The organism is Pseudomonas protegens, assembly GCF_003363755.1.
GTDB lineage: Bacteria > Pseudomonadota > Gammaproteobacteria > Pseudomonadales > Pseudomonadaceae > Aquipseudomonas > Aquipseudomonas danubii.
The window spans coordinates 3,951,608-4,009,278 of record NZ_CP031396.1 but is presented as its reverse complement, the minus strand read 5'-3'; the positions used below and the strand labels follow the sequence as shown (position 1 = coordinate 4,009,278).

At 62.8% G+C, this 57,671-nt stretch carries 45 protein-coding genes and 3 pseudogenes (2 of these 48 running past the window's edge); 17 read left to right on the top strand and 31 right to left on the bottom strand.

The genetic code is table 11. The features are described 5' to 3' along the window. From DWF74_RS18135 to DWF74_RS31025, 6 genes and pseudogenes are all read left to right on the top strand, one after another. On the top strand, nt 1–106 hold the 3' end of the coding sequence (locus DWF74_RS18135) for a twin-arginine translocase TatA/TatE family subunit (RefSeq protein ID WP_102862782.1). Its footprint begins 176 nt before the window's first position; the window shows 106 of its 282 coding nt (coding positions 177–282); the start codon falls outside the window, past its left edge; the stop codon is at nt 104–106. A 10-nt stretch (nt 107–116) separates the two neighbouring features. Further along, nucleotides 117–557 carry a Sec-independent protein translocase protein TatB gene (gene tatB, locus DWF74_RS18130; RefSeq protein WP_115581435.1) on the top strand — a complete coding sequence of 147 codons (441 nt, stop codon included), beginning with the start codon at nt 117–119 and terminating at the stop codon, nt 555–557. Continuing rightward, nucleotides 554–1,348, top strand: a complete 795-nt coding sequence (gene tatC, locus DWF74_RS18125) for a twin-arginine translocase subunit TatC (protein ID WP_102882096.1) — start codon at nt 554–556, stop codon at nt 1,346–1,348. The genes tatB and tatC overlap by 4 nt, the downstream gene beginning before the upstream one ends. Continuing rightward, on the top strand, nt 1,345–2,052 hold the full coding sequence (locus DWF74_RS18120) for a 16S rRNA (uracil(1498)-N(3))-methyltransferase (protein WP_115581434.1): 708 nt from the start codon (nt 1,345–1,347) through the stop codon (nt 2,050–2,052). The genes tatC and DWF74_RS18120 overlap by 4 nt, the downstream gene beginning before the upstream one ends. Before the next feature lie 123 nt (nt 2,053–2,175). Further along, nucleotides 2,176–3,186, top strand: a pseudogene (locus DWF74_RS31030) (methyl-accepting chemotaxis protein); the annotation flags it as partial. 33 nt (nt 3,187–3,219) lie between these two features. Continuing rightward, nucleotides 3,220–4,092, top strand: a complete 873-nt coding sequence (locus DWF74_RS31025; protein WP_371826193.1) for a methyl-accepting chemotaxis protein — start codon at nt 3,220–3,222, stop codon at nt 4,090–4,092. Between the two features lie 62 nt (nt 4,093–4,154). Here the strand turns inward: DWF74_RS31025 and DWF74_RS18110 are convergent, their stop codons facing one another. The 19 genes from DWF74_RS18110 to hutC form a co-directional block, all read right to left on the bottom strand. Beyond that, the gene (locus tag DWF74_RS18110) at nt 4,155–4,889 is read right to left on the bottom strand and encodes an amino acid ABC transporter ATP-binding protein (protein ID WP_102862777.1); all 735 of its coding nucleotides are present in this window, start codon (nt 4,887–4,889) and stop codon (nt 4,155–4,157) included. Further along, a complete protein-coding gene (locus tag DWF74_RS18105; protein WP_102862776.1) occupies nt 4,882–5,841 on the bottom strand; it encodes an amino acid ABC transporter permease in 960 nt (319 codons plus the stop codon). The genes DWF74_RS18110 and DWF74_RS18105 overlap by 8 nt, the downstream gene beginning before the upstream one ends. Nucleotides 5,842–5,987: 146 nt before the next feature. After that, entirely contained in the window at nt 5,988–6,785 is a 798-nt protein-coding gene (locus DWF74_RS18100) for a transporter substrate-binding domain-containing protein (RefSeq protein ID WP_102862775.1), read from the bottom strand. Nucleotides 6,786–7,010: 225 nt separating this feature from the next. Then, nucleotides 7,011–9,581 carry a glucans biosynthesis glucosyltransferase MdoH gene (gene mdoH, locus DWF74_RS18095; protein WP_115581433.1) on the bottom strand — a complete coding sequence of 857 codons (2,571 nt, stop codon included), beginning with the start codon at nt 9,579–9,581 and terminating at the stop codon, nt 7,011–7,013. Further along, nucleotides 9,574–11,397 (bottom strand): glucan biosynthesis protein G, encoded by a 1,824-nt coding sequence (locus DWF74_RS18090; protein ID WP_115582461.1) that lies wholly within the window; start codon nt 11,395–11,397, stop codon nt 9,574–9,576. Before DWF74_RS18090 ends, mdoH begins: the two co-directional genes overlap by 8 nt. Before the next feature lie 276 nt (nt 11,398–11,673). Then, nucleotides 11,674–12,111 carry a D-aminoacyl-tRNA deacylase gene (dtd, locus tag DWF74_RS18085; RefSeq protein WP_102862773.1) on the bottom strand — a complete coding sequence of 146 codons (438 nt, stop codon included), beginning with the start codon at nt 12,109–12,111 and terminating at the stop codon, nt 11,674–11,676. Then, nucleotides 12,108–13,079 carry a prolyl aminopeptidase gene (gene pip / locus DWF74_RS18080; protein ID WP_102862772.1) on the bottom strand — a complete coding sequence of 324 codons (972 nt, stop codon included), beginning with the start codon at nt 13,077–13,079 and terminating at the stop codon, nt 12,108–12,110. Before pip ends, dtd begins: the two co-directional genes overlap by 4 nt. A gap of 217 nt (nt 13,080–13,296) precedes the next feature. Then, the gene (hutG, locus tag DWF74_RS18075; RefSeq protein ID WP_102862771.1) at nt 13,297–14,097 is read right to left on the bottom strand and encodes an N-formylglutamate deformylase; all 801 of its coding nucleotides are present in this window, start codon (nt 14,095–14,097) and stop codon (nt 13,297–13,299) included. A gap of 10 nt (nt 14,098–14,107) precedes the next feature. Next, nucleotides 14,108–15,313 carry an imidazolonepropionase gene (gene hutI, locus DWF74_RS18070; RefSeq protein WP_115581432.1) on the bottom strand — a complete coding sequence of 402 codons (1,206 nt, stop codon included), beginning with the start codon at nt 15,311–15,313 and terminating at the stop codon, nt 14,108–14,110. Nucleotides 15,314–15,325: 12 nt separating this feature from the next. Continuing rightward, a complete protein-coding gene (locus DWF74_RS18065; RefSeq protein WP_102862769.1) occupies nt 15,326–16,738 on the bottom strand; it encodes an amino acid permease in 1,413 nt (470 codons plus the stop codon). Between the two features lie 156 nt (nt 16,739–16,894). Further along, nucleotides 16,895–18,433, bottom strand: coding sequence for a histidine ammonia-lyase (gene hutH / locus DWF74_RS18060; RefSeq protein ID WP_102862768.1), 1,539 nt, complete (start codon nt 18,431–18,433; stop codon nt 16,895–16,897). A gap of 116 nt (nt 18,434–18,549) precedes the next feature. After that, nucleotides 18,550–20,073, bottom strand: a complete 1,524-nt coding sequence (locus DWF74_RS18055) for an HAL/PAL/TAL family ammonia-lyase (protein WP_115581431.1) — start codon at nt 20,071–20,073, stop codon at nt 18,550–18,552. A gap of 69 nt (nt 20,074–20,142) precedes the next feature. Further along, complete coding sequence (locus DWF74_RS18050; protein WP_102862766.1) at nt 20,143–20,973, bottom strand: quaternary amine ABC transporter ATP-binding protein; 831 nt, start codon at nt 20,971–20,973, stop codon at nt 20,143–20,145. Next, nucleotides 20,970–21,821, bottom strand: coding sequence for an ABC transporter permease (locus DWF74_RS18045; protein WP_102862765.1), 852 nt, complete (start codon nt 21,819–21,821; stop codon nt 20,970–20,972). Before DWF74_RS18045 ends, DWF74_RS18050 begins: the two co-directional genes overlap by 4 nt. 72 nt (nt 21,822–21,893) lie before the next feature. Further along, complete coding sequence (locus DWF74_RS18040) at nt 21,894–22,859, bottom strand: ABC transporter substrate-binding protein (protein WP_102882106.1); 966 nt, start codon at nt 22,857–22,859, stop codon at nt 21,894–21,896. Between the two features lie 75 nt (nt 22,860–22,934). Beyond that, a complete protein-coding gene (locus DWF74_RS18035) occupies nt 22,935–24,404 on the bottom strand; it encodes a purine-cytosine permease family protein (RefSeq protein WP_115581430.1) in 1,470 nt (489 codons plus the stop codon). 145 nt (nt 24,405–24,549) lie between these two features. Beyond that, nucleotides 24,550–26,232: a urocanate hydratase gene (hutU, locus tag DWF74_RS18030; protein ID WP_102862762.1), complete on the bottom strand. Its 1,683-nt coding sequence runs from the start codon at nt 26,230–26,232 to the stop codon at nt 24,550–24,552. Nucleotides 26,233–26,635: 403 nt separating this feature from the next. Then, complete coding sequence (locus tag DWF74_RS18025; RefSeq protein ID WP_102862761.1) at nt 26,636–27,208, bottom strand: HutD/Ves family protein; 573 nt, start codon at nt 27,206–27,208, stop codon at nt 26,636–26,638. Continuing rightward, nucleotides 27,205–27,954 carry a histidine utilization repressor gene (hutC, locus tag DWF74_RS18020; RefSeq protein ID WP_102862760.1) on the bottom strand — a complete coding sequence of 250 codons (750 nt, stop codon included), beginning with the start codon at nt 27,952–27,954 and terminating at the stop codon, nt 27,205–27,207. Before hutC ends, DWF74_RS18025 begins: the two co-directional genes overlap by 4 nt. A 107-nt stretch (nt 27,955–28,061) precedes the next feature. On the opposite strand from hutC, the gene DWF74_RS18015 reads away from it, so the two are divergent. Continuing rightward, nucleotides 28,062–29,426 (top strand): formimidoylglutamate deiminase, encoded by a 1,365-nt coding sequence (locus tag DWF74_RS18015; protein WP_115581429.1) that lies wholly within the window; start codon nt 28,062–28,064, stop codon nt 29,424–29,426. 85 nt (nt 29,427–29,511) lie between these two features. On the opposite strand, the gene DWF74_RS18010 is transcribed toward DWF74_RS18015, so the two are convergent. Next, complete coding sequence (locus DWF74_RS18010) at nt 29,512–30,081, bottom strand: lipocalin family protein (protein WP_102862758.1); 570 nt, start codon at nt 30,079–30,081, stop codon at nt 29,512–29,514. Nucleotides 30,082–30,117: 36 nt separating this feature from the next. Then, the gene (locus DWF74_RS18005) at nt 30,118–30,372 is read right to left on the bottom strand and encodes a hypothetical protein (RefSeq protein ID WP_011058771.1); all 255 of its coding nucleotides are present in this window, start codon (nt 30,370–30,372) and stop codon (nt 30,118–30,120) included. Nucleotides 30,373–30,653: 281 nt separating this feature from the next. Here DWF74_RS18005 and DWF74_RS31020 point away from each other — a divergent pair. Both DWF74_RS31020 and DWF74_RS31015 read left to right on the top strand, forming a co-directional pair. Next, nucleotides 30,654–31,640: pseudogene (locus tag DWF74_RS31020) on the top strand (cache domain-containing protein); the annotation flags it as partial. Nucleotides 31,641–31,781: 141 nt separating this feature from the next. Beyond that, nucleotides 31,782–32,546: a methyl-accepting chemotaxis protein gene (locus DWF74_RS31015; protein WP_371826192.1), complete on the top strand. Its 765-nt coding sequence runs from the start codon at nt 31,782–31,784 to the stop codon at nt 32,544–32,546. A 70-nt stretch (nt 32,547–32,616) separates the two neighbouring features. Here DWF74_RS31015 and DWF74_RS17990 read toward each other — a convergent pair whose 3' ends face one another. The 5 genes from DWF74_RS17990 to DWF74_RS17970 all read right to left on the bottom strand — a co-directional run bounded on the left by DWF74_RS17990 (nt 32,617) and on the right by DWF74_RS17970 (nt 42,115). Next, the gene (locus DWF74_RS17990; protein ID WP_102862755.1) at nt 32,617–33,219 is read right to left on the bottom strand and encodes a DUF924 family protein; all 603 of its coding nucleotides are present in this window, start codon (nt 33,217–33,219) and stop codon (nt 32,617–32,619) included. Between the two features lie 3 nt (nt 33,220–33,222). Next, nucleotides 33,223–34,233, bottom strand: a complete 1,011-nt coding sequence (locus DWF74_RS17985) for a class 1 fructose-bisphosphatase (protein ID WP_102862754.1) — start codon at nt 34,231–34,233, stop codon at nt 33,223–33,225. A gap of 174 nt (nt 34,234–34,407) precedes the next feature. Continuing rightward, nucleotides 34,408–35,787: a DUF3999 domain-containing protein gene (locus tag DWF74_RS17980; RefSeq protein WP_102862753.1), complete on the bottom strand. Its 1,380-nt coding sequence runs from the start codon at nt 35,785–35,787 to the stop codon at nt 34,408–34,410. Next, the gene (locus DWF74_RS17975; protein WP_115581428.1) at nt 35,784–39,425 is read right to left on the bottom strand and encodes a DUF2339 domain-containing protein; all 3,642 of its coding nucleotides are present in this window, start codon (nt 39,423–39,425) and stop codon (nt 35,784–35,786) included. The genes DWF74_RS17980 and DWF74_RS17975 overlap by 4 nt, the downstream gene beginning before the upstream one ends. Nucleotides 39,426–39,664: 239 nt before the next feature. After that, nucleotides 39,665–42,115, bottom strand: a complete 2,451-nt coding sequence (locus DWF74_RS17970) for a glycogen/starch/alpha-glucan phosphorylase (protein ID WP_115581427.1) — start codon at nt 42,113–42,115, stop codon at nt 39,665–39,667. Between the two features lie 266 nt (nt 42,116–42,381). Between DWF74_RS17970 and DWF74_RS17965 the strand changes: the two genes are divergently transcribed. Then, nucleotides 42,382–42,825 carry a YkgJ family cysteine cluster protein gene (locus tag DWF74_RS17965; protein ID WP_180988553.1) on the top strand — a complete coding sequence of 148 codons (444 nt, stop codon included), beginning with the start codon at nt 42,382–42,384 and terminating at the stop codon, nt 42,823–42,825. 257 nt (nt 42,826–43,082) lie between these two features. Here the strand turns inward: DWF74_RS17965 and typA are convergent, their stop codons facing one another. Continuing rightward, complete coding sequence (typA, locus tag DWF74_RS17960) at nt 43,083–44,903, bottom strand: translational GTPase TypA (RefSeq protein ID WP_025130242.1); 1,821 nt, start codon at nt 44,901–44,903, stop codon at nt 43,083–43,085. Nucleotides 44,904–45,042: 139 nt separating this feature from the next. After that, the gene (gene thiI, locus DWF74_RS17955) at nt 45,043–46,497 is read right to left on the bottom strand and encodes a tRNA uracil 4-sulfurtransferase ThiI (RefSeq protein WP_115581426.1); all 1,455 of its coding nucleotides are present in this window, start codon (nt 46,495–46,497) and stop codon (nt 45,043–45,045) included. 331 nt (nt 46,498–46,828) lie between these two features. Between thiI and glnA the strand changes: the two genes are divergently transcribed. The 3 genes and pseudogenes from glnA to DWF74_RS17935 form a co-directional block, all read left to right on the top strand. Further along, nucleotides 46,829–48,235, top strand: coding sequence for a glutamate--ammonia ligase (gene glnA / locus DWF74_RS17945; RefSeq protein ID WP_016965623.1), 1,407 nt, complete (start codon nt 46,829–46,831; stop codon nt 48,233–48,235). 136 nt (nt 48,236–48,371) lie between these two features. Beyond that, the gene (locus tag DWF74_RS17940) at nt 48,372–48,926 is read left to right on the top strand and encodes a chorismate mutase (protein WP_102862748.1); all 555 of its coding nucleotides are present in this window, start codon (nt 48,372–48,374) and stop codon (nt 48,924–48,926) included. Between the two features lie 120 nt (nt 48,927–49,046). Continuing rightward, nucleotides 49,047–49,352 (top strand): annotated as a pseudogene (locus DWF74_RS17935) (DUF4124 domain-containing protein); the annotation flags it as partial. Between the two features lie 9 nt (nt 49,353–49,361). Here DWF74_RS17935 and DWF74_RS17930 read toward each other — a convergent pair. Together DWF74_RS17930 and DWF74_RS17925 are read right to left on the bottom strand one after the other, a co-directional pair. Further along, a complete protein-coding gene (locus tag DWF74_RS17930) occupies nt 49,362–50,549 on the bottom strand; it encodes a CaiB/BaiF CoA transferase family protein (RefSeq protein ID WP_115581425.1) in 1,188 nt (395 codons plus the stop codon). 34 nt (nt 50,550–50,583) lie between these two features. Then, a complete protein-coding gene (locus tag DWF74_RS17925) occupies nt 50,584–52,305 on the bottom strand; it encodes an acyl-CoA dehydrogenase family protein (RefSeq protein WP_115581424.1) in 1,722 nt (573 codons plus the stop codon). 111 nt (nt 52,306–52,416) lie between these two features. Between DWF74_RS17925 and DWF74_RS17920 the strand changes: the two genes are divergently transcribed. Both DWF74_RS17920 and DWF74_RS17915 read left to right on the top strand, forming a co-directional pair. Then, entirely contained in the window at nt 52,417–53,316 is a 900-nt protein-coding gene (locus DWF74_RS17920; RefSeq protein WP_115581423.1) for a LysR family transcriptional regulator, read from the top strand. A 155-nt stretch (nt 53,317–53,471) separates the two neighbouring features. Beyond that, nucleotides 53,472–54,899 (top strand): MFS transporter, encoded by a 1,428-nt coding sequence (locus DWF74_RS17915; protein ID WP_240321947.1) that lies wholly within the window; start codon nt 53,472–53,474, stop codon nt 54,897–54,899. Here DWF74_RS17915 and DWF74_RS17910 read toward each other — a convergent pair. Then, nucleotides 54,893–55,975, bottom strand: a complete 1,083-nt coding sequence (locus tag DWF74_RS17910) for a bifunctional transcriptional activator/DNA repair enzyme AdaA (protein WP_115581422.1) — start codon at nt 55,973–55,975, stop codon at nt 54,893–54,895. The genes DWF74_RS17915 and DWF74_RS17910 overlap by 7 nt on opposite strands. A 371-nt stretch (nt 55,976–56,346) precedes the next feature. Between DWF74_RS17910 and glnL the strand changes: the two genes are divergently transcribed. Further along, on the top strand, nt 56,347–57,438 hold the full coding sequence (gene glnL, locus DWF74_RS17905) for a nitrogen regulation protein NR(II) (protein WP_102862743.1): 1,092 nt from the start codon (nt 56,347–56,349) through the stop codon (nt 57,436–57,438). Next, nucleotides 57,428–57,671: the beginning of a nitrogen regulation protein NR(I) gene (ntrC, locus tag DWF74_RS17900; RefSeq protein WP_115581421.1), read on the top strand. The gene runs 1,193 nt beyond the window's last position; 244 of the gene's 1,437 nt are visible here — the first part of the coding sequence; its start codon is at nt 57,428–57,430; its stop codon lies off the right edge, out of view. Before glnL ends, ntrC begins: the two co-directional genes overlap by 11 nt.

The window sequence follows — 57,671 nt, the reverse complement described above, 5'->3', positions numbered from 1 at the left end:
GCCCGTGCCACCGGTTCAGCCACAACAAAGCGCTCCGCTGAACCAGCCGCACACCATCGATGTGCAGGCACAAAAAGTCGAAGAGCCGACCCGCAAAGACTCGTGAGCACTGACTAATGTTTGGTATCAGCTTCTCTGAACTGCTGCTGGTGGGCCTGGTGGCCCTGCTGGTGCTCGGCCCCGAGCGCCTGCCTGGCGCGGCGCGTACCGCCGGCCTGTGGGTCGGGCGCCTGAAGCGCAGCTTCAACGCGATAAAACAGGAAGTTGAACGTGAAATCGGGGCCGACGAAATCCGCCGGCAACTGCACAACGAGCACATTCTGTCCCTGGAGCAGGAAGCGCGGAAGATCCTCGCTCCGACCCAGCAGCAACCGACTCCGGTCGAACCGATTGCCGAGCAGACGATTCACTCGCCAAGCTCTGCGCCGGTAGCTGAAACGGCCCCGGTGACCGAAGCGCCGCTGCCAACGACTCCGATTGCCGAGCCTGCGGCCCCGGTGGCGACACCCGCCACCACGGCCCCCCACGACCCCACTTTGCCGCCGCGAGCCCCATGAGCGATATCCCAGAGAACGACCAACACATGCCGCTGGTGTCGCACCTCACCGAGCTGCGTACCCGCCTGCTGCGCTGCGTAGCGGCGATCTTCATCATCTTCGCCGGGTTGTTCGCCTTCACCCAGCAGATCTACACCATCGTCTCCACGCCACTGCGCCAGTACCTGCCGGTGGGTGCGACGATGATCGCCACCGACGTCGCCTCGCCATTTCTCACCCCGCTGAAACTGACCATGATGGTCTCGCTGTTCCTGGCGATCCCGGTGATCCTGCATCAGATCTGGGGCTTTATCGCCCCCGGGCTGTACAAGCATGAGAAGCGCATCGCCGTACCGCTGTTGGTGTCGAGCATCCTGCTGTTCTACATCGGCATGGCCTTCGCCTACTTCCTGGTGTTTCCGCTGATCTTCAAGTTCTTCGCTGCCGCCACCCCGGCCGGCGTGGAGATGATGACCGACATCACCAGCTACCTCGATTTCGTCATGACCCTGTTCTTCGCCTTCGGCGTGGCTTTCGAAATCCCGGTGGCGGTGGTGCTGCTGGTGTGGATCGGCGTGGTCAACGTGGCCTACCTGAGGAAGATCCGGCCTTACGTGATCATTGGCTGCTTTGTGGTGGGCATGATTCTCACCCCGCCGGATATCTTCTCCCAGACCCTGCTGGCCGTGCCCATGTGGCTGCTGTTCGAAATCGGCGTGCTGTTTGGCGGGCTGATCAGCAAGCGCGGCGACCACCCGGACGATGCCCCGGCTGACGATCACAACGACCAGCCGCCAGCGACCCAAGCGTGAACCTGCTGCTTCTGGAAGAGGCCGACTTCATCGCGGCCGACCTAGTGGTGCTGCGCGACCGGCGCCTGACCCATATGCAAGAAGTGCATCGGGTAGCGGTAGGCGACAGCCTGCGGGTCGGGCGTGTCGGCGGGCTGATGGGTTCAGCCCGGGTGCTGCGCCTGGAAGCCACCGAAGCCGAGCTGCAAATCACCCTGGACCAGCCCCCCCCGGCCAAGCTGCCGCTGACCATGGTGCTGGCCCTGCCACGCCCGAAGATGCTTCGTCGAGTGCTGCAGACCGTCGCCGCCATGGGCGTGCCACGGCTGGTGCTGGTCAACAGCTACCGGGTGGAAAAGAGCTTCTGGCAAACCCCGTTCCTGGAACCCGGTGCCATTCGTGAACAGCTGATTCTCGGCCTGGAGCAGGCTCGCGACAGCGTGCTACCTGAAGTGGTCATCGAAAAACGCTTCAAGCCCTTCGTCGAGGATCGCCTGCCGGCCCTCAGCGCAGGCACCCTGGGCCTGGTGGGCCACCCCGGCCAGTACCCGCCCTGCCCCCGCGGCCTGGATGAACCGGTCACCCTGGCCATCGGCCCCGAAGGTGGCTGGATCCCCTACGAGATCGATCTGTTGGCCAAGGCCGGCCTGCAACCGGTGCAACTGGGTGAACGCATCCTGCGGGTCGAAACCGCCGTCACAGCCCTCCTCTCACGCCTGTTTTGAGCAAAGGCTCCGTACCAGCCGGAGCTTTCACCAGCAATATCAATTAGCCATCTACCTACAGAATCCACCGCTCCCGCCGATAGCCTATGGTTAAGCCCATCTTGCTAAAAGGGAGTTCGCAGCATGTACCGTTGGCTAGCCAGGAACCTGGGAAATGTAAGCGTCAGCCGCAAACTCGGTATCGGCTTCGGCCTGGTACTGCTTCTGACCCTGTTGATCACCGCCACTGGCTGGACCGGCCTGGGCCGAGTGATCGACCGTGGCGACAAACTCGGCAACATCTCCACGCTCTATGGCATGACCAAAGACCTGCGCATCGCCCGTCTCAACTACGAGATGCACCATGGCGAGCAAGGCCCGGCCGCCGTCAACGACATACTCAAACAACTCGACGAAGGTCTGCGGGCCGCCCGTGTGCAACTGCAGCAACCTGAAAGCATTGCCATGCTGGATCAGCAACTGAGCGCCGTGGCCGAGTACCAGAAAGCCTTTGCCGACATGACCCGCGCCACTACCAGCCGCGAGGCCGCCCGGGCCCAGCTCGGCGCCAGTGCCGACAATGCCGTGGCCCGTGTGACCGAGGTCGAGAAGTCGCTGCTGCAAGGCGACAGCGTGGCTCAGTTCAACAGCGTCATCGACCTCTCCAAACTGATCCAGCAGGCACGCTTCCAGGTGCGTGGCTACACCTATAGCGCCAAGCCGGCAGCCAAACAGCCGGCTCTGGATGCCATCGATAACGCGCTGAACAACCTCACCAGCCTGCCGACCCGCCTGCCGGAGCAGCACATTGCCAACCTGCAGCAGGCCAGCGACTCGCTTAAAGCCTACCGAGCGGCCGTCAGCAACTTCAGCGACGCCGAAGAGGCCAGTGCCGCGGCCCTCCTGCGCATGGCTGCCCAGGGCGACCGGCTGATGACACTGAGCAACCAATTGACCAGCGTACAGACCGCCAAGCGTGACAGCGATGCCAGCCAGGCCAAGAGCACCCTGCTGATTGCCACGGTACTGGCGTTGGTGTTTGGCCTGATTGCCTCGTGGGCCATCACTCGACAGATCATCCAGCCGCTGCAACAGACCCTCAAGGCCGCCGAACGCGTGGCTGCCGGCGATCTCAGCCAGAACCTGGCAGTGGATCGCCACGATGAACTTGGCCAACTGCAGAAAGCCATGCAACGCATGACCCTCGGCTTGCGGGAACTGATCGGTGGCATCAGCGACGGCGTGACCCAGATCGCCAGCGCCGCCGAACAGTTATCGGCCGTCACCGAGCAGACCAGCGCCGGGGTCAACAGCCAGAAGGTGGAAACCGACCAGGTGGCCACGGCCATGAACGAAATGGCCGCCACGGTGCAGGAAGTCGCGCGCAATGCCGAAGAAGCCTCAGAGGCCGCTGTAGCCGCCGATCAGCAGGCCCGCGAGGGTGATCGCGTGGTGAACGAGGCCATTGCCCAGATCGAGCGCCTGGCCAGCGAGGTAGGCCACTCCACCGAAGCCATGGGCCACCTCAAGCAGGAAAGTGACAAGATCGGCAGCGTACTGGATGTCATCAAGTCGGTGGCCCAGCAGACCAACCTGCTGGCCCTCAACGCCGCCATCGAAGCGGCCCGGGCCGGTGAAGCCGGACGTGGTTTCGCCGTGGTTGCCGACGAAGTGCGCAGTCTTGCCCAGCGCACCCAGCAATCCACCGAAGAGATTGCCGAGCTGATCGTCGGCCTGCAAAGCGGCACCCAGCAAGTGGCCAGCACCCTGGACACCAGCCGCAGTCTCACCGACAGCAGCGTTGAACTGACCCGCCGGGCCGGGGGGTCGCTGGAGAACATCACCCGCACCGTGTCGGCCATCCAGGCGATGAACCAGCAGATCGCCGCGGCAGCCGAGCAGCAGAGCGCGGTAGCGGAAGAGATCAACCGCAGCGTGTTGAATGTGCGTGATGTGTCTGAACAGACTTCATCGGCCAGCGAAGAAACCGCGGCCTCCAGCGCCGAGCTGGCGCGGCTGGGGATTCACCTGCAAAGCCTGGTGGGGCGCTTCCGGGTCTGACCCGCTTCGCCGGTAATTCGGCTCCTGCATCCCCTGCAGGAGCCGAATTACCGGCGAAAGCCTCACAGCACCTGACGCAGGAAAGCCTGGGCCCGAGGGTCTTTCGGCGCAGCGAAGAACACCTCCGGCGCCGCATCTTCCAGCAGCTTGCCGTGATCGAAAAACAGCACCCGATCCGCCACTTCCCGGGCAAAACCCATCTCGTGAGTGACGCAAACCATGGTCATGCCTTCCAGGGCCAGGGTCTTCATCACATCCAGCACCTCGCCGACCATTTCCGGGTCCAGGGCCGAGGTTGGCTCATCGAACAGCATGACCTTGGGCTCCATCGCCAGGGCCCGGGCAATCGCCACCCGCTGCTGCTGGCCGCCGGAAAGCCGCGAAGGAAACTCGTGGGCCTTCTGTGCGATACCGACTTTCTCCAGCAACGCCAGGGCCTTGGCCTCGCGCTCCTGCTTGCCCCGTTTGCGCACCACCTTCTGCGCCAGGCAGAGGTTTTCCAGCACGGTCATGTGGGGGAACAGGTTGAAATGCTGGAACACCATGCCGACTTCCCGGCGATAGGCGTTCACATCGGTCTTTGGATCGGCCAGTTGCAGGCCGTCGATGCTCACCGAACCCGAGTCGAACTCTTCCAGGCCATTGAGGCAACGCAGGAAGGTCGACTTGCCGGAACCGGACGGACCGATCACCACCAGCACTTCGCCCTTGGCCACCTGGGTGGTGACGTTATCCACCGCACGCACCACCTGGCCGCGGGTGTCGAAGACTTTTACCAGATCGCGGACTTCAATCACTTTGCGCGAGCCTCCGCTCAAGCCGACTGGCCATCTTCGACAGCGGCAGGTTGATCAACAAATACAGGCCCGCCACACAGAACAGGATCTCGAACGGCGAGAACGAGGTGGTAATGACTTCCCGGCCGCTCTTGAGCAGCTCGGTAATGGCGATCACCGACACCAGCGAAGTGTCCTTGACCAGGCTGATGAACTGCCCGGCCAGGGGCGGCAGCACTCGTTTGAACGCCTGAGGCAGCACCACGTGACGCATCGACTGGCCGGCGCTGAGCCCCAGGGAGCGGGCCGCTTCGTTCTGCCCGCGGGTGATGGACTGCACCCCGGCACGGACGATTTCCGCCACATAAGCCCCGGTAAACAGCGACAACGCAGCGATCCCGGCGAACTCCCGGGACAGGTTGAGCACCGTGCCGATGAAGAAATAGAAAATGAAGATCTGCACCAGCAGCGGCGTCCCCCGCACCAGCTCGACATAAATCGTCGACAGGTCGCGCAGGGTCGGGTTGCTGGACAGCCGGCACAGGCCGGTGCCAAGGCCGATGAGCAGGCCCAATACGCCAGACACCACCGACAGCCACAAGGTGGTCCACAAGCCCCACAACAGGGGGCCCGCCGCCCAATGCCGGGTCACGCCAATCACGTCGCCTTCGGCCACGTCATCGCCGCTAGCCACCTGCAGGCTGCCTTCATCGACACTCAGATGCTGCTCGGCACCCGAGTCACCGCGCAGGGTGACTTGAGCCTTGCCGCCCTGGCGCACAACCTCGGCGACGGTGGAGATCTCCGCCGCCCGCTGGGATTCTTCGGCCTGGTAAACGAAGTATTGGGGGACACGGTTCCAGCGCCATTCGTAGGACATCAGCGAGGTGGCGTAGTAGAGAGCGCCGGCCAGGCCGATCAGCACCAGCACGGTCAATACGTGCCAGGGCCATTGGGCTTTTTTCTGTTTCATTGCTGTGCAGGTTCCGGAGTGGGTATTGCGAAATCAGACGCTTTCGCCGGCCAGCCGGCGCCTACACATGCCCCCGTAGGAGCCGGCTGGCCGGCGAAGGAGAACGGTGCGCGGTCACTGAAACGACCCGCACCGCCCAAGCAGCGTTACTCCATGTCCTTGAGCCACTCGGTGCTCTTGAACCACTTGTCATGGATGCGATCGTAGGTGCCGTCTTCGCGGATCTGGTGCAGGAAGTTGTTGATGAAGTTGATGCTGTCGTAGTCACCCTTCTTCAGGCCAAAGGCCAGAGGCTCGTAGGTGAACGGCTTGTCGAGGAACGTCAGCTTGCCGTTGCCCACCTTGTTCACCGCCACCACGTTGTACGGGGCGTCGTAGATAAAGGCGTCGGCCTTGCCGTTGACCACGTCCAGCACCGCTTCCTGCTCGTTGTCGTAGCCGTGGTACTTGGCCTTGGCGATCAGCTTCTTGGCGACCATTTCCCCAGTGGTGCCCAGCTTGGAGGTGATGCGGTAGTCGGCGCTGTTCAGATCCTTGTAGGACTTGATGGTGCCTTCCAGGTCTTTGCGGATCAGCAGGGTCTGGCCGACCACGATGAAGGGCTCGCTGAAGTTCAGGCGCAGGTTGCGTTCCTGGGTCAGGGTCATGCCGCTGCCGATCATGTCGAACTTGTCGGTGAGCAGCGCCGGGATAATGCCGTCGTAGCCAGTGGAAACCAACTCCAGCTTGACTCCCATGGACTTGGCCATGGCCTTGAGCAGGTCGACTTCGAAACCGATGATTTCGCCGCGCTTGTTGGTCATCTCGAACGGCATGTAGGTCGGGTCCATGCCGACCTTCAGCGTACCGCGCTTGACCGCGTCATCGATGGCGCCGGCCTGGGCGGTAGTGACCGCCAGCATGGCGGCGGCGCCTGCCAGCAGCAGCGAAAGATACTTCTTCATCTCAAGTCCCCTGAAGCCATTTTATTGTGGTGTCTGCACGCGGCGGGCCTGGAATGAAAATCTTCGGATATCAAGCCATTGTCGATCACGCACAGAAATTTGCGGGAGCGATGCTAACGCACTCGGCCGTTTGCACAAGGATTTTTGTTGTTACAAAGGGGGGATACGGGGCTATTGGCCGCGCAAAGCAAAACGCCCTTGAGTGGAGGCTCAAGGGCGTTGGCTTCAGGCCGGTTGCGGTGCCGCCATCAGCGGCTGCAATGGCAGCAGCGGCGCATGGGGATCAGCATCCACCGACTGGCGCCAGGCATCCAGCCAATCGCTGTGGCCCTCGCTCCAGACTTGCTGGTGCAAGCGTCCCAGGGCCACCGGATCGCTCAACAGCGCCAGGCGCTCGCTGTTGTTCAAGGCCGCCGGGCCGACTTTCAGGGCATGGCGCACCCGCTCCTGGCGCAGCCACTCGATCGGCTCGGCCTGGGTGTGGCGGGAGGTGGCCAGGGCACAGGCCAGAGCGTTCTGCTGCGGGTCGACAACGGCGCGGATAAAGCCGTCGTTGAGCGCATGCCAGCGGTTCTCGTGGGTGTACTGATCGGTGGCCAGCAGCGCCTGGGGCGGAGCGTATTCCTCGGGAATCAGGAACAGGCTCTCGTCACGGGACTTCAGGCCCAGACCGACACGACTGGAGATCACCGACACCGGGATCGACAGCATCAGCGAACCGACAATCGGCACCAGCCACCAGAGGAAGCTGGGGTTCAGCCAGATCACCAGCAAGGCCCAGCAGAAGCCCAGCAGGGTCTGCGGACCGTGGCGGCGCACGGCTTCGCTCCATGGCGTGGAGTCGTCGTCACGTTGCGGCGAGTTCCAGGTCGCGGCCCAACCGAGGAACGCGGCCAGGACGAAACGGGTGTGGAAAATCATCCGCACCGGCGCCAGCAGCATGGAGAACAGCATCTCCAGAAGCATCGACAGGGTCACCTTGAACTTGCCGCCGAACTCTTTCGCACCCTTGGCCCAGATCAGGATGATGCTCAACAGCTTGGGCAAGAACAGCAGCACGATAGTCGTGGAGAACAGCGCGATGGCTTTGTCCGGGTGCCACTGCGGCCACAGCGGATACAGCTGCCGCGGTTCAAGGAAGTACTGCGGCTCCATCAGGGTATTGACCGCCAGCAGAGCCGTGGACAGCACCAGGAAGAAGAACCACAACGGCGCCGACAGGTAGGACATCACCCCGGTGAGGAACACCGCGCGGTGCACCGGGTGCATGCCCTTGACCAGGAACAGGCGGAAGTTCATCAGGTTGCCGTGGCACCAGCGCCGGTCACGCTTGAGTTCGTCCAGCAGGTTCGGCGGCAGCTCTTCGTAACTGCCAGGCAGATCGTAGGCAATCCACACGCCCCAGCCGGCACGGCGCATCAGTGCGGCTTCGACGAAGTCGTGGGACAGGATCGCACCGGCGAAGGCACCTTTACCGGGCAACGGCGCCAGGGCGCAGTGCTCGATGAACGGCTTCATGCGGATGATCGCGTTGTGGCCCCAGTAGTGCGACTCGCCCAACTGCCAGAAGTGCAGGCCGGCAGTGAACAGCGGACCATAGACCCGGGTGGCGAACTGCTGCATGCGCGCATACAGCGTGTCCATGCCCGAGGCCCGCGGCGCGGTCTGGATGATCCCCGCATCCGGCGTGGCTTCCATCAGGCGCACCAGGCTGGTCAGGCATTCGCCGCTCATCACGCTGTCGGCGTCGAGCACCACCATGTACTTGTAGTCGCCGCCCCAGCGACGGCAGAAGTCGTCGAGGTTGCCACTCTTGCGCTTCACCCGGCGCCGGCGGCGGCGATAGAAGATCTTGCCGAAGCCCTTGGCTTCCCGGCAGACATCCAGCCAGGCCTGCTGCTCGGCGACGCAGATATCACTGTCGTTGCTGTCGCTCAAGACGAAGAAGTCGAAGCGATCCAGATCACCAGTAGCCGCCACTGACTCGAAGGTGGCGCGCAGGCCGGCAAACACCCGCGGCACGTCTTCGTTGCAGATCGGCATCACCAGTGCGGTACGCGCGTCCTTGGGAATCGGCTCGTTGCCGGCGCTGGCCCCGGAAATGCGGTACTTGTCGTGACCGGTCAACAGCTCCAGGAAGCCCATCAACGCAGTCCAGAAACCCGCCGACACCCAGCAGAACAGGATGCCGAAGAGGATCAGGATGCTGGTCTGCAGAGCATAGGGCAGCACTTGCTGCGCGGTCTGCATCAGCGGCTGGTGCATCACCTCTTCCAGATCGACGAAGGACCAGCCCTGATACGGCATGATGCCTTTCATGTACCAGCCGGCGACGATGGTCTGGCCGAGCATCAGCACCAGCAGGATGTAGCGGCGGATCGAACCCACGGTGCGCCAGCGGGCCGCCGGCAGCACACGCTCGTCCTTCTTCGGCGCCGGCGGGTTGGTGCGCCCGGTCAGGCGCCGCCAGCCGCGCACCAGGATATTGGTGCGCCACGGCTCCGGTACCACCTTGGTGCGGCGGATTGGCGGCGTGGCCTTGAGGCAGACCCGACCTTCGGCGTCGACCGCAAGCATCTCCGCTTCTTCGAGTTCCGCGGCGGTGCTCAGGGACAGACGCTGGCCCACCGATGCCTGGGCGGCATCGGTTGGAGCGTCGAAGGTCGTTGACGACAGACGTTGGTGCAGTTCGCTGAAGGACTGGCAGCCCGCGAGCTCCGCGCGCTGCGTATCCGACATCGGCAAGTGCGCCAGGTACTCGGCAAGAGTCTCTGGCTGTAGTTGAGAGTTACTCATCGGCAGGCAACTGATAGCTCCAGGTCTCGGTCAGGACTTGTTCAGTTTTAACCGGTTCCGGTGTGGCTGGGGCCGCCTCGGCAGCAGGCTGCTTGGCGTCTTTGTGGTCCTTGGCGTTCTTGGCGTCTTTGGCGTCTTTGGCCGGCTTGGCGTCAGCCTGCTTGGCCGCTGCCGCAGCGGCTTCCTTCTCCTTCTTCTCCTGTTGCTTGGCGGCGATCTTGTCGGCCTTGGCAACGGAGGAGTTGGAGTTTGGCGTCGAGGCCTTGGCCGGCTCGGCGACCGGGATGTTGCGCACCAGCGCGGCCCGCATCTCGGTGGCCTTGCTCGCATCCTTGATCTTCATCCGCAGAGTCAGGCGCCAGCCTTTGGTTTCCGGGTTGTAGCGAACGCTGTTTTCCACCAGCTCGGCGTTGTCGCCAACACTGACCTGGCTGCGCACTTCGGCGTTTTCCGGCAATGCCGCCAGGGATGGGCCCTGGAAGTCCACCAGGTAGGCAACGCTGCCATCGGGTTGACGAATCAGGTTGGATTGCTTGACGTCACCGGTAGAGCGCAGGGTTTGCTGCACCCAGGCGCTGTCAGGCGAATGCAGAGCGGCTTCGTCGATGGTCCAGTGCATACGGTAGGCGAAGTCCAGCGGCTGGCCCGGTTCAGGCTGCTTTTCCGGGCTCCAGAAGGCCACGATGTTGTCGTTGGTTTCGTCCGCAGTCGGGATCTCTACCAGGTCGACGGTGCCTTTGCCCCAGTCGCCCTTGGGCTCGATCCAGGCGCTTGGGCGCTTGTCGTAGCGGTCGTCGAGGTCTTCATAGTGGCTGAAGTCGCGGCCACGCTGCAGCAGGCCGAAACCACGCGGGTTCTCTACCGAGAAGTTGCTCACGGCCAAGTGTTTCGGGTTGTTCAGAGGACGCCAGATCCACTCGCCGTTGCCGGCATGGATCGACAGGCCGCTGGAATCGTGCAGCTCGCGGCGGTAGTTGAGGACTTTCGACGGCTGGTTGGCGCCGAACAGGTACATGCTGGTCAGCGGGGCCAGGCCCAGCTTGCCCACCTTGTCACGCAGGAACACCCGAGCCTTGACGTCGACGACGGTGTCGGCGCCCGGACGCAGGGTCAGGCGGTAGGCGCCAGTGGCCCGTGGCGAGTCCAGCAGGGCGTAGATCACCAGGTGCTTGTCGGTTGGCTTGGGTTGTTGGATCCAGAACTCGCTGAAACGCGGAAACTCTTCGCCGGACGGCAGGGCGGTGTCGATCGCCAGACCACGAGCTGACAGGCCATAAGTGTGGCCTTTGCCAATGACGCGGAAGTAGCTCGCGCCCAGCATGGTCATGATTTCGTCTTGCTTGTCAGCCTTGTTGATCGGGTACAGCACACGGAAACCGGCATAGCCGAGCTTTTCGGTGGCCTTGGGATCGAACTTGACGTCGCCGAAATCGAAGCGACTCGGGTCGTACTTGATCTCGGAAACAGTGTTGGCGCTGATCTCGTTGATCTTCACCGGCGTGTCGAAGTGCATGCCCTGGTGATAGAACGACAGCTTGAACGGGGTCTTCTGATTGGCCCATTCGGCTTTTTCGCTGAGGAAGCGGATTTTCTGGTAGTCCGCGAACTTCATCTCACGGAACTCGTTCGGCAGGTTACTGCGCGGGGCCTCATACTTTTGCCCGGCCAAGTCTTTGGCCTTGGCCGACACATCATCCAGGTTGAATGCCATGAGTTGACCGGCGCCGAACAGGCAGACCAGCGCAGAGCCCGTCACCAGTGCGTTTCGTAACCGTTTGGCAAACAAGTTTGGTGCATTACAGGGACTAACAATCACGAGCAACCCTCGCCGAAAACAGATCTAAGAACCAACGGCCAGCTATCTATATGCCAGGTTGGCGAGCATTGTTCCGACTCCGATGGGGCTAAATGATTCCCCAAACGGCCGTGGACAAGTCTCTACTAAAGTCAAAATGGACCAACGAACGCTGATCCCCGTAGCGCGCGATTATCTAGTAGCCCGCGTTACAACGCATCAGGGGTAACAAAGTATTTATCGTGAAAAACAGCAGTTTCCGGCTCAAATCGGCGGAAAAAGCTGTTTCAGGCGTTTTCAGGTCTGTAACAGGAAGGTTACCGGGCCATCGTTGACCAGATGCACCTGCATGTCCGCGCCAAAACGCCCTGATGCCACTTTGCCATGCAACTGTTGCGCCTTCGCTATCAGGTAATCAAAAAGCTCTTCGCCAAGGGCCGGTGGTGCAGCCGTGGAAAAGCTTGGGCGCAACCCGCTCTTGGTGTCTGCCGCCAAGGTGAACTGCGACACCAGCAGCAGCCCGCCCTGCACATCCGCCAGGGACAGGTTCATCTTGCCCTCAGCATCGCTGAACACCCGATAGTTAAGCAGCTTGTGCAGGAGTTTGTCGGCGCTGGCCCGAGTGTCCTCGGGCTCTACCGCCACCAGCACCAGCAAGCCCTGGTCCACCGCACCGACTATTTCCCCGGCCACTTCCACCCGCGCGCCGCGCACGCGCTGCAACAGGCCCTTCATGCTTCTTCGGGCGGCAGGTCAAGCAGGCGGCGCGCCATCTGATCAGTGGCGCGTACCAGAGCGTCGGTGATGCCGGGTTCCGAGGCGGCGTGACCGGCGTCGCGTATCACCTGCAGCTCGCTGTTGGGCCAGGCCTGATGCAGCTCCCAGGCGTTGTCCAGGGGGCAGATCACGTCGTAGCGACCGTGGATGATGACCCCGGGCAGATGGGCAATCTTGCCCATGTCGCGGATCAACTGGTCCGGTTCGAGGAACGCGTTGTTGATGAAGTAATGGCATTCGATCCGGGCAATCGACAGCGCCCGCTGCGGCTCGGAGAAGCGGTCCACCACCAGCGGGTTCGGACGCAGGGTCGCGGTGCGCCCTTCCCAACCCGACCAGGCCTTGGCGGCATGCATCTGGGCGATCTGGTCATTGCCGGTCAGGCGCTTGTGGAAGGCGCTAACCAGGTCATGACGTTCCTCCAGGGGAATCGGTGCCACGTAGTCCTGCCAGTAATCCGGAAACAGGCGGCTGGCGCCGCACTGGTAGTACCACTGGATTTCCTGGGGACGGGCCAGGAAGACGCCCCGCACGATCAGGCCCAGCACCCGATCCGGGTGGGCCTGGGCATAGGCCAGGGCCAGGGTCGATCCCCAGGAGCCACCGAACAACACCCATTTGTCGATGCCCAGGTGCTGGCGAATCCGCTCCAGGTCCGCCACCAGGTCCCAGGTGGTGTTGTTCTCCAGGCTCGCGTGGGGGGTGGAACGCCCACAACCGCGCTGGTCGAAGGTGACGATGCGGTACAGGTTCGGGTCGAAATAGCAGCGACTCGCCCCATCACAGCCCGCCCCCGGGCCACCGTGAATGAACACCACCGGCAAACCTTCCGGTGAACCACTTTCGTCGACATACAGCACATGGGGCTTGTCGACGGCCAGATCGTGCCGGGCATAGGGTTTGATCTGCGGGTACAAAGTCTGCATTACGCGCTCCGTGGAGGTCGGGTTCATCCCTGCTGGGGACTTCATTTATGCTGCCGTTCGGCATCATAAACCCGAATTACGCAATCAGCATGTCCTTGAAGAAAACAGGGTTGTTCAAGGGATTGCAACGAGTTGCGCAGGGCGCTTGGCGAGCAAGCTCGCCCCTACATAAAGGCGTGCATCCGCAATAGGAGCCAGCTTGCAGGCGCAAGCAATGTCAGCGGTAACGCTCCTGCCCCCAGGCCAGCAGTCCCTGGAGCAATGCCTTGAGCACCACCTGGGTCGGTGCAGCCAGGTCCTCGCGATAGCGGAATGGCTCGAACTCCTCCATATAGGCGCTCTGCGCCAGTTCCAGTTGCACCGCATGAATGTGCTCGGCCGGGTTGCCGTAATGCCGGGTGATATGACCGCCCTTGAAACGACCATTGAGCACATGGGTGTAATCGCCGTGGGCGGCGCAGATGCTCTCCAGACGGCCGGCCAGTTGCGGATCGCAGCTGGCGCCGTTGAAGGTGCCGAGGTTGAAGTCCGGCAGCTTGCCCTCGAACAGATGAGGGATCAGCGAACGGATGGAGTGGGCATCGAACAGCAAGGCATAGCCGAACTCGGCCTTGAGCCGTGCCAGCTCCCCCTGCAGGGTGCGGTGATAGGGCCCCCAGACTTGCTCCAGGTACTGTTGTCGCTCTTCTTTGGACGGCGCCTGCCCTTCAACGAACAACGGCTCGCCATCGAACAGCGTCGCCGGGTACAGCCCGGTGGTAGCACCGACGTACAGCGGCTTGTCATCGGACGGCCGATTCAGGTCGATGACGAAACGCGAGTATTCGGCCGCCAGGGTGCTGGCTCCCAGCTCCTCGGCGAACTGATACAGCCGCGGAATATGCCAGTCGGTGTCCGGCAGGCTTTGCGCCTGTGGAACCAGCCCGGCCATCACTGCCGGGGTCAAGCGCGTACCGGCGTGGGGCATGCTGATCAGCAGGGGCACCCGGCCTTGTTTGAATGTCAGAACCTTATCCACAACCTGCCTCCTAAACAGTCACTTCAACGCCGTGTCGCACGACGCGTTTTTCCAGGTCGCCGCCCAGCCAGTAAGCCAGGTCGGCGGGACGATCGATCTGCCAGGCGACAAAGTCCGCCACCTTACCCTCCTCCAGTGAACCATGGGTCTGCTCCATGCCCAGGGCCTGGGCCGCGTGCAGGGTGACCCCGGCCAACGCCTCTTCCGGCGTCAACCGCAAACAGGTGCAGGCCATGTTCAGCATCAGGCGCAGCGACAACGCCGGCGAAGTCCCGGGATTGAGGTCGCTGGCCACGGCAATCTTCACCCCGTGCTTGCGCAGGGCTTCCATCGGCGGCAACTGGGTTTCCCGGAGGAAATAGAAAGCCCCCGGCAACAGCACTGCCACGGTTCCCGAAGCCGCCATGGCCATGGCATCGTCCTCGGTCATGAACTCCAGGTGATCGGCGGACAGCGCCCGGTAGCGCGCCGCCAGGCTCGAGCCATGCAAGGACGACAATTGTTCGGCATGCAGTTTCACCGGCAGGCCGAGCTTCTGCGCGGCAATGAATACCCGCTCCACCTGCGCCGGGGAGAACGCCAGGTACTCACAGAAGGCATCCACCGCATCCACCAGCCCCTCGGCCGCCAGGGCCGGGAGCATCTCGCTGCAGATGTGCTCAATGTAGTCGTCGCTGCGCTGGGCATATTCCGGCGGCAGAGCGTGAGCCGCCAGGCAGGTGCTGCGCACACTGACCGGCAACTCCTCGCCAAGACGGCGGATCACCCGCAGCATCTTGCGCTCGCTGGCCAGGTCCAGGCCGTAGCCGGACTTGATTTCCACGCTGGTGACACCGTCGCGCAACAGGCTCAGCAGACGCTTGCGAGCGCTGACGAACAGCTCCTCTTCAGTGGCCGCGCGGGTCGCCCTCACGGTGCTGGCGATACCGCCACCGGCCGCGGCGATCTCAGCGTAGCTCACGCCCTGCAGGCGCTGCTCGAACTCGCCGCTGCGGTTGCCGCCGAACACCGTATGGGTGTGGCAATCGATCAGGCCCGGAGTCACCCAGGCGCCGCCCAGGTCCTGGACCTGGTGGTCATCGGCGACCGGCGCCTGCTGGCGCCGGCCAATCCACTCGATGTGCGCCCCTGACGTCACGATGGCCGCGTCCTCGATGATCGAGTAAGTGCCCTGGGCCATGCTGGCGACGTTGCAGTGTTGCCAAAGAGTTCTCATCCAAGGCCTCCGTTAATGATCAGTAGGTAAAGAAGAATCGACGCGGATCTGCTGAGCCTGTCCCGCCGCCGGCTTGACCCACAGCATATAGGCCACCACCAGCAGAATGATCCACACCACGCCCACCATCAGCGCCGCTTGAGTTTTCGGGAAATAGCCCAGCACGCCGAAGATGAACAGCATGAAGGCAATCGCCGCTGCCGGCGCCCAAGGCCAGAACGGCACCTTGAACTGCAACCGGGCCACTTGCTCGGCGGTCATGGAGCGGCGCATCGCCACATGGGTCAACAGAATCATCAGCCACACCCAGACCGTGGCGAAGGTGGCCAGGGAAGCGATCAGCAGGAAGATGTTTTCCGGGATCAGGTAGTTCAGCACCACGCCACCCAACAGCGTCACGGCCATCACCACCACGGTCATCCACGGCACGCCGGCCTTGGAAATCTGGGCAAAGCCCTTGGGCGCCTGCCCTTGCTGGGCCAGGCCGTACATCATGCGCCCGGCACCAAAGATATCGCTGTTGATCGCCGACACCGCCGCCGAAATCACCACGATATTAAGGATGGTGGCCGCCGAGCTGATGCCCAGGCTGTCGAAGATCTGCACGAAGGGGCTGCCCTGGGTGCCGATCTGCGGCCAGGGGAAAATCGACATCAGCACGAACAGGGTCAGCACATAGAACAGCAGGATGCGCAGCGGCACCGCGTTGATCGCCTTCGGGATGACCCGCTGCGGGTCCTTGGCCTCACCGGCGGTGACACCGATGATCTCGATGCCGCCAAAGGCGAACATCACCACCGCAAAGGAGGCGATCACCCCGCTGATGCCATTGGGCATGAAGCCGCCATGGGCCCAGAGGTTGCTGGCGCCGGTGGCCTGCTCGGTGAGCGCGCTGCCAATGCCGAACAGCATGATGCCGAAACCACCGAGGATCATGGCGATGATCGCCCCGACCTTGAGCAGCGACAGCCAGAACTCCATCTCGCCGAAAACCTTGACGCTGCACAAGTTCAACCCACCGATGAGCAGGACGATGCCCAGCACCCAGATCCAGCGTGCCACCTCGGGAAACCAGAAGCCCATATAGATGCCAAAAGCGGTGACGTCTGCCAGGCAGACGATGAGCATCTCGAACGCGTAGGTCCAGCCCAGGATAAAGCCCGGCAAGGGCCCCAGGTACTGGCTGGCGTACTGCCCGAAGGAGCCGGACACCGGGTTGTGCACGGCCATCTCCCCCAGGGCGCGCATCACCATGAACACCGCTGCACCACCAATCAGGTAGGCCAGCAGCACCGCCGGGCCGGCCATCTGGATGGCGGAAGCCGAGCCGTAGAACAATCCGGTGCCAATGGCCGATCCCAAGGCCATGAAGCGTATATGGCGGGCTGTCAGCCCCCGACGTAATCCTGTTTCTTGCGATTGCATGTCATCGTCCCTTTTATTGTTATCGGACAAGTGCGTTCCGCGCAGAAGCGCGGGGCGGCAGAAACGGGCGCTCCGCGCCCGTTCAGCAGGTACAGCGAACCAACAGGGGCCACCGATCTCGGCCGAGCGCGGAGTCATCTGGCGGCCCGGCGTGCATTACAGGCTCGGCAACAACTGGGCTGGCAGCAGCCCATTCAGGCAGCGCGAAGCCAACAACTCGCTGGCCGCGTTGATATCCGGAGCAAAGAAACGGTCCTTCTCGTAGTACGCCACCTTCTCGCGCAGGGTGGCGCGGGCTTTTTCCAGGGTCGGCGAGGTTTTCAGGCCTTCGCGCAGGTCCAGGCCCTGACAGGCCGCCAGCCATTCCACGGCCAGCACACCGCGGGTGTTCTCGGCCATTTCCCACAAGCGCTTGCCGGCGGCCGGCGCCATGGAAACGTGGTCTTCCTGGTTGGCGGAAGTGGGAATGCTGTCCACCGAGTGCGGGTGGGCCAGGGCCTTGTTTTCACTGGCCAGGGCCGCAGCGGTCACCTGGGCAATCATGAAGCCGGAGTTGACCCCGCCATTGGCCACCAGGAACGGCGGCAGCTGGGACATGTGCTTGTCCATCATCAGCGAGATACGGCGCTCGCTCAGGGACGCGATCTCGGCGATGGCCAGGGCCATGTTGTCGGCCGCCATGGCCACGGGTTCGGCGTGGAAGTTGCCACCGGAAATCACATCGCCTTCGGCAGCGAACACCAGTGGGTTATCGGACACCGCGTTGGCTTCGACCACCAGCACTTCGGCGGCCTGGCGGAACTGAGTCAAGCAGGCGCCCATCACTTGTGGCTGGCAACGCAGGGAGTACGGGTCCTGGACCTTGTCGCAGTTCTGGTGCGAGGCGGACACCTCGGTGCTGTCCCCCAGCAATGCGCGATAGGCCGCAGCGGTGTCAATCTGCCCGCGCTGACCGCGAGCGGCGTGAATCCGTGGGTCGAACGGCGAGCGCGAACCCAGCACCGCTTCCACCGTCAGGCCGCCGCACACCAGAGCACCGGCAAACAGGTCTTCGCCTTCGAACAGCCCGCGCAAGGCGAACGCGGTGGACACCTGGGTGCCGTTGAGCAGCGCCAGGCCTTCCTTGGCGGCCAGGGTCAGCGGCTTGAGGCCGGCGACTTCCAGGGCCGCGGTCGCTTCCAGCCACTGGCCCTTGTAGCGCGCCTTGCCCTCACCCAGCAGCACCAGGGACATATGGGCCAGAGGCGCCAGGTCGCCGGAAGCGCCCACCGAGCCCTTGAGCGGGATATGCGGATAGACCTCGGCGTTGATCAGGGCGATCAGGGCATCGATCACCTGACGGCGGATGCCGGAGAAACCGCGGCTCAGGCTGTTGACCTTGAGCACCATGATCAGGCGCACCAGATCGTCGCTGATGGGCTCACCGACGCCAGCGGCATGGGACAGCACCAGGGAGCGCTGCAGGTTTTCCAGGTCGGCGCTGGCGATGCGGGTCGAAGCCAGCAGGCCGAAACCGGTGTTGATCCCGTAGGCAGTGCGGTTCTCGGCGAGGATCTGTTCGACACAAGCGACGCTGGCGTCGATCTGCGCCGAGGCGCTGTCGTCCAGGGTCAGGGTCAGCGGCTGCTGATAGATGGCCCGCAGTTGGGCCAGGGTCAGTTGGCCGGGAATCAGGTTTAGCGCAGTCACATTCATGCTCCTTTTGAGAGTTTTGTAATAACTACCAGTCGCTCCGGAAGCTTCCGTTATCCGTCGTCATTCGCGGTTTTGCACGAGTGACGCCTTGGCACGCTGGTGATGGAAAAAACGGTTCATTGCACCTTGGAAAAGCGTTTGTGCAGCAGCAAAGGGTCCTTGAGCAGCGCTGCGGCGTCGGCAATGTCCGGCGCCAGCCAGCGGTCCTGGTCATAGGCCGGGACCCGCTCGCGCAGCAGGCACCAGGCGATACCGGTGCCGGTGCCGAAACGCTGCTCCTTGAGAAACTCGAAGGCCTGGGCCGCCAGCAGGTACTCGATGGCCAGGATCTGGGTGCAGTTCTCCAGCACCTGATGCAGCTTCAGGGCGGCATTGGTGCCCAGGCTCAGGTGGTCTTCCTGCAGGCCCGAAGTCACGTAGTTGTCCAGCACCGCCGGCTGGGCCAGCTGACGGTTCTGTGCGCACAGCGAGGCGGCCACGTATTGCACGATCATCATTCCGGAGTTGACCCCGGGCTCGCTGACCAGGAACGCCGGCAAGCCACTGACATGGGGGTTGATCAAGCGGTCCAGGCGACGTTCGGCAATGGAGCCGATCTCGGCCATGGCGATGGCCAGCAGGTCCGCCGCCAGCGCCACCGATTGCCCGTGGGGGTTGGCCTGGGACACCACTCGATAGTGCTCCGGGGTGCCCAGCAGCAACGGATTGTCGGTCGCGCCATTAAGCTCGGTTTCCACTTGTTTGACCGCATGGGCCAGTTGATCCCGGGCGGCGCCATGCACCTGGGGAATGGAACGGATACTCAAGGCGTCCTGGGTGCGGATGCCGCGGCTGGCGGCGATGACTTCACTGCCATCGAGCAAGGCCCGCAGATTGCTGCCCACCACCTGCATGCCGGGGTGCGCCTTGAGGGCAATGATCTGGGCATCGAAGGCGTCGATCTGGCCCCGCTGGGCTTCGAAGCTCATGGCGCCGATGACGTCGGCCCACTGCAACAGGCGACTGGCATCGGCCAGGGCCAGGCAACTCAGGCCCGTCATGCACGGCGTGCCGTTGACCAGGCACAAGCCATCCTTGGCCCCCAGTTGCACCGTCTGCAGCCCCTCTTCGGCCAGGGCCTGTTCGGCGCTGACAATACGACCGCGATAGCTGACCTGACCGACGCCAAGCAAGGCGATGCCAATGTGGGCCATGTGGGTCAGGTAACCCACCGAGCCCTGGGACGGCACCTGTGGAGTGATGCCGCGATTGAGCAGGGTCAGCAGCGCCTCGACCACTTGCCGGTGGATGCCGGATTTGCCGTGGCTGTAGTTGATGATGGCGGCGCAAAGGATCGCCCGGGTCTGCTCATCGGCCAGCGCCGGCCCGACACCGCAGGCATGGCTGAGCAAGGTGTTGCGCGACAGCTGGCTGAGTTGCTCACCGGCCAGCACCACGTTGCACAAGGCGCCCAGGCCCGTGCTGATGCCATAGGCGCGCTCGCCACTGTCCACCACCTGGCGGACGATGGCCTGGGCATTGTCGATACGCGCCCAGGCCTGGGCCGAAAGCGCCAGCTGCGCGCCATGACGGGCGACAGCGACAACATCCTGCCAACCCAGAGGGGCGTCGGCGATAACGATTTTTTCAGCCTGGGACATCGGGGACCTCTTCTTGCAAACCTTGGGTTGTCTGCCGCTTTGCCGGACCTTTGGCCGGCAAGCCGGCTCCTACACGGTGGCGGCGCGGCGCTGGACGAAACGATCGACGTACTCATCCGCCGGCGAATGCAGGATCTCCTTCGGCGTACCCACCTGGATCAGGCGGCCGTCCTTGAGGATCGCGATGCGGTTGCCGATGCGTACCGCCTCGTCCAGATCGTGGGTGATGAAGACAATGGTCTTGTGCAGGGTCTTCTGCAGCTCCAGCAGCTGGTCCTGCATCTCGGCGCGGATCAACGGGTCCAGGGCGCTGAAGGCTTCATCCATGAGGATGATGTCGGTGTCCGCGGCCAGGGCCCGGGCCAGGCCGACCCGTTGGCGCATGCCGCCGGACAGCTGGTGCGGGTACTTCTTCTCGTAACCCTTGAGGCCCACGGTGTTGATCCAGTGCAGGGCCCGCTCGGCGCACAGCGACTTGCTCTCGCCACGCACCTTGAGGCCGTAGGCGACGTTGTCCTGAACATTGCGGTGGGGCAGCAGGCCGAAGCTCTGGAACACCATGCTGATCTTGTGCCGGCGGAATTGGCGCAAGGCTTCCATGTCGTATTGCAGGATGTCTTCGCCATCCACCAGGATCGCCCCGCTGGTGGGGTCGATCAGGCGGTTGAAGTGGCGCACCAGGGTCGACTTGCCGGAACCGGACAGGCCCATGATGACGAAGATCTCACCGGTGCCGATGCTCAGGGACAGATCATTGACCCCCACCACGCAGCCGGTCTGGGCCAGTACCTGATCCTTGCTCTGGCCCTGGCGGATCATCGCCAGGGCGTCAGAGGGGCGGTTGCCGAATACCTTGAAGACGTTCCTGACTTCGATCTTGCTCACGGCAGCGCTGCTCATTTGCTCACCTCATGACGTGGACGACCGTAGGCCTGGGTAATGCGGTCGATCACCACCGCCAGAATCACGATCGCCAACCCCGCTTCCAGGCCGCGCCCGACGTTGAGGGTCTGGATTCCCACCAGCACATCCTCGCCCAGGCCGCGGGCCCCGATCATCGAGGCGATCACCACCATCGACAGGGCCATCATGGTGGTCTGGTTGATCCCCGCCATGATGCTTGGCAGGGCCAGAGGCAGTTGCACGCCGAACAGCTGTTGCCAGCGGTTGGCGCCGAAGGCGTTGATCGCCTCCATCACTTCACCGTCCACCTGGCGGATGCCCAGGTCGGTGAGACGAATCAGCGGCGGTGCGGCGTAGATCACCGTGGCGAAGATCGCCGGCACCTTGCCCAGGCCGAACAGCATCAGCACCGGGATCAGGTACACGAAGCTGGGCATGGTCTGCATGATGTCCAGCAGCGGCATCAATACCGAACGCAAGCGGTTGCTGCGAGCCGAGAGAATCCCCAGGGGAATGCCGATCAGCACCGAGATCACGGTCGCCACCAGCATCAGCGCCAGGGTCTGCATCAGCTTGTCCCACAGGCCGACGGCGCCCACCAGGAACAGCAGGCCGACAATCACCGCCGTGGTCAGCAGCTTGCGGGTGGAGTGCCAGGCAATGCCGCCGACAATCGCCAGCATCAGCCACCAGGGCGCCATGCGCAGCAGGCCTTCAAGGTTGACGATGGCCCACAACAAGGTGTCGGAAATGTGCCGGAACACATCACCGTAATTGGTCACCAGGGAGTCGACCCAGCCGTTGACCCAGTCGGCGATGGAAAAGGTGAAGCTTTCTGGAAACATAAGAAACTCTCGATCAAAGGAGGTTGTGGTCCAGCCTCCGACGGCTCTTGTGAACCGTCGGAAAAGCCCGACCTACAAGGCCGCGTCGATTTTCCTGGCAGCGTCGTCGCTGACCCATGGGTGCCAGACTTCAGGATGTTCCTTGAGGAAGAGTTTCGCCAGTTTCGGCGACTCGATGCGTTCGCGGGTCATGCGCGCCAGATTCTGGTTGAGCAGGTCGATGGGCAGGTTGGCCTTGGCCAGTACCGCCACCAGTTCAGGAGCTTCGTCATGGAAGGTCTTGGACAGGCCGACCTTGATGCTCACGCTCTTGTCGACGCCGGGTTTCTCCTCCAGCTTGACCAGATCCACCTGGCCCATGAGCGGGGTCGGCGACCAGTAGTAGAAGAGAATCGGTTCGCCACGCTTGTAGCTCGACAACACCGCCGCATCCAGGGCCGGGCCGGTGCCCGGGCGGAAGTTGGTGTAGCTGCTTTCCAGGCCGTAGCTCTTGAGCATCTCGCTGTTGTCCAGCTCACAGGTCCAACCGGCCGGGCAGTTGTAGAAGCGGCCCTTGCTCGGTTCTTCCGGGTCTTTGAACACGCTGGCGTACTGGCCCAGGTCGGCGATGTTTTTCAGGTTTGGCGCCTTGGCTTCGAGCTTGCGCTTGGCGTCGCCCTCGATCACATAGCGCGGCACGTACCAGCCTTCGACGGCTCCCACCACCGGCGCGCCGACGCCCACCACCTTGCCGGCCTTCTCGGCCTTGTTCCACACCTCGCTGCGGCCCACCCACTCTTCGGCGAAGACCTGGATGTCATTGCTGCCCAGGGCGTTCTCCATGGTGATGGAGTTGCCCGGCAGGCTGTCGGTCTTGCAGTCGTAGCCCTTCTCCAGGACGAACTGCAGGACGTCGGTCAGCAACATGCCGCTTTCCCAATTCAGGCCGGCGAATTTCACCGGTTTGCCCGACTCGCACCAGCCGGCCGCCTGGGCGCCGGAAGCGGCCAGCAAGCCCATGGACAGCAACGTGGTCAGCAGGGTCTTATGCATTTTCATTGTGTGACGCTCCTAATCATGAGTTGGCTTACGGCAGTTAAGAGGCATCCAGCCCTGTCCACGTCCCGTCAAGACTCACACCGCTGCAGCGCGACGGGCCTGACTCAGCTTTTGTTCGTTGGGCGCGTCCTGCTCTAACGGCAGGATCAGGTGCTCGGGCACCGCGCCATGCCACTTCTTCGCGCAGACGTAGTACAACGCCGCGGGCACCACCAGGCCGATGATCCAGGAGATATCGGTATCGCCCAGACTCGCCACCAGGGGGCCGGTATAGAAGTGGGTGGAAATGAACGGCATCTGGATCAGCACGCCGAACACATAAATAGTGATGCCCATGGCATTCCAGCGCCCGTAGCGGCCGTCTGGATTGGACAGCGCCGGGATGTCATAGCGCTCTTTGGTGATGCAGTAGAAATCCACCAGGTTGATCGCGCTCCAGGGCGTGAAGAACGCCAGCAGGAACAGGATGAAAGACTTGAATGCGCCGAGGAACGAGTGCTGGCCCAGCAGCGCGATCAGGGTCGCGGCACCGACAATCAGCAACACCGCGATCAACCGCTGCAAGCGCGTCACTTTCAGCTCGCCGCGAAAGCCGCTGATGATGGTGGCGATACACATGAAGCTGCCGTAGGAGTTCAGCGTCGAGATGGTCACCTTGCCGAAGGCGATGCTGAAATAGAGCAACGCCGCTATGGCGCCAGTGCCGCCCAGGCCGACGATGTAGGCCACTTCACGACCGGCGAACTGGCCCTGGGACAGGGCCGCGGCGAACACCCCGAGCACCATCGCCACCTGGGCACCGATCACCGAACCGGCACCCGCGGCGAGGAAGGTCTTCAATGGCGACGTCTTGCTCGGCAGGTAGCGCGAATAGTCGGCGACATAAGGACCGAACGCGATCTGCCAGGATGCGGCCAACGACACCGCCAGGAGGAAGCTGCTCCAGCTGAAGTGCCGAATCGCCAGCAAGGCGCTGACGTCGGTCTGGCTCAGCAGCCGGCTGAACAGGTAGAAAAAGGCGATCACGCCGATCACGCTGGCAACCCGGCCGATGTAGTGAATCACCCGATAGCCAAGCACCGTGACCAGCACAATCACGCTGGCGAAGATCAGGATGCCGATGCTGTCGCTGACGCCGAACATCTGGCCCAGCGCCTGCCCGGAAAGCACCGTGCCGGTTGCGGTGAAACCCAGGTACATCAGGCACACCAGCACCATCGGAATGGCCGCGCCATAGACCCCGAACTGCACCCGGCTGGAAATCATCTGCGGCAGGCCGAGCTTCGGTCCTTGCGCCGCATGCAGCGCCATCACTGCGCCGCCCAGCAGTTGCCCGATCAACAGCCCGATCAACGACCAGAACACATCACCGCCCAACACCACCGCCAGAGCGCCGGTGACGATGGCCGTGATCTGCAGGTTGGCACCCAGCCACAGGGTGAACTGGCTCAGTAGACGACCGTGTCTTTCCGCTTCCGGGATGTAGTCGATCGAACGCCTTTCGATCAACGGCTTGCTGCTTGCACGATCATTCGCTAAGGCCATGAACGTCAAACCTCTATGGGCACTGCAGACGATTTCCACTGTAGGAGCGAGCTTGCTCGCGAGGTGGTGCAGCTGATGCACCGTGGTGCTTGCTTCGCCAGCAAGCTGGCTCCTACAGGGAGAGTGGGGTGAACCGATACTCCGGTTACTTGCCGGTGATCATCGGCAGGTTCAGGCCCTGTTCCTTGGCGCAGTCGATGGCGATCTGGTAGCCGGCGTCGGCATGACGCATGACCCCGGTGGCCGGATCGTTGTGCAGCACCCGGGCAATCCGCTCGGCCGCTTCGTCGGTACCGTCGCAGACGATGACCATCCCCGAATGCTGGGAGAAGCCCATGCCGACACCGCCACCGTGGTGCAGGGAAACCCAGGTCGCACCGCTGGCAGTGTTCAACAGGGCGTTGAGCAGCGGCCAGTCGGACACGGCGTCGGAGCCGTCCTGCATGGATTCGGTTTCACGGTTCGGGCTGGCCACCGAGCCGGAATCCAGGTGGTCGCGACCAATGACGATCGGCGCCGACAGCTCGCCGCTGCGGACCATTTCGTTGAACGCCAGGCCGAGCTTGGCGCGCTGGCCCAGGCCGACCCAGCAGATCCGCGCCGGCAGGCCCTGGAAGCTGATGCGCTCGCGGGCCATGTCCAGCCAGTTGTGCAGGTGGGCATCGTCAGGGATCAGTTCCTTGACCTTGGCGTCGGTCTTGTAGATGTCCTGCGGATCGCCAGACAGCGCCGCCCAGCGGAATGGACCAACGCCACGGCAGAACAGCGGACGGATGTAGGCGGGCACGAAACCCGGGAAGTCGAACGCGTTTTCCACGCCCTCTTCCTGGGCCATCTGGCGGATGTTGTTGCCGTAGTCGAAGGTCGGGACGCCCATCTTCTGGAAGGCCAACATGGCTTTGACGTGCTCGGCCATGGACTGCTTGGCGGCCTTGATCACGGCAGCGGGCTCGGTCTTGGCGCGGTCGCGGTACTGCTCCCAGGTCCAGCCCTTGGGCAGGTAGCCGTTGAGCGGGTCGTGGGCGCTGGTCTGGTCGGTGACCATGTCCGGACGCACACCACGGCGTACCAGTTCCGGCAGGATTTCTGCGGCGTTGCCACACAGGGCGATGGAGATCGCGCGGCCTTCGGCGGTGTATTTCTTGATGCGTGCCAGGGCGTCGTCCAGGTCGGTGGCCTGCTCGTCGACGTAGCGGGTCTTGAGGCGGAAGTCGATGCTGGTCTGCTGGCACTCGATGTTCAGCGAGCAGGCCCCGGCCAAGGTCGCGGCCAGCGGTTGTGCGCCGCCCATGCCACCCAGGCCGGCGGTCAGGACCCAGCGGCCCTTGAGGTTGGAGTCGTAATGCTGGCGACCGGCTTCAACGAAGGTTTCATAAGTGCCTTGGACGATGCCCTGGCTACCGATGTAGATCCAGCTGCCGGCGGTCATCTGGCCGTACATGGCCAGGCCCTTGGCGTCCAGTTCATTGAAGTGCTCCCAACTGGCCCAGTGCGGCACCAGGTTGGAGTTGGCGATCAGCACCCGCGGTGCGTTGCTGTGGGTCTTGAACACGCCCACCGGTTTGCCGGACTGCACCAGCAGGGTCTCGTCGTCATTCAGCTGGGTCAGGGCTTCGACGATCTTGTCATAGCACTCCCAGTTGCGCGCGGCGCGGCCAATGCCACCGTAGACCACCAGTTCCTTGGGATTCTCTGCAACTTCCGGGTCGAGGTTGTTCATCAGCATGCGCAGCGGCGCTTCGGTCAGCCAGCTCTTGGCGGTCAGCTTGTTGCCACGTGCAGCGCGGATTTCGACGTTGCGGAATTGGGTGGGTTTGCTGTCAGTCACGGAAAAACTCCTCGGCGATGAGTCCAAGGTGCGAAGAGGATTCCATCGACTCTTACGCACACATATTTACTTGTACATACAAGCATATGCAATCAAGCGGCCAACTCGCTTGAGATGTACCTGAAAAACCTTGAGAGCAAACCGCAAGCCTTGCTGGACAAGGCTTTCAACAGGGCGAGAATTTTCCAGAAGAGATTTTTGGCCGCAGCGAAGCTGTTACCAAAACCCGATTTTGCGCTGTGCTGGGGCGTTCGGTAACAAACTGGTGCGCGAGAGAAACAGCAATTGCAGGGAGATGTGCGCCAGTTCTGCACGGCAGGTGCGGGTTGGGGTTCCGGCGCAGCGAGGGAACGAATAGAAGCCGGTAGCAGGCCGTATCCCGGCCTGCGTCCAGCCACAATGATCAGATGGCGGTGAGTTCGATGACGCAGCAGCGTCCATCGGTGGCGATTTCCATAACCCCGGCATTGTCATCCAGGCGCAGGCAGTCATAACGCCCCAATGCCTGCACCGGGATGCTGCCCGTGTCCACCCAGGTCTGCTCGGCGACACTGAACACCAGCACGGTGTGCGCCTGGGTGAAGAAGCGTTGCTGACCATCGAACCACTGCAAGCGGGCGACGTAACGCTCAGGGCAATAGATCAGGTTGAAATCGCGGATCGCGCCCTCCAGCAGGGTGCAATTCACCTGGCTGGCACCGCTGAAGGCAAAGGGGTCCAGGGGCAGCAAGGGCCGTACCTCTTCGCCATCGACCGTCAGTTGCATGCCCGCACCCTGCAGCACGGTGATGATCCGCTGATAACCGGCAAAGCTGGAAAAGCCGCCGGATTCGCCGATATCGGCAATCGACAAGCGCCAGCCAAAACCTTCCAGGCCAGTGCCGGCGTCACGAGTGATTTCTTCGGTGCTGCCGCCGCCGTTTTTCCATGGCATGCGCGGGTAGTCGGCGGCGCGTAACAGAGTGGACTGGATCATTTATGAAAACGCCCTTCCAGACGATGACGGGAACCGGGGTGGATCAAGCGGGCGGCGGTCACCGGCTGGCGCCCGGACCAGGTGCGACGCCGAATCAACAGGCACGGCTCGCCACGCTCGATCTGCAGCAGCTCGCACTCTTCGGGCTCGGCGAGAATCGCCTCCACCACATGCTCGCCCTCGGTCAGGGGGGCGACCTGGGACAGATAGGCGTAAGGGGTTTGCAGGGTGAAGTCCTGCTTGAGGTACTCCGGCGCCACCAGGGCGTTGACGAAGCGATCCTCGATCTGCACCGGGATGTCGTTCTCGAAATGCACGATCAGCGAGTGGAAGACTCGCTGCCCTTCGCGCATGTCCAGGGCCAGGGCGCGCTCGGAACCGGCAGCCTCTTCGCCCAGGGTGACGACCCGGCAGGTGTGGCGATGACCGCGGGAGGCGATCTCGTCGGCAATGTTGTGCACTTCGAACAAGGCCGATTGGCTCTTGGGTTCGGCGACGAAGGTCCCCACGCCCTGCATGCGCACCAGCATGCCCTCAGCGGTCATCTCACGCAGTGCGCGGTTGATGGTCATGCGGCTGAAGCCCAGCTGATTGACCAGCTCGCTTTCCGAGGGAACGCGGTAATGCGGCGGCCAGTTTCCGCTCTCGATCTGCTGGGTGATCATCTGTTTGACGCGGGCATACAAGGGCGCCGGACTATCGCCCAGATGGGCAGCCAGCGGCGATTTGGCAGGCGGAGTCGGCACGGGAAATCCTTGTTGAGCAAAAAAGGTGACTAGCTTGCCGGAGTTTACCGAGCAGGCAAACGTCTGTATATGTATATACAAATAACACACGATGGGGTGCTTGAACCATGTCCGCCTTCTTCGCCGAACGCGCGCTGCTGCCTGATGGATGGGCCAACCATGTACGTCTTGAAGTCAGTGCCGACGGCCTGCTGACTCACATCCAGGCCAACGCCAGTGCAGAAGGTGCAGAACAGCTCAAGGGCCCGCTGCTACCCGGCATGCCCAACCTGCATTCCCACGCGTTCCAGCGAGCCATGGCCGGGCTGGCGGAAGTGGCCGGCAACCCCAACGACAGCTTCTGGACCTGGCGCGACCTGATGTACCGCCTGGTGGGCAAGATCAGCCCTGAACAGTTGGAGATCATCGCCCGCCAGCTGTACATCGAAATGCTCAAGGCCGGCTACACCTCAGTGGCGGAATTCCACTATGTGCATCACGACACGGACGGCCAGCCCTACGCCGACCCTGCCGAGCTGTCCCAACGCATCAGCCAGGCGGCCGCGGCCAGTGGCATCGGCCTGACCCTGCTACCCGTGCTCTACAGCCATTCGGGATTCGGCGGCCAGGCCCCCAATGACGGCCAACGCCGCTTTATCAACAGCACGGAAAACTACCTCCAACTGCAACAGCACTTGCAGCCCCTGCTGGCGCAACAGGCCAACCAGCAGCTGGGCCTGTGCTTTCACTCGTTGCGCGCGGTCACGCCACAGCAGATCAGCGAAGTCCTGGCCGCCAGCGACCGCCAATGCCCCGTTCACATCCACATCGCCGAACAGCAGAAGGAAGTCGACGACTGCCTGGCGTGGAGCGGACGCCGCCCGCTGCAATGGTTGCATGAGAACGTCGCGGTGGATCAACGCTGGTGCCTGGTCCACGCCACTCACGCCGATCCGGAAGAAGTCAGCCTCATGGCCAAAAGCCGGGCCATTGCCGGCCTGTGCCTGACCACCGAGGCCAACCTGGGCGACGGTATCTTCCCGGCGGTGGACTTCCTCGCCCAGGGCGGACGCCTGGGCATCGGCTCCGACAGCCACGTGTCTTTGAGCGTGGTGGAAGAACTGCGCTGGCTGGAGTACGGCCAACGCCTGCGGGACCAGCGTCGCAACCGTCTGTACCGCGCCGACCAGCCCATGGTTGGCCGCACTTTGTACGATGCCGCGCTCGCTGGCGGCGCTCAGGCGCTGGGGCAACCCATAGGTACATTGGCCGTGGGCAAGCGCGCCGATTGGCTGGTGCTGGATGGCAACGACCCTTACCTGGCCACCGCGGATGGCGATGGGATTCTCAACCGTTGGTTGTTTGCCGGCGGCGACCGCCAGGTCCGGGATGTGATGGTGGGTGGTCAGTGGGTTGTGCGTAACGGACGTCACGCCGCCGAAGAAGACAGTAGCCGGGCCTTCACCCAAGTCCTGCGCGAGCTGCTCAACTGACCCCAAGTTCGTAGGAGCCGACGTGCTGGCGAAAGCATTCTCACGAACGCCTTCGCCGGCCAGCCGGCTGCTACAGGGGATGAGTCTATTTCGAGGTCTTGGCCATGGCCGAGTCCGACACCCGCCAGATCAGTCGCGTGGTGTCGTAGCCCTGCTGACGCGCCTTGCTCAGCAACTCTTCACGCACCGTCTCATTGACCTCCTTGGTCCGCGACAGCAACCACAGGTAACGACGGTTGGGATTGCCGACAATCGCGGTCTTGTAGTCATCGCTGACATACAGCACCCAGTAGTCGCCCTTGGTCGCCCCCGGCAGCAGCCGCGAGAACCAGTTATCGAACTCGACCCACAGCTTGTCGGTCTTGCCCGGCACCTGAGGCGTTGCCGTACCACGAGCCTCCTCCCACTTCCACTCCGGGGTCAGGCAGCGGTTGAGCACCGCCACGTTGCCCTCCGGCAACAGGGTGTAGCGGGCCTCGGATTGCGCACAGTTACGCTGGAAATACATCGGCAACCGCGCCAGCTCGTACCAGGTCCCCTGGTAACGCTTGAGATCGACGTGGTTGACGGTCTTGGGCGCCAGCGAATCGTCCCGGGACGTGGCGCAGCCGGCCAAGAGCAGGCCGACCAGAAGAGTGAAAACAAAACGCATCATTATTTTTCTCCCGTGGGCCCGAAGCCCCGGTTTTTTTTACTTCAGGCCTTGCCCGGAAAACATCAGAACCTTGTCACCGGCATACTGCACGCTGATAAAGCTGTTCTTGTCGCCCCAGGTGCAGCTGGACATGCCCAGCGCGCCCGAACAGTCAGTCGGCTTGCCCAGGAGTTGTTCAACCTCGGCCTTGGGCATGCCCGCCGAGAGCTTGGAATAGTTTTCCTGATTGACCTTGCTGCACGCAGCCAGCAGCACGCAGAACGACAACAGAGCGAGAGAACGCAGGGACATGGTGAACTCCTGGACGAAAGGGGGAAGGCCTGTCAGCCAACCAGAAGCTTAGAAGAGAAAACCCCCTTCTGGTTCCCCGCTCGGCCGGGTATTTCTTGCCCGCTGCTCCGGGCATTTTCCCGGTAAATCAAACACCTTTTCGCCTTGCCCTGCTGTTCGTCGGTTTTTCTCCACGAGGCCTCATCTTCAGTAATAGCCAGTCGACATAACTGCAGCGCAAAGCCCTCCACTGTGGCAAATTGACGCCCCTCGTTGACCAGCCCATCGCGGTAGTTCACTTAATGACCAGCAATATGAAATTCAGCCACAAGATCCTGCTTGCCGCCGCCCTTGTGGTGGCCGTCGCGTTCGCCTGTTTTATTCTGTTCAATGACTACCGACAGCGTGAGGCCCTTCGCAGCAGCACCGAGTCCACCATGCAGGAACTGGGCAGCCTGACCACCAGCAATATCCAGACCTGGCTGGAAAGCCGCATCCAGCTCCTGCAGTCTCTGGCCCAGCAGATCGCCGTGGACGGCAACGGCGCCGAGAGCCTGAAACGCAGCGTCGGCCTGCCCGCCTATACCAGCAACTTCCAGCTCAGTTACTTCGGCGGCCAGGACGGCGTGATGTTTTCGGTGCCGGCCGGCAATCGCGCCGCCGACTACGACCCCCGCGCCCGCGGCTGGTACAAGGCGGCCACCGGCGCGCAACGGACCATCGTCACCGAACCCTACATCGCCGCTTCATCCGGCAAACTGGTGATCACCGTGGCCACCCCGGTGCAGCATCAGAACCAGATGATCGGCGTGGCCGGCGCCGATATCGACCTGTCGAGCATCAGCGCCATCATCAACTCGCTGAACTTCGGCGGTCACGGCCAGGCCTTCATCGTCAGCGCCGACGGCAAGATCCTCATCCACCCCGACAGCAAACTGGTGCTCAAGAGCCTCGCCGAAGCCTATCCCGCGGGTGCCCCGAGCATCAGCCCCGGCCTGAAAGAAGTGCAACTGAACGGCAAGACCCAGTTCATCTCCTTCACCCACGTCAACGGCGTGCCCTCGGCCGACTGGTACGTGGCCCTGGTCCTGGACAAGGACACCGCCTTCGCCGTGCTCAGTGAATTTCGCACCTCGGCGATCATCGCCATGCTGATCGCGGTGGTGATCATCATCAGCCTGCTGGGCATGCTGATCCGCATCCTGATGCAGCCGCTGCACGTGATGGGCCGGGCCATGCACGACATCGCCGAAGGCGAAGGCGACCTGACCAAACGCCTGGTGATCCATGGCCACGACGAATTCGGCACCCTGGGGGTGTCGTTCAACCGTTTCGTCGAACGCATCCACAGTTCGATCCGCGAAGTGTCCTCGGCCACCGGTCAGGTCAATGAAGTGGCCCTGCGCGTAGTCGCCGCCTCCAACTCGTCGATGTTCAACTCCGACCAACAGGCTTCGCGCACCAGCAGCGTGGCCGCGGCCATCAACCAACTGGGCGCCGCTGCCCAGGAAATCGCCCAGAACGCTGCCCTCGCCTCGCAGCACTCCAGCGAGGCCCGCAGCCTGGCGCAAGACGGCCAGCAAGTGGTGGATCAGACCATCGCCGCCATGCATCAGCTGTCGGCAAAGATCAGCAGCTCCTGCGACAACATCGAGACCCTCAACAGCAACACGGTGAACATCGGGCAGATCCTCGAAGTCATCACCAGCATTTCTCAGCAGACCAACCTGCTGGCCCTCAACGCCGCCATCGAAGCGGCTCGCGCCGGTGAGGCCGGACGCGGTTTCGCGGTGGTAGCGGACGAGGTGCGTAACCTCGCCCACCGCACCCAGGATTCGGCGCAGCAAGTGCAGAAAATGATCGAGGAGCTGCAAGTGGGCGCCCGTGAAGCGGTGGGCACCATGACCGAGAGTCAGCGTGAGAGCGAAAGCAGCGTCGGCATCGCCAACCAGGCCGGCGAACGCCTGGGCAGCGTGACCCAGCGCATCGGCGAAATCGACGGCATGAACCAGTCGGTGGCCACCGCCACCGAGGAGCAGACCGCGGTGGTGGAGTCGATCAACGTCGACATCACCGAAATCAACACCCTGAATCAGGAAGGGGTGGAAAACCTGCAAGCCACCCTGCGCGCCTGCGCCGACCTGGAACAACAGGCCAAGCGCCTGCAGCATCTGGTGGGCAGCTTCCGTATCTGAGGAGCAGCTTCGCCGGCAAGCCGGCTCCTACCACTCTTCCGTAGGAGCCGGCTTGCCGGTCAAAGCGCGCTTAAAAACGCGAACCAGGCTCGCGCAGGAAAGCCAGCTCCTCGGCAGTGGACTCACGACCGAGGATGGCGTTGCGATGGGGAAAGCGCCCGAAGCGGGCAATGATTTTCTGGTGCCGTTCGGCGTAGTCCAGCTGATCGGCGAACACCGGGCGATCGTCCTCCGGTTGTTCGTCGTGCAGGGCAGCAAAGCGGGAAACCCCTTCGTTCTGCACCGCCAGATGCTCGCAATGCTCGAACACCAGGTAGATGAAGCAGCGCTGCATGGCCGGCAGGCGCCGGTCAAAATCCGCGGCAATGCCTTGCGCCACCAGTGCCTGGGCACGGGTATCGCCGGAGAACGCCTTGGGCGTATCGCGATAGATCATCCGCGGCAACTGATCGAGCAACAGCACCAAGGCCAGCCAACCTTGGGGACTTTGCGTCCACTCGGTCAATCCGCCAGCCAGTGCCTGCTCCACCAGACCACCAAAGCGCTGGCGCGCTTCGAGGTCCTGGCTGTCGCGTTTGCCAAACCACAGCCCGCCCTTGGCAGCGACCACCTCTGCCGGCTTTTCGGCTGAACCGAACCACCAATCAAGCAGAGGCTGCCAGGACTGGGCCATGTCTTATTCCTTGTGGTAGCCCGTCACACGAGCCACTTCTTCCTTGGAACCAAGGAATACGGCAACACGCTGGTGCAGGCCTTCAGGCTGAATGTCGAGGATGCGCTGGCGACCGTCGGTAGAAGAACCGCCAGCCTGTTCGATGAGGAAGGACATCGGATTGGCTTCGTACATCAGCCGCAGTTTGCCCGGCTTCTCCGGCTCGCGGCTGTCGCGTGGGTACATGAACAGGCCGCCACGGGTCAGGATACGGTGCACGTCGGCGACCATGGCCGCGACCCAGCGCATGTTGTAGTTCTTTTTCAGTGGCCCGGTGTCGCCGGCCAGCAGCTCACTCACGTAACGCTTGACCGGGGCTTCCCAGTGACGCTCGTTGGACATGTTGATGGCGAATTCCTGGGTGGATTCCGGGATCTTGATGTCTTCGTGGGTCAGCACGAAGCTGCCCATTTCACGGTCCAGGGTGAAGCCCTTGACGCCATGCCCCAGGGTCAGGATCAGCATGGTCTGCGGGCCGTAGATGGCGTAACCGGCAGCAACCTGCTGGGTGCCCGGCTGCAGGAAGGCCTTTTCGTTCAAGGCTTCGTTCTGGCTCAGGTACTCGTTCGGGCAACGCAGCACCGAGAAGATGGTGCCAACGGGCGCGTTGATATCGATGTTCGACGAACCGTCCAGCGGGTCGAATACCAGCAGGTAGGCACCTTTCGGGTATTTGCCCGGGATCTGGTAGGCATTGTCCATTTCCTCGGACGCCATGCCGGCCAGGTGACCGCCCCATTCGTTGGCTTCCAGGAGGATCTCGTTGGAAATCACGTCGAGCTTCTTCTGCACTTCGCCCTGCACGTTTTCCGTGCCCATGCTGCCCAGAACACCACCCAGGGCGCCTTTGGACACAGCGTGGCTGATCTCCTTGCAAGCACGCGCCACCACTTCGATCAGGAAGCGCAGATCGGCAGGAGTGTTGTTGCTGCGGGTCTGCTCAATCAAATAGCGACTCAGGGTAACGCGGGACATGGAAGGCTCCGGAGGAATGGGGGACTAAAAACCCGCGCAGTTTAACGCGAGTCGGGGCGCATTTCCTCCTCTCAGACAGGGAACCGGCAGATAGAGTTCAGGCACCGGTTTCAGCGTAGCCACAAAACCTCAGCCATGACTGGCCACAGCGCCCTCTGCCACCCCCGCAACCGCTCAGGATTTGACCGCCGGCTTGCGCAGCAGACTGAAGGCCATGCCGGCCAATGCCAGCACCCCCAGGAGCAGCACCGCCCACAGGCCGATTTTTTTCCAGTCCGGCCCGCTGGCCACGGCGACGTCCGGCGACGCCGCAGTGGACGTCGTCAATTGCGCCGCGCCTTCGACCTTGGCCTGGCCCAGTTCCTTGAGACGCTGCGGACTGTAGTCAGGAATCAGGGTGGCCAACGGCAGGTTGGCCGCTGTTGCGGTCGGGTTGCCCAGCGCCAGGGTATAGGGCCCGGCGCCACGAGCCAGGAACACCAGTTGCGTGCCGCGTACGGCAAATTGCAGAGTCGGCGCCTCCGCGCCCAGGCCGCCGCCACGCTCATCCACTGTCAATTTGAGCTGCTGCACGGTCTGCCCCGGCAATTGCAGTTCGTTCTGCTGCACGTCCTGGCCGTTCTGGGTCAGGCGGTACAGCAGGCCATTGCTCAGGGGCTGCCAGGGCAGGCTGCTCTCACGGCGTCCGTACAATGTTGCGGGCGCCAGACTATTGGCCTGTTTGAGCTCGACCCGCACGCGCTCGACATTCAGCCCCTTGGGCAACTGCCAACTGTACTCACCGGCCTTAGCGGCCGTGCCGCCCAGCGGTTGCGACCACACCAGCGGCGACGGCAGGCTGCTGGTGGTGCTGCTCTGCAACTGCACGGAAGTGAGCACTGGCGCCGCCTGTGGGGTGTTCCACAGCAAGCGCAGGTAACGTGCCGACTGCCCGGGCAAAGCCACCTCATGCTGCTCGACCCGCTCGTCGGCAAACGACAGCCGTGCCACCTGGCCTTCTCCCCAGGATTGCCAGTGCTGCAGATCGTCACTGGCCTCGATGCTGAAACGCTGGAAACCGTCGCGCTCACTGGTCCAGTCCAGCACCAGTTGTTGCAGCGGCGCCTTGATGGCGCTGGCATCCAGCAACCAGCCTCGCAGGACTTCTTCACCCGCCTCCAACTCAGTGGCCGGCTGCACTTGAACCAGCGTGCCATTGGCGTTGGACTGCACCCGCACACTGGGGATGCTGTCGCCAGCTTGCGCCGAGTTGTACAGCGGGAACCACTTCACATCAGCAAGGCTGCGCTGCTCGCGAGTCTGCGCCTGCTGACGGGCCACGGCATAGGCCTGGGGCTCGCCGGCGGCGTTGAACACGCGAATATCCCGCAGATCGATCTGGCTGGCCTGGAGCTGCACGGCGAGCGGCAGCTCCAGGCGGTACCAGGGGCCTTCTCCGCTCAGGGTCAAGGGCACCTGGGACTTGAAGTCCCCGGGCTTGTCCTGGGCCACGGCGGACAAAGCCACACACAGGCCCGCAGCCCCCCACCAGCGCAGGTTCAACTTCTGACTCAAGACGACACTCCTTCATTCAAGGGCTTGCCGGCTTCAGGCTCGGCCTCGACCCGCTTGGGCGGCAAGGGGGCGAAATAGCCCACCACCAGCAACAACACACCGACCCCGATGAAAGAGACGATCCGCGCCAGCCCGCCACGATTGCTCAATTCCACCAGGAACAGCTTGGCCACCACCACCGCGATCAACGCCGCGCCGATCAGCCAGACTTCGCGGCGATGGCGCACATGCCCGCCGATCATCAAGCCCAGGGCAATCAGGGTCCAGACGATGGACAGCCCGGCCTGGACCATCATCGACTCAAGCAACGCATCCGCCTGGAACGGCACGCCGCTCCAATGGTGAGCCGCGCGCATGACCAGCACGGTGAAGAAGGCGAACAGGGAAACCCCCGCCACCAACTGGGCGCCGCGCTCGGCGTAATCGCTCCGAAGCGCCAGCACCTGCACCGCGCTGCGGGACCACACATACACCCCGAACAGGGCAAACAGCAGCCCCAGCTCCAGGGGATTGAGCAGCGGCAAGTAAGGCAACGGCTCGGCACGGCCGTCGCTGAAGGTATTGGCCAGCCAGAACCAGCCCAGCATCAACACCGCCAAGGGCAGCGCGGCATACAGGCGGTACTCCCTGGAATGCGCGGCAACCGGCCACGGCCAATGGCGCGGCGCGGCCATGGCCACCAGATACAGGCTCGGCAGGATCGCCCAGCCCAGCCAGCGCCAGGCGTTGTACTGCTCGGACAACAGCAGCAAGGCGTAGCGCAGTTCCAGCGCCAACACCCCCAGCAGCAGCCAGCAACCCAGCACATGGGCGATGCTCAGGACCCGCGTCGGCAGCCATGCCGCCAGGCGCCGCAGACTGAAGAAGTGCACGGCGAACAGCAGGGTCCAGGCCAGCCAGCCCAGATCCGCCGCCGGGTGATAACGCGGTGCCCAAGCCGCCAGCAGCACCAGGGCTCCCGCCGGTATCAGCAGGCTGCACACCAGGCCCAGGGACTTCCACTGCAGGCGCACCGCCAGCAGCGCGCAGAGCAGCACGCTGGCTGCGGTGATCAGCAGCAACAGGCTCGCCTGCCAATGGGCCGGGGCGAAGCGCAGTACTTCCTTGAGCCAGGTAAAGGCCCACCAGCAAGCACCCCAGGCCAACAACAGGTCGGACAGGCGCCCCAGGCTCAAGGCATCGAACGCCGAGCCATGATGGCCCCGCTGCAAGCGCCAGGCCCCTACCAGCGCCGCCAGAGCCAGGACCATCGGCGTCCAGAAGTCGCCATTGGCCAGGGGCCGCGCAGCGTCCGCCACCGCCACGAAATACCAGTCCGAACCGGCCAGCAGGAAGGTGCTGCCGCCAATCACCTGGAGCACCAGGCCAAAGACAAAACTGGCCCGCTGCTGCAAGTACAGGCTGAGCCAGATGATCAACAGCCCGCTGGCGGCCCAGACCCCGCTGGCAGTACGCCAAGGCAGCACAAACAGCACCGCCAGGTTGATCATCATCAAGCCCGCCAGCAGCACCACCGACAGCCCCCGCAACAAGCGCGGGTCCTTGCGCACCATGTCATTGCGGGCGGCCAGGAGCATGCCGCCAATGAGCGCCAGCCCAATCAGCGAGGCGCTCATCAGGCCGCTCCAGCCGGCGCTGAAGACTGCGCTGGCGTCGCCGTCCGCCCCTTGCAGGCGCATCAGGAACAAGGCCCCGCCGAGCAACTGGATGCCGAATGCCGTGAACAGGAAGGCCCGCGATTGCAGGCGCAGGCCGACCCACAAGGTCGCCAGCCCGGCCAGGGCCCAACTGATGGCCGTGCCCTGGGTGAAGAAGAACAAGGGCGCCAGCAGATACAGGAAACCTAGCCCAAGCACCGCCAGGAGAGGCGCAATGCCCTGCTCCCAGGTCGAAGGCAAGGACTTATCGGCCCGTCGCAGTTGGTCGAAGCTGAACAGCAACGCGCCACCGAGCAGCAATGCCCCCAAAGGCGCACCGGCCAGCAGGCTGGTGTTCCCGGGACTCAATTCACTGAGGAAAGCCAGGGCCGAGCCCGCCTGCAACAGCAAGGCAAAGGCCCGGGCCATTGGCCGCTGCTGACGCAGGCCGAGCCAGAAGATCCCCGCGCCCTCCACGGCCCAGGCCGCCGACGTCCAGCGCGCATCCAGGCCCAACGGAATGGCCAGGCTGGCGAAAATCACCCCCAGGGCCAGGCAGGTTTCCCCCAGCAACAGGGCGCGACCACCCATCAGCACCCGCGCCAGGACCATGTAGATCAAGCCCAGGGCCAGGGCACTGAAAGACGCCGCGAACTCCAGATGCCGGACCAGCGCCAGTTGCAAACCGAAAGCCACCAACGGCGGGCCGAAGAGCAGGCTGCCATCGACGTAGTCACCCTTGCGTGCGGACCAGTGCAGCAGCGCCTGACGATCGGCGTGCGCCGGAGCATCGGTCATTTCCAGCAGCTTGCGCCGGGTGAACAGCAGGCCAATGGCCAGGTACATGAGGAAGAACAGGATCAGGAACGGCTCGGTACTCCACAGCAGCTCCGGGGCATAGGAGCGCAGGCCCCAGGCGAAACCGATGCCGAAGGTACCGACAAAGCCGATCAGGTTCAGCAGGCGCCAGGCCTTGAACCAGGCAATGCCGAGGATGCCGGCATTAAGCAGGGCGAAGTAGCTGAACAGCGCCACATGGCTGCCGGCGCCGGTGGACGTCAGGATGGGCGCGGCAAAACCGCCCAGGGCGGCGGCCGCCGCCAGACCCAGGGCATCCTGGGTAATGGCCAGGATCGCCGAAAACACGGTCACGGCCACCAGCAGGCCCAAAGCCGCAGAAGGGTCGAGCAACGGGTGCAGGCGCATGGCCGCGAACACCGTCAGGTAGAGCACGGCGATGCCAGTGCCCTGCAGCATCAGGGCGTAGTTGCTGTTGCGCCGCCGCAGCCACCAACCCAGCCCCAAGAGGCCCAGGGAGCTGGCCGCCACTCCGGCATAACGCAATTCGATGGGCACCACCATGCCTTCGGTGGCATAGCGCAGGAGGAAGGCCAGGCCGAGGAACAACAGCACCACGCCGACCCGCAGCACGGTGTTGCCGCCAAACAGCCAGTTGCGCGCACCGCTGATGGCGCGTTCGATCAGGTTCGGTTGCAGGTCCACAGGGGCCGCAGCTGGCTCTGGCTCCCGGGACGACACCTGGGGCCCGGGTTGCCAGACCGACTCCGGCAGCGGCTGGCTGGCTTGGATTGCCGCAGCAGGGAGCACCGCAGCAGGCAGTTCCCAGACCAGCTCGGGGGCAGCCGGCTCCACAGGCTGGACTTCGTCAAGAATGAATTCAGGCAGGTCTTCGCGTTCCGCCGCGGCGCTCGTGCCTGCGCGAGCCTCGGCAAGCGGGGCATTGACCAGGGGCTCGGCCGCAGGTTCGGCGGCGGGGCTAGCGTTGCTTTCCAGCAGCGCAAGACGCTGGCCCAGGGTGGCCAGGGCCTTTTTCGCCTGTTCCAGCTCACGGTGCTGGTCGACAACCTGGCGATGCAGGGCGCCGAAGCGAATGGCCAGGCCGACAGCCAGGCCCAGCAGGGCACCGATCAGGGCATCACTGATGGACTCATCAACGATCCACCCCAGCACCAACCCCAACAGCATGAACATCCATTGCATGTGTCGATATCCCTAAGCGGTCCACTAAAGGACAGGTACAGCTGTGTTGACGCGTTCGCCGGCAAGCCGGCCCCTACGGAGATTGTAGGCGCCGGCTTGCCAGCGCAGGTCTGTCCCCGATTGGAAGCCGAGCGTGGCCCGAAAGACACCATCCGGGAGATAAAATCGGCGCTCAGTATATCGACCCGACCCAACAAACGTTGGGCCTTATGCACAGTTCGAGAATTCTCCCAAACGCCTCACTCCAGCGCCTTCCAGATCTGCGTGGCGTATTCACGGATGGTCCGGTCCGAAGAAAACCAGCCCATGCGCGCCGTGTTGAGCACCGCCGAACGCCACCATTCCTTGGCGTCGTGCCAACGCTCCTCGACCCGAGCCTGGGCACTCCAGTAGGCATCGAAATCGGCGCAGACCAGGAACCGGTCGTAGTCGATCAGCGAATCGATCAGCCCGGTGTAACGCGACGGATCATCCGGGGAGAACACCCCGCCACGAATCGCCTGCAGCACATCGCTGAGCCGATGGGAGGCGGCGATATCCGGCACCGCGCTGAATTCGCCATTGCGCTTGCGCGCCTCCACCTGCTGGGCGCTGAGACCGAAGATGAACATGTGTTCGGCGCCCACCTGCTCGCACATTTCGACGTTGGCACCATCCAGGGTGCCGATGGTCAGGGCGCCGTTGAGGCCGAACTTCATGTTGCTGGTGCCCGAAGCCTCGAAGCCGGCGGTGGAGATCTGCTCCGACAGGTCGGCGGCGGGAATGATGCTTTCCGCCAGGCTGACGTTGTAGTTGGGCAGGAACACCACTTTGAGCAAGCCACGTACAGTCGGGTCGCTGTTCACCGTACGGGCGATGTCGTTGGTCAATTTGATGATCAGCTTGGCCTGGTGATAACTGGCGGCCGCCTTGCCGGCAAAGATCTTCACCCGGGGCACCCAATCGGTTTCCGGCTCGGCGCGGATCGCCTGGTACAGCGCCACGGTATGCAGCAGGTTGAGCAACTGGCGCTTGTACTCGTGAATACGCTTGACCTGCACATCGAACAGCGCCGCCGGGTTGACCGCGATGCCCAGGCGCTCATGGATGATCGCCGCCAAAGCACGCTTGCTGTGCAGCCGCTGTTCGGCGAACTGCTTGCGAAAGGCGGCTTTCTCGGCGAAGGGTTCCAGCCCCAGTAGCAGCGCCTCGGGATTGTCCAGCAGCTCGGGGCCCAGGACGTCCACCAGCATTTCGGTCAGTTGCGGGTTGGCCTGATACAGCCAGCGGCGGAAGGTGATGCCGTTGGTCTTGTTGTTGATCCGCTCCGGGTACAGTTTGTGCAGCTCGGAGAACACCGTGCTGCGCATCAACTGGGTGTGCAGGCCGGACACGCCATTGACGCTGTGGGAGCCGAGGAACGCCAGGTTGCCCATGCGCACCCGGCGGCCGTTGTCTTCCTCGATCAGCGACACGGCCCGCAGCACGTCGAAATCATGCAGGCCCTTGGCCCGCAATGAGTCGATGTGCTGGGCGTTGATCAGATAGATGATCTGCATGTGCCGCGGCAGCATGCGTTCCATCAGGCCCACCGGCCAGGTTTCCAGGGCCTCGGGTAACAGGGTGTGGTTGGTGTAGGCCAGGGTGTCCACGGTGATCTGCCACGCCGCATCCCAGGCGATGCCGTGCAGGTCCACCAATTGGCGCATCAGCTCGGCCACGGCAATCGACGGGTGGGTGTCATTGAGCTGGATGGCCGCGTGCTCGCCGAGGCTGAGCACCGAGTCGTGCATGTTCTTGTGGCGCCGCAGCAAATCCTGCAACGACGCCGAGACGAAAAAGTACTCCTGGCGCAGACGCAGTTCCTGGCCCGCCTCGGTGCTGTCGGCCGGGTACAGCACCCGGGAGATGCTCTCGGCCCGGGCCACTTCCGCCACCGCCCCCAGGTGGTCACCGGCGTTGAAACGCTCCAGGTGCAAATCCTCCATGGCCCGGGCCCGCCACAGACGCAAGGTGTTGACGCTGGCCCCACGCCAGCCCACCACTGGAGTGTCGTAGGCCACCGCCCTGACGATCTCCGCCGGCCGCCAGACCTGGCGAATGTTGCCCGCTTCGTCGGTCACGCTGTCGACGCTGCCGCCAAAGCCGATGGAGTAGATCACCTCGGGGCGCTCGAACTCCCAGGGATTGCCGAAATCCAGCCAGTGTTCGGTCTGCTCCTGCTGCCAGCCGTCGACAATCGCCTGGCGGAACAGGCCGTGCTCGTAACGGATACCGTAGCCGTGACCGGCCAGGCCCAGGGTCGACATGCTCTCCATGAAACACGCCGCCAGGCGCCCCAGGCCACCATTGCCCAGGGCCGCATCGGGCTCCAGCAGGCGGATGCGTTCCAGGTCCACCCCCAGATCGGTGAGGGCCTCGCGGGCCACGTCCAGCAGGCCAAGATTGCTCAGGCTGTCAAACAGCAAGCGACCGATCAGGAACTCCAGGGACAGGTAATACACCCGCTTCTGACCCTTGCGGTACATCTGTCGCGTGTGATCCATCCAGTGATCGACCATATGGTCCCGTGCCGCCAGGGCAATGGCCTCGAACCAGTCGTGGTCGAAGGCGTGATCCGGGTCTTTGCCAACCGCGTAGGTGAGTTTGGTCAAGACGGCTTCGCGAAAGGCGGCCACCTCAGCGTCACGAACAAGGGATTCCTGAGTCATCGATACGACCTCTGACGAGATACACAGTGAGCATGGAATGGTCTGAGCCTAGTCGGTCTGACACGGAGCGAAGGCTCTGGTTCGGCGCTGTCTCAAATGGCTCGACTCACGAGAGAGCCTTGCGCGCCTGCGGGGGAAAAAGATGCAGATGCCGTGCCGCCAGGGACTAATCGCAAGGCAGACAAGAAAAATCCGACCTAAAGTCGTTCAAAAATCCACCAGTCCCGGTATGATCGCGCGCCCTGGAACATGCCGGAAAAACCACCTTGATGAAGTCCAACCTGATCGCTGCCGCGGAAATCGACCGTCTCGATACCTGGGCCAAATACTCCGCGCCCATGTGCGGTTCCTGCATGTCCAGCTGCTGCACCCTGCCGGTGGAAGTGAAGATCAAGGACCTGATCCGCATTGGTATCGTCGACGAATTCGAGCGCGGCGAACCGGCGAAGAACATTGCCAAGCGCCTGCAGAAAGAAGGCATCGTCGAGCGCTACAACCAGAAGTCGGAAATCTTCACCTTGCAGCGCATGAGCAACAACGACTGCCTGTATCTGGATCGTAAAAGCCGCCTGTGCACCATTTATGACAAGCGCCCGGACACCTGCCGCAACCACCCGAAGATCGGCCCGCGCCCGGGCTACTGCGCCTACAAGCCCAAGCCCCAGGAGCGCCCGACCAATACCAGCAGTCGAACCCTGGAACGTTTCTGAGCCGCCGCGCCTCACCGCTACTACCACTGCTGTAGCCGCTGCCGAGCTTGCGAGGCTGCGACCGGCTGCGCAGCGGCCGTAAATCCAAGTGGCGCGTAATGCCTGAACGGCTGCAATGGCCGTCTTGCGGCTGCTTTGCAGCCGGTCGCAGCCTCGCGCTGCTCGGCAGCGGCTACATGAACAGGTTTTCTCCAGGCATAAAAAAACGCCCCCAGTCTCGCGACCGGGGGCGTTTTCATTCAGCCGGAACTAAAGACTCAGTTCTTGGCTTTCTTGGCAGCGCGGGTACGCTCGCCTTCGTCCAGGATCTTCTTGCGAAGACGGATGGACTTAGGAGTCACTTCACACAGCTCGTCGTCCTGGATGAATTCCAGAGCCTGTTCCAGGGTGAAGCGAACAGGTGGAACCAGGGCGATGGTTTCGTCTTTACCCGAAGCACGCATGTTGTCGAGCTTCTTGCCCTTGGTAGGGTTGACGCCCAGGTCGTTGTCACGGCTGTTCAGACCGACGATCTGACCGTTGTAGATTTCCTGGCCGTGCTCGACGAACAGCTTGCCGCGCGCCTGCAGGGTTTCCAGGGAGTAGGTCAGGGCCTTGCCGGTTTCTACCGATACCAGGACGCCGTTCTGACGGCCGGACATGTGGCCGGACTTCATCGGAGCGTAGCGATCGAAGATCGAGGTCAGGATGCCTGCGCCGTTGGTCAGGGTCAGGAACTGGTTACGGAAACCGATCAGACCACGGGCTGGAATGTTGTATTCCAGGCGTACACGGCCCTTGCCATCCGGAACCATGTTGCTCAGGTCGCCCTTACGCAGGCCCATCTCTTCCATGACCTTGCCCTGGGATTCTTCAGGGATGTCGATGGTGACGTTTTCGAACGGTTCCTGCTTCACACCATCCACTTCACGGATGATCACTTCAGGACGGCCAACGCCCATCTCGAAGCCTTCGCGACGCATGGTTTCGATCAGTACCGACAGGTGCAGCTCACCACGGCCGGAGACCTTGAACTTGTCAGCCGAGTCGCCTTCTTCAACGCGCAGAGCAACGTTGTACAGCAGCTCTTTGTCCAGACGTTCCTTGATGTTACGGCTGGTCACGAACTTGCCTTCTTTACCGCAGAATGGCGAGTCGTTGACCTGGAAGGTCATGGAAACGGTTGGCTCGTCGACGCTCAGTGGCTTCATCGCTTCGACAACAGTCGGATCGCACAGGGTGTCGGAGATGAACAGCTCGTCGAAACCGCTGATGCAAACGATGTCGCCAGCAGCGGCTTCTTCAACGTCTACACGGTGCAGGCCGTGGTGACCCATCAGCTTGAGGATACGACCGTTACGGCGCTTGCCGTTGACGTCGATGGCCACAACCGGGGTGTTGGGCTTGACGCGACCGCGAGCGATACGGCCAACGCCGATCACACCCAGGAAGCTGTTGTAGTCCAGAGCGGAAACCTGCATCTGGAACGGACCGTCACGGTCAACGCTTGGCGCTGGCACGTTGTCGACGATCGACTGGTACAGCGGGGTCATGTCTTCAGCCATTTCGGTGTGGTCCAGACCGGCAATGCCGTTCAGGGCCGAGGCGTAGACGACTTTGAAGTCCAGCTGTTCTTCGGTGGCACCCAGGTTGTCGAACAGGTCGAAGATCTGGTCCAGAACCCAGTCAGGACGCGCGCCCGGACGGTCAACCTTGTTGATCACCACGATTGGACGCAGGCCGGCTTCGAACGCCTTCTTGGTCACGAAACGGGTTTGCGGCATCGGGCCGTCTTGAGCGTCGACCAGCAGCAGTACGGAGTCGACCATGGACATTACGCGCTCAACTTCGCCGCCGAAGTCGGCGTGGCCCGGGGTGTCCACGATGTTGATGTGGTAGCCGTTCCAGTTGATGGCGGTGTTTTTCGCCAGGATGGTAATACCGCGTTCTTTTTCCTGGTCGTTGGAGTCCATCACGCGCTCGTCGTTGAGCTCGTTGCGCTCCAGGGTGCCGGATTGACGCAGGAGTTTGTCTACCAGGGTGGTCTTACCATGGTCAACGTGGGCAATGATGGCGATGTTGCGTAGATTTTCGATCACTTGTGTATCTCGATCAGAGGATTCGGTGTGCTGACAAATGCTGGCAGCGATTAACAATAGAGTCAGGCCTGGCCGTTACAGCTGGACGGCGGCGTCGGGGGGCCGGTGACGCAAGCCACAGGCGAACATCCCCGGGCACTTAGCTCGGTCTATAAACGCGCACATTGGCATGTCCCTCACTGAGCAGATGGTGAGCATGCAGGCGACTCATGACGCCTTTGTCGCAATACAGCAGGTACTGGCGCGTAGGGTCCAGTTCCTTGAAGCGGGCGTTCAATGCATAGAACGGCAGCGCTTGTACTTCGATGCCAGCAAGCTCCAGCGGGTCGTCTTCCTGGGCATCCGGGTGACGGATGTCGATGACGATATGACCGGCCAGCGCCTCACTGACTTCTTCAATCTGCAAATCCTGGCCCAACTCGTCGATCACCCGATCGATCGGCACCAGCTTGGCCCGCTCGATCGCACGCTCGAGCACCGCCATATCGAATTCTTTCTCTTCATGCTCGACGCGATGGCGCTTGGCATGGGTCTTGGGGTTCACCGAGATGACCCCGCAGTACTCCGGCATGTGCTTGGCGAAGTCGGCAGTGCCGATCTCTTCGGCCAGGTCGATGATGTCCTGCTTGTGGCTGGCGATCAGCGGGCGCAGCACCAGCTTCTCGGTCACGCAGTCGATCACCGACAGGTTGGGCAACGTCTGGCTGGACACCTGGGAAATCGCCTCGCCGGTCACCAGCGCGTCGATGTGCAGACGGTCGGCGATGCTTGAGGCGGCACGCAACATCATACGCTTCAAAATGACGCCCATATGACTGTTGTCGACTTTGCCGAGAATTTCCCCGAGCACTTCCTCGAACGGCACGCTGACGAACAGCACCCGCTGGGAGCTGCCGTACTTCTTCCATATATAGTGCGCGACTTCCATCACGCCCAGTTCGTGGGCACGGCCGCCCAGATTGAAGAAGCAGAAGTGGCTCATCAGGCCACGGCGCATGACCTGATAAGCGGCGACCGTGGAGTCGAAGCCGCCGGACATCAGCACCAGGGTCTGTTCCAGGGCGCCCAGCGGGTAGCCACCGATACTGTTGTGCTGGCTGTGGATCACGAACAACCGTTGGTCGCGAATTTCCATCCGCACTTCGATTTCCGGCTCTTTGAGGGAAATGCCGGCGGCGCCGCACTGCCGACGCAGCTGGCTGCCGACGTACTTTTCCACGTCCATGGAGCTGAATTCATGCTTGCCGGCACGCTTGCAGCGCACCGAGAAAATCTTCCCGGGCAAGGCCTCGCCGAAGTGCTGCTTGCACTTGGCAACGATGTCGTCGAAGTCGCCCAGCGGGTACTCGTCAACCTGCAGGAAATGCGCGATGCCGGGCATGCAACTCAGGCGCTCGGTCAGCTCCTTCAGGGCCTTGGGCTCGCTGAGGGCGGTTTCCAGCTCGAGGTTGTCCCACACACCATTGACCACCACGGCCGGGTCCAGATCGCGGAGCACGGCACGGATGTTCTTGGCCAACTGACGGATGAAACGCATCCGTACCGGGCGGCTCTTGATGGTGATTTCCGGGAAAACTTTAACGATTAGTTTCATGAAAACTGCGCGCGCTGGGCCAGCCGAAAAAGGGGGGCGCGGATTATAGCGGAAATTGCTCAAGGTTTAACCAATTAATGTGCAGAAGGTTTTAGGTGCACCAAAACGGGTCATTTATCAAAGAAGACGCTACATTGCAGTGCGCCAAATGCCGGCATTACGCCAAATCCGCCGCAGAAAGCGTGATTTTGGGGCAGAAAACCCATCTCGGGGCACTGGCATGCAATTTGCTCCCTTGTGAGGCAGGTTGCCATGGCAGAGTATTCGCGCCGGCATCACCCACATTCTAAGGGCACTCCAACACCAAGCCCGAAGCCACCCGGAGGACACTATGTCGAAGTCGGTTCAACTCATCAAAGATCATGACGTCAAATGGATTGATCTGCGCTTCACTGACACCAAGGGCACTCAACATCACGTGACCATGCCGGCCCGTGATGCGCTGGATGAAGACTTCTTCGAATCCGGCAAGATGTTCGACGGTTCCTCCATCGCTGGCTGGAAAGGCATCGAAGCCTCCGACATGATCCTGATGCCGGACGACGAAACCGCCGTGCTGGACCCGTTCACCGAAGAACCGACCCTGATCCTGGTCTGCGACATCATCGAACCTTCGAGCATGCAAGGTTACGACCGCGACCCACGCGCCATTGCCAAGCGCGCCGAAGAGCACCTGAAAGCCACCGGCATCGGCGACACCGTATTCGCCGGTCCAGAGCCAGAGTTCTTCATCTTCGACCAAGTGAAATTCAAGTCCGACATCTCCGGTTCCATGTTCAAGATCTACTCCGAACAAGGTTCCTGGATGTCCGACCAGGACATCGAAGGCGGCAACAAGGGCCACCGTCCAGGCGTCAAAGGCGGCTACTTCCCGGTTCCACCGTTCGACCACGACCACGAAATCCGTACCTCCATGTGCAACGCACTGGAAGAAATGGGCCTGACCGTCGAAGTTCACCACCACGAAGTGGCGACTGCCGGCCAGAACGAAATCGGCGTCAAGTTCAACACCCTGGTGAAGAAAGCCGACGAAACCCAGACCCTGAAATACGTCGTGCACAACGTGGCCGACGCCTACGGTCGTACTGCCACCTTCATGCCTAAGCCACTGTACGGCGACAACGGCTCGGGCATGCACGTGCACATGTCGATCTGGAAAGACGGCAAGAACACCTTCGCTGGCGAAGGCTATGCCGGCCTGTCCGACACCGCTCTGTACTTCATCGGCGGCATCATCAAGCACGGTAAGGCCCTGAACGGCTTCACCAACCCGGCCACCAACTCCTACAAGCGTCTGGTTCCAGGCTTCGAAGCCCCGGTCATGCTGGCCTACTCGGCACGCAACCGTTCCGCTTCGATCCGTATTCCTTACGTGTCGAGCCCTAAAGCCCGCCGTATCGAAGCCCGTTTCCCGGACCCGGCTGCCAACCCATACCTGGCCTTCGCTGCTCTGCTGATGGCCGGCCTGGACGGTATCCAGAACAAGATCCACCCTGGCGACGCCGCTGACAAAAACCTGTACGACCTGCCGCCTGAAGAGGCCAAAGAGATCCCACAAGTTTGCGGCAGCCTGAAGGAAGCCCTGGAAGAGCTGGACAAAGGTCGTGCGTTCCTGACCAAAGGCGGCGTTTTCAGCGACGACTTCATCGACGCTTACATCGCCCTGAAAAGCGAAGAAGAGATCAAGGTCCGTACCTTCGTACACCCACTGGAATACGAGCTGTACTACAGCTGCTGATCCGGTAACGCCGGCGCAAGCCGCGTGATCAAGAGGCCTCCTTCGGGAGGCCTTTTTTATGCCCGCGCATTTGCCCTGCCCGGGGTGGTTGCGTGCATCATGGGCGCCGCCCTTCTCTTATCTGCCGAGCCCGCCCATGACTTCGCGCCTCAACTTGTGCCTCGCCCTGACCTGCAGCCTGCTCACCACAGCCGCCTGCGCCACCGAAGCCCCCGCCGCTCTCGCCCCGTTGCTCGGCAGCATCGGCGAACGCCTGGCCATTGCCGATCAGGTGGCCCTGAGCAAATGGGACAGCCACAAGGCTGTCGAGGACCGTCCTCGGGAACAGCAGGTGATTGCCGGCGCCACGGCCCAGGCCGCTACCTATCACCTGAGCGAGGAAAGGGTTGGGCAGTTCTTCGCCGCCCAGATCGAAGCCAACAAACTGGTGCAGTACGCCAGGCTGTCCAGCTGGCACCTGCAAGGCCGGGCGCCAGACACCCCGCGCCAGGACCTGGCCGGACAGATCCGACCACAACTCGATCAGTTACAAAAACGTCTGCTGCAGCAACTGGCCGACTTCAGCCCCCATGCCGGCGATCGCCAATGCCCGCAATGGCTGGCCCAGGCCAATCAGGCCGCCAGCCGCGACCCGCTGCAGCGGCTGGCAATGGTCCGCGCCACCGCTGAGTTATGTGTGTTCAAAGGTTAACCGCGCCCGCGTCCAGCCTCGCGCCGCCCTATGCTGAGCCTTTCAACCGCGAACCTGTAAAGGGCTGGAATCACCGTGATGCGCGTCGCTGCTTTTTGCCTGCTGTGGATAACGGTGCTGCCCGCCAGCGCAGAACCTTACGCCCAACTGCAGTTGCAGGGCGTGCCAGAGCACGGCGCGCTGCGGGCCAACAACGGCAGCTTCAAGGTGCAGGTGGCGCTGGTGCCGGACTTGCAGCCGCAGCATCACCTGCGCCTGCTGCTGGACGATCAGGCGTATGGCGCCCCGAGCCGGGGCCCCGAGTTGCCGCTGGTGAATATTGACCGCGGCCAACATCGCCTGGCCGTGCAGGTCCTCGACGGCGCGAAGGTGCTGCAACAGAGTCCGAGCATCACCTTCACCCTACTGCGAGCCCATCGCCGCTGAGTGCAAACCTCAACCGCGCACCACCCCGCTGGCCAGCAGCTTGGCGATAGTCGGCTCATCCAGCCCCAGCCCCTGCAGTACCGCACGGGTATCCTGGCCCAGGGTCGGCGGAACCGTCCGATAGCTAGCCGGGGTTCGCGACAGCTTCACCGGCGAACCTATGCCGCGGTAACCATCGAGTTCCACCAGCAGACCGCGATGCCGGGCATGGGGATGAGTCACCACCTGATCCACCGTAGCAATCGAACCACAAGGCACTCCCAAGCCAATCAGCCGCGGTGCCAGCGAGGCCCCATCGTGGGCAACCAGATGCCGCTCCAAAGCCTGTTTCAAGGCTTGGCGATTGACCGAGCGCTGGCCGTTATCGGCAAAGCGCGGGTCTTCCAGCAATTCGCTGGCCCCCAGTTCCAGGCATAGCGTGGCGAACTGTCGATCATTGCCAACCGCGAGGAAAATCGGTTCGCCGGCGGTGCGATAGCTGTCGTAAGGGGCGATGTTGGGATGGGCATTTCCCGTGCGCTTCGGGGGCTTGCCGGAAGCGAAATAGTTCGGCAGATGGGGGTGCAGCAGGGAGACGCCGCAGTCATACAGGGAAATATCCAGAGACTGCCCAAGGCCGCTGCGCTGACGCTCGTTGAGGGCCAGGAGAATCCCCGCCAACGCATTCAGGCCAGTGACCATATCGACGATCGGCAAGCCGATGCGCAGTGGCCCGCCCTCGCCTTCGCCGTTGACACTCATCAAGCCGGCCATGGCCTGGATCACCGCGTCATAGCCGGGTAAGCCGCCCAAGGGACCATCGGCGCCAAAGCCAGAGATCGCGCAATGAATCAACCTCGGGAAACGCGGGCTCAGCACCTCCTGAAAACCGATGCCCCAGCGTTGCAGGGTGCCGGGCTTGAAGTTCTCCACCAACACATCGGCGCCTTCCAGCAATTGCATCAACAGGGCCAGGCCCTCGGTGCGCGACAGGTCGACGGCAATCCCCCGCTTGTTACGGTTGATGCCGCGAAAGTATGAGGCGTCATCGCCTTCGAACGGTGGCCCCCAACCCCGGGTTTCATCGCCACTCAAAGGCTCCAGCTTGATGACTTCGGCGCCGTGGTCGGCCAGGGCCTGGGTACAGTAGGGACCGCCCAGCACGCGGCTCAGATCAATGATTTTCAGGCCCGCCAGGGCCCCTTGAGCAAGGTTCATCCAGGTACTCCGCACATCGGAAAGGGCCGGCCAATCAGGCCGGCAGCAGTTGCATGGCCTCGGCTTGTGACAGCGGGCTCTCATTGGCCAGGCGCGCCAGCAGCTCGGCATCGATAGCCGACTCCAGGCTCAAGGGGTCCCGTGGCAGCACCTTGTGCGCCAGCACCAGATGAGCCAGGCCCAGGCGTCGATAATCCGGAGCCTGACGCACAGCTTCCCAGGCCATGAAAATCGCGCTGGTCAGGTGATACAGCACGCTGCCGAACTGACGCACCTGCTCATCCCGGTGTTGCTGCGCCACCGTATGGAAGCCTGTGACCGTGCGCAGCAGCGCCGAATCGAACAGCCTGCGGCTGGCGTCCGGCAGATCGGCCTCGGCCAGCAGTGCCGCCAGATAACCTTGCAAGGCTTCCAGCGCCTGCTCACGGGTCACCGCCCGGGCAATGTCCAGGGCGACGATATTGCTGGTGCCCTCCCAGATCGAACCCAGATGGGCGTCGCGCACCAGCCGGGCATCGCTCCACTCCTCGATGTAGCCAACCCCACCTCGCACCTCCATGGCATCGCCGGTGACCCGCCGAGCGTCGCGGCAGGCGCGGAACTTGATCAGTGGCGTAAGAATCCGCACACATTTACGCGCCGCCTCGTCACCGCGATCAGCCCGAGGCAGCAAACTGGCGATCTGCATGAACATCGAGCGCGCCTGCTCGGTGGGCAGCATCATCTTCAGCAACTGCCGCTGCATCAGCGGCATCTCGATCAGATGCTTGCCGAAGGCCCGGCGCTGGCGGGCGATGAACAGCGCTTCGTTGACCCCGCGGCGCATCAGCCCCGCTGCCCGCACGCCGTTGGACAGCCGCGACATGTTGACCATGTCGGCCATCTGCTGGAAGCCGCGGCCGACCTTACCGATCAGGTAGGCGCTGGCGCCTTCCAGGGTGATCTCGCCACTGGCCATGGAGCGACTGCCCAGCTTGTCCTTCAGGCGCTGGATCCGGTACTGGTTGCGCGAACCGTCGGCCAGGACTTTCGGCAGCAGGAACAGGGTGACCCCGGCCATGCCCGCGGGCGCCTGTTCCGGGCGCGCCAGGACCATGGCCAGGTCGGCATCCGGGTTGGAACAGAACCATTTCTCGCCGTACAACCGCCATTGGCCGTCTTCCAGCCGGGCGCGGGTTTCGGTGCGCGAAACATCGGAGCCAGCGGCCTGCTCGGTCATGAACATCGCCCCCTGGAACAACTCGTCGAAATCCTGGGACTGCAGTCGCGGCAGATAACGCTGCACCAGCTCAGGCGTGCCGAACTTGCGCAGGGTGCGGGCTAGGGAGTCGGTCATGCTCACCGGGCAGCACAGGCCGAACTCGGCCTGGACGAACAGATAGGTCAGGGCGTACTTGACCAGTGGCAGCGGGCCGTCAGGGCGATGGCTCATGGAGGCCAGGCCCAGCTCGGCGTAAGCCACCCGCTCCAGGGCGATGTAGTCCGGATGCTTGGCAATGCTCTGCAGGTTCTCGCCGCGGCGGGTGCGGGGCTGCAATACCGGCGGGTGCTTGTCGGCGGACAGGGCCAAGACATCGAGCTCGCCACCGGCCCGGCCCCCCAGGCGCTGCAATGTCGGCAGCCACTGCTGATAGACCTCCGGCGGCAGGTAGACCTTGAGCAATGCGCCCAGGCCGGCGTCGCAGTCAAACAGGTTAAGGCCACGGCTATCGGGGATGTTCAGGCGGTCTTCAATAGGGCGGGGCTCGGCGGTCATGGCGCGTCTCCTGATTTTTGTAGGCCGAGACTAGAGCCGCCATCGATAAGTATCTAATACAAAATCCATCCACTACGATAAGAAAACCAGATCGTAGAAGGCAGGCTCCTCATGGACCTCAAACAACTGCGTTACTTCGTCGCCGTGGCCGAGGAGCTGCACTTCGGGCGCGCCGCGGAGCGTCTGTGCATTTCGCAACCGGCGCTGAGTTTCGACATCAAGAAGCTTGAAGGGCAACTGGATATCCAGTTGCTCAACCGCAACAACAAGTCCGTGAGCCTGACCAACGCCGGCCAGGTGCTGCTGGGCGAGGCGCGCTACCTGCTGCTGCGGGCCGACCAGGCACGACGCCTGACCCAGCGCTCGGCCGAAGGTTTTGCCGGGCGCCTGAGCGTGGGTTTCGTCAACTCGATCCTGCACCGCGGCCTGCCCCAGGCGGTCAAGGCCTTCGAGCGTGATCATCCGGACACCGAGATCGTGCTGATGGAAATGAACAGCGCCGCCCAGGCCCAGGCCCTGCAGCGGGGCCAGATCGATATCGGTTTCGTCCACGGTGGCACCTTCGCCGCCGGTATCCACAGCGAGATACTGCTGGCCGAACCCTTTCTCTGCTGCCTGCCCCAGGGCCACCGACTGGCCGGGCAGGCGCAGGTCGACCTGAGGCAATTGGCCCATGATGATTTCATCCTGTTTCCACGGGAGGTCTCGCCCCACTACCATGACCTGATCATCGCTCGCTGCGTGGCCGCCGGATTCAGTCCGCGCATTCGTCACGAGACTCGGCTCTGGCAAACCGTGGTGGCGATGGTGGCCCATGAGATGGGGGTGGCGCTGGTGCCCCAGACCCTGGCACTGCTCGGCCAGCCGGGGGTGAGTTACTGCGAAATCGAAGGCCGGGGGGCGCCTTCGGAGATTATGGCGATCCATCGGGCGGACAAACCTTCGGCCGCCGCCGACAGTTTCCTCGCCCTGTTCAGATCCCTGCTGCAAGCAGCCGCCACAGGGGCCTGAGCAGGGCGCGGCGATACGAAATCACGTATCAAACCATAAGATTTAATCATTATATTTTTCGATTCCTGCCTGTATAGGCTCCCAGCGGTCGGGTCTTGCATGAAGCCCACGCGCCCTGCACGGGTGCCCATAACAATAACAAGCAGGAGTTGCACATGACCGCCGCCCTGGAAGCTGCCGCCCACAAGAAAGCCCGCAAGGCGGGCATCGCCTCGTTCATCGGCACCACCATCGAGTGGTATGACTTCTACGCCTACGGAATCGCCGCCGCCCTGGTGTTCGGCAAAGTCTTCTTCCCCGCCGACCTGCCCCCGGGCACCGCTACCCTGTTGTCCTTCCTGACCCTGTGGGCCGGTTTTGTCGCACGCCCCATCGGCGGCATCATCTTCGGCCACATGGGCGACAAGATCGGCCGCAAGACCACCCTGGTGATCACCCTGATCATGATGGGCGTGGCCACCACCTGCATCGGCCTGCTACCCAGCTACCTGCAGATCGGCATCTGGGCGCCGATTGCCCTGGTGACCTTGCGCATCATCCAGGGCATCGCAGTGGGCGGCGAATGGGGCGGGGCGATCCTGATCGCCAGCGAGAGTGCGCCCAAGGGCAAGGGCATTCTCTATGCCGCCTTTGCCCAGCAGGGCTCACCGGCTGGCAACCTGCTGGCAACCCTGGTGTTCTTCGGCCTCAGCGCCCTGCCCGCGCCGGACTTCCTGCTCTGGGGCTGGCGCATTCCATTCCTGCTCTCGGCGCTGCTGGTGATCGTCGGCATGGTCATTCGCCTCAAGCTTGAAGAATCCGATGACATGCAGCGCCTGATCGCGCAGAAGAAGACCGTCAAGCTGCCGATTCTCGAAGTGCTGCGCAGCCACTGGCGCCTGGTGCTGCTGGGCGCCGGGGTGCTGCCGATCATCCACGTCACCTACTTCAAGAGCACCTTTGCCCTGTCCTGGGCCACCAGGGAGCTGGGCTACACCCAGAGCAGTTTTCTCAGCGTGATCGTCATTGCCCTGGTGGTGCAGTTCATCACCCAGCCCCTGGGGGCGGTGCTGGTGTCACGCATCGACATGCGCAAGGCCATGGTGCTGATGGTGGTGCCGGAGTTGCTGCTGATGCCGGCGATGTTCTTCGCCGTGGAAACCGGCAGCTACTGGATCGCCGTGCTCGGCATGTGCCTGGCCACGGTGCCGCATTCGATGTTCTATGGCGCGGTGGGCGGTATCCTGGCCCGGGCCTTTCCAACCCGGGTGCGCTACAGCGGGCTGTCGATTTCCTATCAGCTGTGTTCACTGCTGGTGGGCGGCGCCACCCCGGTGCTGGCCCAGAGCATCCTCAATGGCACCGGCAGCATCATCGGCGTGGCCATCGCCTCGGCCTGCTACGCCCTGGTTTCGCTGCTGTGCATGCTGGCGCTGCTCAAGCGCATCGGCCACAACGCTGCCGAGTTGTCCACAGCGGAGCAGGCGGATGCCGATGAACTGGCGCGCCAGACAGAGAACCAAAAACCGCCGCAAGGGCCTGTGGATAACCTTGCGCAAACCCGCCCGGGAACTTCAGGCAAGCCTCTACAGCCCGCTCACTGAATCGCCCCGGGGCTTGCCATGCGGCGCTCGTGCTCCAGCAGCCAGCGCTTGCGCCACAGTCCGCCGCCGTAGCCGGTCAGCGCGCCATCGCTACCAATGACCCGGTGACAGGCGATGACGATGGCGATCTGATTGGCGCCGTTGGCCCGGGCCACGGCACGCACCGCTGACGGCGAGCCGATCCGGCTCGCCACTTCGGCATAACTGCAGGTACTGCCCACAGGGATGGCGCGCAAGGCCTGCCACACCGTTCGGGTAAAGGGCGAGGCGTTCATCGCCAGGGGGGTGTGGAAACCGTCGGCTTCTCCGGCGAAGTAACGCTGCAACTCGGCCTCGATTTGATCGATAGGGGCGAAACGTCCGAACCCTATGCTGGAGCCGCTGCTCTTTTGCAGGTTTTGCAGCTCATTGGCCAGGGCCGGACGATCGAAAAACTCCAGCAGATGCAGGACCTGGGCGTCAGCCACCGCCAGCATCACGCCGATGGGGGTCTGCAGCCAGTCCACCTTGAGCAGCTCGCGCCCCCGCAGGTTCGACGGCGGCTGGCCGGCCAGGCGGGCAAAGGCACGGCGAAAGCCACTATCGGAATCAAAGCCGGCGCTGATCTGCGCCTCGATCACCGACTCACCACAGGACAGCTGCTGCATGCCTTGGCCCATGCGTCGCAGGCGGGCCATTTCCAGGAAGGTCACCCCAAAGTAGCGCTTGAACGCGCGACGCACGGTGGACGGGTCCAGGCCCTGGCCGCTCAGGTCGTCTTCGTACCAGCGGCGTTCGGGATCGCTTTGCAACTGATCCAGCAGGGTTTGCACCCAGGGCTCCTGCACTCCGGCCCGCTCCAGGGGGCGACAACGCAGACAGGCGCGGAATCCCGCTTCGACGCAGCCCTTGATGGAGCTGAAAAACACCGTGTTCTCACGCTTGGGCTTGCGCGCGGCACAGGTCAGGCGACAGAACACACCGGTACTTTTCACCCCGACAAAGGCAAAGCCTTCATAGGCCGGGTCGCGATCCAGAAGGGCCTGGTACAGGGTGTCGTCATCGGGGAGCTGGAACAGCAGAGGGACGTTTTCCATGGCCGCATCCTAAACCTTGAAGCATGGGGTTCGAGCACTTTAAACCCGCTCCCTGACAGCGACCGCTGAAAAACGGGCGTTGATTCCCACACCGTCGAGCACCGCGCAAGCACCATGCAGATTCATGCACTATATTGGTGCAGCAGGCTGCACCCGGAGACCATTCACAGCCCATTTTGGTTCGAAAATACCCGCCTGGGCTGGCAAAGCGCCACGCAATCGAGCTTCAAACGGCTGTTTCAGGGCTTGGACGCTTCTTTTCGGAGCCTTGGTTTGGTTTTTGCATTTTCTCCACATCAGCGCCTTACCCGCGCGCGCAATTCGGGACCGGCCCCGGATTGTCTTGCTTCAAAAGAGGTCACCACTTACCCATGACCATCAGCGACCCACTGCACCGTCTGCTTCTGGACAACCTGACCACCGCCACCATCCTGCTCAACGCCGACCTGCGCCTTGAGTACATGAACCCGGCGGCGGAGATGCTCCTGGCCATCAGCGGCCAGCGCAGCCATGGGCAATTCATCAGCGAGCTGTTCACCGAATCCGCCGAGGCCCTGAGCTCCCTGCGCCAGGCGGTGGAACAGGCGCACCCCTTCACCAAGCGCGAGGCCATGCTCACCGCCCTGACTGGCCAGACCCTGACCGTCGACTACGCGGTGACGCCGATCCTCAGCAATGGCGATACCTTGCTGCTGCTGGAGGTCCACCCCCGCGACCGGCTGCTGCGCATCACCAAGGAAGAGGCCCAGCTGTCCAAGCAGGAAACCAGCAAAATGCTGGTGCGCGGCCTGGCCCACGAGATCAAGAACCCCTTGGGAGGGATTCGCGGCGCCGCACAATTGCTGGCCCGGGAGCTGCCCGAGGAAAGCCTCAAGGACTACACCAACGTCATCATCGAAGAGGCCGACCGCCTGCGGAACCTGGTGGACCGCATGCTGGGCTCGAACAAGCTGCCGTCCCTGGCGCTGACCAACATCCATGAAGTGCTGGAGCGGGTCAGCAGCCTGGTGGAAGCCGAAAGCCAGGGCTGCATCACCCTGGTACGCGATTACGACCCGAGCATTCCCGACGTTTTGATCGACCGCGAGCAGATGATCCAGGCGGTGCTCAACATCGTGCGCAACGCCATGCAAGCCATCAGCAGCCAGAACGAAATGCGCCTGGGGCGCATCACCCTGCGCAGCCGCACCATGCGCCAGTTCACCATCGGCCATGTGCGCCATCGCCTGGTGACCAAGATCGAGATCATCGACAACGGCCCGGGCATCCCTGCCGAGCTGCAGGACACCCTCTTCTTCCCCATGGTCAGCGGCCGCCCGGACGGCACCGGGCTGGGCCTGGCCATTACCCAGAACATCATCAGCCAGCACCAGGGCCTGATCGAATGTGACAGCCATCCCGGCCACACCACCTTCTCGATCTTTCTGCCTCTGGAACAAGGAGCCCATCGACATGAGCCGTAGTGAAACCGTGTGGATCGTCGATGACGACCGTTCTATCCGTTGGGTCCTGGAGAAAGCCTTGCAACAAGAAGGCATGACCACCCAGAGCTTCGACAGCGCCGACGGGGTGATGAGTCGCCTGGCACGCCAGCAGCCAGACGTGATCATCTCCGACATCCGTATGCCCGGTGCCAGCGGCCTCGACCTGCTGGCGCGGATTCGCGAGCTGCACCCGCGCCTGCCGGTGATCATCA

What these genes read in the sequence shown, in the direction of transcription:
- tatB (WP_115581435.1), top strand. Translation starts at nt 117, where the DNA reads ATGTTTGGTATCAGCTTCTCTGAACTGCTGCTGGTGGGCCTGGTGGCC.
- tatC (WP_102882096.1), top strand. Translation starts at nt 554, where the DNA reads ATGAGCGATATCCCAGAGAACGACCAACACATGCCGCTGGTGTCGCAC.
- DWF74_RS31025 (WP_371826193.1), top strand. Translation starts at nt 3,220, where the DNA reads ATGCAACGCATGACCCTCGGCTTGCGGGAACTGATCGGTGGCATCAGC.
- DWF74_RS18105 (WP_102862776.1), bottom strand. Translation starts at nt 5,841, where the DNA reads ATGAAACAGAAAAAAGCCCAATGGCCCTGGCACGTATTGACCGTGCTG.
- DWF74_RS18100 (WP_102862775.1), bottom strand. Translation starts at nt 6,785, where the DNA reads ATGAAGAAGTATCTTTCGCTGCTGCTGGCAGGCGCCGCCGCCATGCTG.
- mdoH (WP_115581433.1), bottom strand. Translation starts at nt 9,581, where the DNA reads ATGAGTAACTCTCAACTACAGCCAGAGACTCTTGCCGAGTACCTGGCG.
- dtd (WP_102862773.1), bottom strand. Translation starts at nt 12,111, where the DNA reads ATGAAGGGCCTGTTGCAGCGCGTGCGCGGCGCGCGGGTGGAAGTGGCC.
- pip (WP_102862772.1), bottom strand. Translation starts at nt 13,079, where the DNA reads ATGCAGACTTTGTACCCGCAGATCAAACCCTATGCCCGGCACGATCTG.
- hutI (WP_115581432.1), bottom strand. Translation starts at nt 15,313, where the DNA reads ATGAGAACTCTTTGGCAACACTGCAACGTCGCCAGCATGGCCCAGGGC.
- DWF74_RS18065 (WP_102862769.1), bottom strand. Translation starts at nt 16,738, where the DNA reads ATGCAATCGCAAGAAACAGGATTACGTCGGGGGCTGACAGCCCGCCAT.
- hutH (WP_102862768.1), bottom strand. Translation starts at nt 18,433, where the DNA reads ATGAATGTGACTGCGCTAAACCTGATTCCCGGCCAACTGACCCTGGCC.
- DWF74_RS18055 (WP_115581431.1), bottom strand. Translation starts at nt 20,073, where the DNA reads ATGTCCCAGGCTGAAAAAATCGTTATCGCCGACGCCCCTCTGGGTTGG.
- DWF74_RS18050 (WP_102862766.1), bottom strand. Translation starts at nt 20,973, where the DNA reads ATGAGCAGCGCTGCCGTGAGCAAGATCGAAGTCAGGAACGTCTTCAAG.
- DWF74_RS18045 (WP_102862765.1), bottom strand. Translation starts at nt 21,821, where the DNA reads ATGTTTCCAGAAAGCTTCACCTTTTCCATCGCCGACTGGGTCAACGGC.
- DWF74_RS18040 (WP_102882106.1), bottom strand. Translation starts at nt 22,859, where the DNA reads ATGAAAATGCATAAGACCCTGCTGACCACGTTGCTGTCCATGGGCTTG.
- DWF74_RS18035 (WP_115581430.1), bottom strand. Translation starts at nt 24,404, where the DNA reads ATGGCCTTAGCGAATGATCGTGCAAGCAGCAAGCCGTTGATCGAAAGG.
- DWF74_RS18025 (WP_102862761.1), bottom strand. Translation starts at nt 27,208, where the DNA reads ATGATCCAGTCCACTCTGTTACGCGCCGCCGACTACCCGCGCATGCCA.
- DWF74_RS18015 (WP_115581429.1), top strand. Translation starts at nt 28,062, where the DNA reads ATGTCCGCCTTCTTCGCCGAACGCGCGCTGCTGCCTGATGGATGGGCC.
- DWF74_RS18010 (WP_102862758.1), bottom strand. Translation starts at nt 30,081, where the DNA reads ATGATGCGTTTTGTTTTCACTCTTCTGGTCGGCCTGCTCTTGGCCGGC.
- DWF74_RS18005 (WP_011058771.1), bottom strand. Translation starts at nt 30,372, where the DNA reads ATGTCCCTGCGTTCTCTCGCTCTGTTGTCGTTCTGCGTGCTGCTGGCT.
- DWF74_RS31015 (WP_371826192.1), top strand. Translation starts at nt 31,782, where the DNA reads ATGTTCAACTCCGACCAACAGGCTTCGCGCACCAGCAGCGTGGCCGCG.
- DWF74_RS17990 (WP_102862755.1), bottom strand. Translation starts at nt 33,219, where the DNA reads ATGGCCCAGTCCTGGCAGCCTCTGCTTGATTGGTGGTTCGGTTCAGCC.
- DWF74_RS17985 (WP_102862754.1), bottom strand. Translation starts at nt 34,233, where the DNA reads ATGTCCCGCGTTACCCTGAGTCGCTATTTGATTGAGCAGACCCGCAGC.
- DWF74_RS17975 (WP_115581428.1), bottom strand. Translation starts at nt 39,425, where the DNA reads ATGCAATGGATGTTCATGCTGTTGGGGTTGGTGCTGGGGTGGATCGTT.
- DWF74_RS17970 (WP_115581427.1), bottom strand. Translation starts at nt 42,115, where the DNA reads ATGACTCAGGAATCCCTTGTTCGTGACGCTGAGGTGGCCGCCTTTCGC.
- thiI (WP_115581426.1), bottom strand. Translation starts at nt 46,497, where the DNA reads ATGAAACTAATCGTTAAAGTTTTCCCGGAAATCACCATCAAGAGCCGC.
- glnA (WP_016965623.1), top strand. Translation starts at nt 46,829, where the DNA reads ATGTCGAAGTCGGTTCAACTCATCAAAGATCATGACGTCAAATGGATT.
- DWF74_RS17940 (WP_102862748.1), top strand. Translation starts at nt 48,372, where the DNA reads ATGACTTCGCGCCTCAACTTGTGCCTCGCCCTGACCTGCAGCCTGCTC.
- DWF74_RS17930 (WP_115581425.1), bottom strand. Translation starts at nt 50,549, where the DNA reads ATGAACCTTGCTCAAGGGGCCCTGGCGGGCCTGAAAATCATTGATCTG.
- DWF74_RS17925 (WP_115581424.1), bottom strand. Translation starts at nt 52,305, where the DNA reads ATGACCGCCGAGCCCCGCCCTATTGAAGACCGCCTGAACATCCCCGAT.
- DWF74_RS17920 (WP_115581423.1), top strand. Translation starts at nt 52,417, where the DNA reads ATGGACCTCAAACAACTGCGTTACTTCGTCGCCGTGGCCGAGGAGCTG.
- DWF74_RS17915 (WP_240321947.1), top strand. Translation starts at nt 53,472, where the DNA reads ATGACCGCCGCCCTGGAAGCTGCCGCCCACAAGAAAGCCCGCAAGGCG.
- DWF74_RS17910 (WP_115581422.1), bottom strand. Translation starts at nt 55,975, where the DNA reads ATGGAAAACGTCCCTCTGCTGTTCCAGCTCCCCGATGACGACACCCTG.
- glnL (WP_102862743.1), top strand. Translation starts at nt 56,347, where the DNA reads ATGACCATCAGCGACCCACTGCACCGTCTGCTTCTGGACAACCTGACC.